The sequence below is a fragment of the Butyricimonas sp. BSD2780061689_150309_C8 genome, from assembly GCF_015560935.1.
Lineage (GTDB): Bacteria > Bacteroidota > Bacteroidia > Bacteroidales > Marinifilaceae > Butyricimonas > Butyricimonas paravirosa.
The window spans coordinates 115,343-167,056 of the sequence record NZ_JADMSV010000006.1 but is presented as its reverse complement, the minus strand read 5'-3'; the positions used below and the strand labels follow the sequence as shown (position 1 = coordinate 167,056).

Here is a 51,714-nt window from a genome sequence, read left to right as displayed (position 1 = left end):
ATAAAATCACTATATTTGTGAATAAAATTTAATAATAATAATGGCATACCTGTAGAATTTTATGCACGTGTATAAAGGGATGATCTGGCTATTTCTGGGGAAAATTTAAAGGGGGGCAATTTAAGTTGGATTCTAGGGGTCAATTACATTGGAATTTCCAATAATTCAATAATTTATTTAATACATTTACAAACGCCTCGTTGTATTTTGTTGACAAAAATATGGTATAAAATTTACATGTGCAAATAATATTCAACATTTTTGTAGTTATATATTACCTTTATTAAAACTTTTCTCATGATAATTCTCGTAATTTTGAACTATGAAATTGGATATAGGAGAGATTATAAGGCAAGAGTTCGAGAAAAGTGGTTTGAGTGCCAGCCAGTTCGCTCGTATGATTAACAAAGAAAGGACGTTGGTATATCATCTTTTCAAGCGTCAATCTATTGATACAGATTTGTTGTATCAGATTTGCATGGTGTTGAATGTGGACTTGTTTAGTCTGTTCTCGGAGAAGTTGAGACAAGAAAATAATATTATTGGGGCATGTCATTCCCAAAAAGCAGAGAGTGTATCGTCCAAACGAAAGATTATGCTGGAGATAGAATTGGATGATGAAGAGTATCAAAAAATGATCCAAAAAGCATTAAACATATAGCCCTTCAATTATTCTTAATTCCGGAATTCGATACAAACAATTGTTTCCACGCTCATAGGTAGTCGGGGAAATAGTGATTTGTCCCAGTAAAGTGGGCATTCAAATGAAATTTCTATCTGATGGGGTTATTATCCTGTTTTCAAATTGTTATGATAGACTTATTCGGATGTTAATAATTACTATTGTAATTTAATATATTGTTATTTTGATAGGAGCGGAATAGGAGCGGAATAGGGGAGGAATGGGAGCGGAATGGGAGCGGCTCGCAATATGATAACAAGATAATACTGTTTTGGTAACGTTATTTTACATTATTTTGCATTGAATTTTTGTAGAACACCCCTAAATCCGTGAGTGTTGAAACACGAATTTAGGGTATTCTTGAATAATTCTCGTTTTGTTGGTTGCCCTCGCTTTTGCGAATATCAAGGATGCGGATTTATCCGGAATATAACCGCGTGTGGTTTATATATCCAGTTTCACCACGGTAATTCCCGAGCCTCCCATTTGTACGTGTTCATCCCCGCAGGAACCCACGACCGGATTGGTCTTTAAAAAATCCCGTATGATTTGTCGGAGGGCTCCTGTACCTGTTCCATGCAAGATGCGTAGGTCTTTCATGTTTAGCATAACGGCATTGTCAATGAATTCCGATACTTTCATGAGCGCCTCGTCTCCCCGTAGTCCTCGTACGTCGATCTCCGGTTTGAAATCCATACGTTTCTGGCTGATGTTTTCCAGGTAATTGGAAGAGGGGCGTGGCGTCCTGTTTTGCGTGATTTTCTTGGCTGCACTGTTCGATATTTTCGAGAGGCGTTCCACTTTCACGGTGGTCATGAGACCGCCGAGAGCGATAACCGCGTTTTTCTCGTTAATTTCGATAATTTCACCCACGGCTTTATTATCCAGTTGCACGAGATCTCCTTTGCTGAAAATTGGCGCCTGTTGCTGTTGATCGGTCTCTTCAGACGTGGAGGTTTGGGAGCGTTTCCCTTTTTCCTTTTGTTTCTTTTCCCGGTTTTTCAATTTCTCGATTTTTCTCTTCAGTCGTTCTTCCTCTTCTTCTTCGCTGAACAGTAACCGTCGTTTTTCTTCCTCGAATGTTTGGCGAGCCAGTCGGGTTTGCTCCTTTTCGGCTTGACTTTCTTTGATTTGCCGGATGGTATTTTCTATCGTTTTGTTCGCCCCGGAGATGAGTTCTTTGGCTTTCTCTTGGGCTTCTTGGATAATTGTTTTCCTGAGTTTTGAGGCATCGTCCAGTTCTTTTTTATAACGTTCTAGCACTTCTTCCAAGCGTTTTTCATTTTCATGGATGCGTTTCCGTTTTTCTTCCCAGTAACGTTTATCCCGTAGGATTTCTTTCAAGTGCTTGTCGAAATTTACCCGGTCTTCACCGATCTTGCTGGCGGCATCGTCCAAAATTTCTTTGGGTAACCCGATTTTCTTGGCGATTTCGAATGCAAAAGACGAACCCGGTTTTCCGATTTCCAGTTGGAAAAGCGGCAACATCCGATGGCTGTCATAAAGCATGGCCCCGTTTGCAATTCCGGAAGCTGAAGAGGCAAAATGTTTTAAATTGGTGTAGTGTGTCGTGATGACACCTCTCGTTTGGTTGTTATTTAAAGCATTTAAAATGGCTTCAGCTATCGCTCCGCCCAGCATGGGTTCGGTTCCCGTACCGAACTCGTCGATCAGGATAAGCGTGTCCTGCGAGGCGTAACGGATGAAATTCTTCATGTTTACCAGATGCGAGCTGTATGTACTCAAATCATTTTCAAGAGACTGTTCATCTCCCATGTCAATGAGTATTTTGTGGAATATCCCGAATTTACTGGATTCTTCCACGGGTACGGGTACGCCGCATTGGAACATATATTGTAATAAACCGGCTGTTTGCAGGCAGACTGATTTACCACCCGCGTTAGGACCGGAAATCAGGATGATTCGCTGATCTTCATTTATTTCAATATCCAGGGGAACAATCTCTTTCCCGTTTGCTTTCAAGCTTAGGTAGAGTAGGGGATGCTTTGCCCTGTACCATAGCATGGAAGGGGTATCTTCAAAAAGGGGGACGATGGCATTCACCCGGATGGCAAAGAGTGCTTTTGCTCGCACGAAATCCACGAATGCCATGAAATCGTATGCCGGGATCAAGTCATATATATAAGGACGCAAGTCGTCGGCAAATTGCCGGAGAATACGAGTGATTTCCCGTTTCTCTTCCAGTTGCAGTTCCCGAATTTCATTGTTTGTCTCGATGATTTCCGCGGGTTCGATATAAGAGGTTTTCCCGGTGGTGGATTCATCATGCACGATACCATTTAATTTCCGCTTGAAGGCGGCAGGCACGGGAATCACCATTCTACCGTCCCGGATAGCAATGTTGCTGTCCTTGTCGGCCCATCCTTCCTCCTGTGCTTTCTGCAACAGGGATTGCATACGTCGGGAGATTCCGGATTGCTTTTTAGCAATGCTATGACGTATGTTGCCTAAAGCGGGTGAGGCGGTATCCTTGATTGTCCCGAATTTTGAAACGATCGAGTCCAAGCGTTGTAGGATATAGGGGAATACCCGTACGTCCCCGGCCCGGGCTACCAGATGAGGGTAAACTTCTTGTTTGGTGTTGAAGAAACGCATGATGGCGTTCAGCGACTCCAGTGAATTTTTTAAGACAACCAGCTCGTTTACTTCCAGAAACAAACCCTCTACTTTTATACGCAGCAAGAAGGGACGGGCATCATGGTAATAGGAGACCGGAAAGTTCTCTTCCTCTTGACAGATCCGCATGAATTCGGAGGTTTCGGCCAAAGAGGTTTCGATCCATCCGGCATTGGTGGAGAACTTGATGTCGCTGACCAGTTCCCGGCCCATGTCACTCAAGCAGTTATTGCTGATAAGTTGTCTTATTTTGTCGAATTTTATTTTAGATTCAAAATTTTCGGGATAAATCATATTGAATTGAAAATTGAAAGTACAAAATTGAAAATTACTTGTTCGAGATCATGAACTTGTGTGTCGTTCCCTGATCTGTTTTGATGAGGACGTAATCATCCGGCTTGATCTTGTCCGCGTGTTTCGGGAGATACCGAATGATGAGATTACCCATCATTTCCTTGCCCAACGTGAGGGGGGTACAGTCCACTTCCAGGTAGTCGGGTTTGAAAATCGATAGGATCGATATGTTCTTTTTGCCCGTGTTGATCAGGTTTATGATCTGGTGTTTCGTCTCTGCCTGTTTTAAGTGGATCGTGTCCGTGGTGAAACGTAAGTTACCCACCACGATGGGGTAGGTTGTCGGGATGTCAACCGATTTCGTGATGACTTCTCCTTCTAAACGCAATACGATGTTCGGGGGAGTGGCGTTCGTGTACACGATAATCTTTTTCGAGAACACGCCGGGGCGGTCTTTCGGGTTGAACGTGACGATGACCACGCTACTGTCTCCGGGAGGAATGGGTTTCCTGTTCCATTTGGGAGTAGTGCAACCACACGTGGTTTCGATAAATTTTATCAACAGGGGTGCTTTCCCTTTGTTTGTAAATTTAAATTCGTGAGTTACTTTTCCCCCGTTTTCCTGCACGAGTCCCATGTTGAACGTGGTCTTTTCGAATGCGATCTTGGCCCGCTGGGCGAATGATAGCGTGGGGATGAAAAGTAATATTACATATATAAATATCTTCATCTGTATTTCTTTTTGTTTGTGGAAAATTGGAATACAAAAATACAAAAAGGGTTGGAAAAGATTGGTTTATGTCGGAATAAAACGTATCTTTGCGGCGTTAAAATTATTATTAAATATAAAAGACTGTACATCATGTATTTGACATCAGAAAAGAAAGAAGAACTTTTTTCACAGTACGGGAAGTCTAATAAAGATACCGGCTCTGTTGAGTCACAAGTAGCTTTATTTTCCTACCGTATCGCTCATTTAACTGAGCATTTAAAGAAAAACCACAAAGATTTCGCTACTCAAAGATCTTTGATTAAATTGGTTGGAAAACGTAGAGCGTTGCTTGATTACATGAAGAAGAGAGATATCGATAGATATCGTGCTATCGTTAAAGCATTGAATTTACGTAAATAATTACATAAAAACGACCCGGGTCGTCCGGGTCGTTTTACTTTTAATCCTCCCCTCCTCCTCCTTTTATCTAAAAAGAATTCCGTTAAAATGTTTAGTATTTTAACAGTTTTATTATTTCTATGAACATTATTGAAAAAAGCATTACCCTGAAAGATGGTCGGGTAATAACATTGGAAACCGGAAAATTAGCCAAACAAGCGGACGGTGCTGTCATGCTGAAAATGGGCAACACGATGTTGTTGGCTACGGTTTGTTCCGCACAAGAGGCAGGTCCGGACGTGGACTTCATGCCTTTGTCGGTAGATTATAAAGAAAAATTTTCAGCGGTAGGACGTTTCCCCGGTGGTTTCACCCGTAGAGAGGGAAGGGCTTCCGATTACGAGATTTTGGTATCCCGTCTGATTGACCGGGCTCTGAGACCTTTGTTCCCGGATGATTACCATGCGGAAACTTTCGTGCAGGTAACGTTGTACTCGGCTGATGAAGAGTCTATGCCGGATTGTTTGGCCGGATTGGCTGCCTCTGCAGCTATTGCCGTGAGTGATATTCCTTTCCACGGTCCTATTTCCGAGGTACGTGTAGCTCGTGTGAATGGGGAATTTATGATTAACCCTACCAAGAGCGAGTTGGCAACTGCCGATTTGGATATTATGGTTGCTGCAACCTACGAGAATATCATGATGGTTGAGGGTGAGATGAACGAGGTTTCCGAGAAAGAAATGCTCGACGCTATTAAATTTGCTCATGAAGCTATTAAAGATCATTGTTTGGTTCAAATGGAATTGGCAAAAGCCGTGAATAAAGAAAAACGGGCTTATTGTCATGAAGTGAATGATGAAGAGTTGCGTAAAGACATCTGGGCTAAATGTTACGATAAAGCGTATGCTGTTGCCCGTCAATGTAATGCAGACAAGCATTTACGCGAAAAGTTATTTACCGAAGTGAAAGAAGGATACTTGGAATCACTTCCGGAAGAAGAGAGAGAGGCGAAGAAGAATATGGTTGCCCGTTATTATCATGACGTGGAGAAAGAGGCTGTCCGGAGAATGATTTTGGATGAGGGGTTACGTCTGGATGGACGTACGACCGAACAAATTCGCCCGATCTGGTGTGAGGCCGGACCTCTTCCGGGACCTCATGGTTCTTCTATCTTTACCCGCGGTGAAACGCAATCATTGTCCACGGTAACTTTAGGAACCAAGCTGGATGAAAAGATTATAGATGAGGCTACTGAACAAGGAAAAGAAAAATTCTTGTTGCACTATAACTTCCCGCCGTTCTCAACGGGAGAGGCAAAAGCCAGTCGCGGTGTAGGTCGTCGTGAAGTGGGACACGGTAATTTGGCTCATCGTGCGTTGAAACGTATGTTGCCGGATAACTATCCTTACACGGTACGTGTTGTTTCTGATATTTTGGAATCTAACGGTTCATCTTCCATGGCAACGGTATGCGCCGGAACTTTGGCATTGATGGATGCCGGTATTCCGATCAAGAAACCGGTAACGGGTATCGCTATGGGATTGATCACCGATAACGAGAAATATGCCGTGTTGTCTGACATCTTGGGTGACGAGGATCACTTGGGAGATATGGACTTCAAGGTAACCGGAACGGTAGACGGTATCACCGCCACCCAGATGGATATTAAAGTAGACGGTCTTCCTTACGAGATTCTGGAGAAAGCTCTGGATCAAGCCCGGAGAGGTCGTTTACACATCATGAATATTATTAAGGAAACCTTACCTGAACCTCGTCCTGACTTGAAACCGCACGCACCGCGTATGGTTACGCTTACGGTGGATAAGGATCAGATCGGAGCGATCATTGGCCCCGGAGGAAAGATTATTCAGGATATACAGGAGAAATCCGGAGCGGTTATCATTATTGAAGAAGTGGGTAATCAGGGTATCGTGGATATTGCTGCCACCAATGCAGAATCTATCGAGATTGCCGTTGCCCGCATCAAGGCTATTGCTTGCAAACCTGAAGTCGGAGAGATTTACGAGGGAGTTGTAAAGACAATCACCGCTTTCGGTGCTTTCGTGGAGTTCTTGCCGGGTAAAGACGGTTTGTTGCACGTGTCCGAGATCGATCACAAACGCGTAGAGAAAGTGGAGGATGTATTGAAAGAGGGAGATCGGGTACGTGTGAAATTGATCGATATTGATCCGAAAACCGGAAAATTCAAACTTTCCCGTAAGGTGTTGTTGCCTAAACCGGAAGGTATGGAGCAAAACGATCGTCAAAATCGCGGCGAACGCCAAGATAGAGGCGAACGTCAAGATCGCGGGCCTAGACAAGATCGGGGAGATCGTCCCCATCGCGACAGAGGTCCTAGACCGGAAAGAAAAGAAAATCAAGAATAATATGTAAGTCATTGATTTTGTCATTCTGAATGGAGTGAAGAATTTCCTCGAATATAAGGGGAGATTTTTCACTCCATTTCTTTTGTTGTCGAAAATTGATTTTATTCCCGTGTCTGTGGAATTTGGAAGAAAACGGGAAGATGCAGGATAAAATAAAAAAAAGATTATCTTTGTTTGAATTTTGTTTATTGGCTATTATATCCGGCTGCATATATGAAAGTGTCAGAAGATATTGATGTTCAGATGTTGAACGAGTTCAAGCAAGGGCGTTTGGAGATGTTGTACAGGCGTCTGTATCCAGCACTATTGTTGTATGCCGTGCGGTATGCGGGAGAACAAAATAGTTTTCTGGCCGAGGATTGCGTGCAGAATGCGGTGTTCAACGCTTGGAAAAGACGGCTGCAATTTGAGTCGGTGGAGTCATTGAAATCTTTCCTTTATATTTCTATCAAGAATGAAATTGTTAGTCTTCACCGGAAGGCGAAAGCGAGTGAGCGTTATTTGTCACAACTGGAAGAGGACGTGTTTTTTCAGAATAGCGTGATTGACCAGGAGACTCAATTATTATTATATTATGCTATCCGGAGTTTACCGGAAAGGGAGCGACAAATTTTTGAATTGAGTTTTATTGAAGGGTTGAAAATTACGGATATTGCTGAACAATTGAACGTGTCGGAGAGTACGGTGAAGAAGACGAAGGCCAAAGCGTTGGATATTTTACGGGAAAAGTTGCCGAGAGAGTTATTTTTATTCTTTTTTGTTTTAAAAAGCTGATTTCTATTTTGTCAGTTGAAATTTTCGTGTCGTTATCTTTCTGAATATGTATTACTTACGATGTATTTTTGTTCGATAGATAATTTTTTCTAAAAATAAATGTGAATTTTTTACCCTTTTTTTAAGTGATTGCGTTCTATGGATGATTCAATTAAGAAACAGGATATAAAGTGTGATATAATGGAAAAATTAGAAGAACAGGTCTTTAAAATTTCACGGTTGATCTTCAAGGAGGTGACGGGGACGATTTCGGATGAAGAGCAACGCTATCTGGAATGGTGGCGGGGAAGGAATCCGGATAACGAGCGGTTGTATCGTGAGTTGAAGGATGGACAGCGAGTGATGGGTGAGGTGAAACAGTTGGAGGGAGTGGAGGTGATACGTCCATTGGAAGGGATGCACCTGCGTATTCGTGAGGAAGAACGACGATTGAGACAGAGAAGATGGCAATGGGGTGTGGCTGCCGCAGCTGTTGTGGCCGTGTTCGTGGGGTGTTTTTATTTGTTCCCGGTCGATGATAGACAGGAGTCCATGCCTTTGGCAAAGGCGGAACAACCCATTAAAGCCGGGGGTGTACGTGCTGTTTTGAGATTGGAAGATGGACGGGTGGTCGATTTGGAGACTTTGGCAGAAGGAGTGAAAGTGGGAGGTATGGATGCCGTGAAGATTGATGAGCGGCGATTATCGTACGCGGGACAAGGAAAGGTTGAGGGAGAGAAAAGAAAGAAATTAGTGTATAATGAGGTGGAAGTACCGAGGGGAGGAGAGTTCGATTTGATCTTGGCGGACGGGACTACCGTGTGGTTGAATGCAGGGAGTAAGTTGCGTTATCCGGTGGAGTTCGTAGGCAAAGAACGACGGGTGTTCTTGGAGGGTGAGGCCTATTTTTCGGTGACTAAGGATGCGGGTATGCCGTTTCGGGTGGAGATATTGCAACAGACGGTAGAGGTGTTGGGAACCGAATTTAACGTGTCCGGGTATATGGATGAGGCGGCGATTTACACGACCTTGGTGACCGGAAAAGTAAAGGTGGCAACTGATAGCGGGGAAAATATGGTACTTGCACCTGGGGAACAGAGTATGTTGGATTGTCGGGACGGGCATCTTGACAAACGGGAGGTGGATGTAGAGAAAGTGATTGCTTGGAAAAAGGGAATGTTTATTCTTGAGGAGCAAACTTTGGAGCAGATCATGCAGAAATTTGCAAGGTGGTATGATATGGAGGTTGTGTACCGGGATGATGAGTTGAAAAACATTATCTTTAAAGGGGTCGTGCCGCGGTATACAGAGTTGAGAGAGGTGCTGAATATTTTGGAAAAAACAAATGAGGTGAAATTTGATATAGAAGAAAGGACGGTGATCGTTTTCAAATAAAAAAGAGGGGAATCCGGCAAGATTCTCCTCGTCATAAATAAACATCTGTTGGCTCAGATGAATGTTTAATTAAATGCTTTACAAAGTTATGAAAAAAAATCGACGAACGGGCAATCCCTATTGGATAAGATTGCCGCAAAAATTGATTGCTATGGGTTTAAGGGTATTTTTACTCGTTTGCGTGATAAATACGGTCAGCGCAGCGGGTTTCTCGCAAGGGAAGAAATTGGATGTGGATTTCACGAACAGCACGATTGGGGCCGTGTTGGATTACCTGAAAGAGAAGGCTGGGTATGATTTTGTTTACCGGAAAGGTGTTGTTCGGGTAGATGATGTGGTGACGTTAAAATTAAAGGATGCGACGGTTGAAAAAATTCTGGATGCCGTGTTGCGGGAGAATGGGTACAACTACGAGGTGGTGGATAAGGTAGTTGTGGTTACACGTGCAAAAGCGGTTCCTGTTGTACCTACCGTGGAAGTGGTGAAAGGGCAGGTAAAGGATGCAAGCGGTAAGCCTTTACCGGGTGTGACGGTGATGTTAAAAGGTACGTCAGTGGGTACAGCCACGAATATTGACGGGAAATATGAGATCAAAGTACCGGCAAAAGAAGGCGTGGTGATCGTGTTCTCCTTCGTGGGGATGAAATCGCAAGAGATGAAGTTTTCAGGCCAGAAAGTGCTTAATGTGGTTCTTTTGGAGGACGTGGAACAGATGGAAGAGGTGATCGTTACGGGGTATTCGACTCGAAAGGTGAGCGAGATGACCGGTGCGGTACAACAATTCCGGGGAAAGAATATCGCTCAATCGGCCACGGGCGGTAGTTTGATGAATGCGTTAAAAGGACACACGACTGGATTGCAGATTACGGGTAGTAGCGGTGTTCCGGGAAGTGACGGAGATTTGCTGTTACGCGGTACAGGAACGTTATATAGTTCCAATTCTTTATCCACGACGTCTTCTTTCCCATTGATCGTGATAGATGGTGTGATCACCGATTACACGAGTATTAACGGGGTGGTATCTCCATCGGATATTGCAGATATTACAGTGTTGAAGGATGCTGCTTCTACCGCTATTTACGGTTCCCGGGCCGCAACGGGAGTGATCGTGGTGACAACGAAAAAAGGTGCAAAAGATCGTATGACAGTAGCACTGGATATGAAATTAGGTATCAGTACTCCGAATTTTGGAAAATTGGAGTATATGAATTCACAGGAGTTGCTGGATTATGGAAAGATGGCATTACGTAATTGGTGGAATACGAATGAGAGTTTACGTGCAAAATATGCCAATCAGGAAACTTTCATACAGGATACATTGGGAACGTTATATAATAATTTTGACGTAACGAAAACGACTAATTGGAGAGATCTGGTTTATCGTAACGGTTTAAGTAAGGATGTGGCAATGAGTATCCGCGGTGGTGGAGATAAGATCCAGTATTATTTTTCATATAACTATTATGATGAAGAGGGTACACAGATTGGATATGATCTGACACGCCATTTGTTCAAGTTACGGTTGGATTTTGATGTGATGAAATATTTATCGTTTGGGGTGAATCTGAGCGGTACGTTTGAGAAAAATATTACAGCCAATTCCGATGATGATTCCATGGAAAGTTACCATCCTTGGGTGACTCCCTATAATGAGGATGGAACGTTGAAGTACAACATCAAATCTTGGAAGAATTACACGATGGACCCGACTCCGTTGAGTAATCCGTTGCAAGATAATAAATATAATAACGTGACGGATTTGAAGAATAATCTGTTCGGTTCGTTCTCTGCAACATTGAAGCCTTTCAAATGGTTGTCTTTTTCTTCGACAAATACATTGACTTTGACGAATGTCAATACAAATGATTATTTGGATAGTCGTACTTATAGTGGTAATCATAGCCGTAATGAGATGAGTAACGGTGTTTTGAAGGTGGATGATGAACGGAGCTGGACTTTTTTGACATCAAATATTTTACGTTTGCAACATAGTTTCGGTGAGCATAACCTGAGTGGTTTGGTAGGTCAGGAATGGTATGAACGTCACACTCGTTCGTCACATATTGAAATGTATGACCAGATGATTGCCGGAGAACGTAACGTAGGTGGTTTTTCGAAACAAGGGGATAAAACGAATCCGGCTGTGATTCCGACAGGTGCAGAGCGGGAGTCCGGTAGTTTCTCTGTATTCTCGGAGGTAAACTATAATTATGCAGGTAAATACATGGCTTCGGCTTCTTTCCGTACAGACGGTTCAACGAATTTCGGTAAGGACAATCGTTATGGAACGTTCTATTCATTTAGTGGATCATGGCTTGTTTCTCGGGAAGCTTTTATGGCACGTCAGGACGTGGTGTCTAACCTGAAATTGAGAATGAGTTATGGTACGTCAGGTAAAGAGGCGGGAATGGATTATCTGAACTACACGCTTTATAGTACAAGTAACACGACGTTTGACTATTACCGGGATCATCCGGTTTATCAATCGGCTTACGGGGCAACCATTAACCAGTTGGGGAATGATCAGTTGTCGTGGGAAACAGCATATAATCTGAATATTGGGGTGGATGTGGCGTTATTGAATAACCGTATTTCATTGTCTGCGGATTGGTATAAACGGCGGAATAGCGATTTGATTATGAGTACGACTCTGCCGGCTGCAAATGGCGTGGGAAGACAGTACCAGAATGTGGGAGAGATGGAGAACCGGGGAGTGGAATTGGTGTTGAACACGCACACGGTGAAAGGGGAAGAATTTAACTGGTTTACGACATTGACGTTCAGTTATAATAATAATGAGTTGACTAAATTGGATCAGGAAAAATTGACTCGTAGCGGTTACAAAACCTTCTATGAAGGGGATAATATTGACGAGTTGAAGAAAGTGAAAGTTACGGGAGTTGACCCGGAGACCGGTTTTGCTCAATATGCTCGGGTGGAAGAAGACGGTAGTACGAATATCGTGGGTTCTCTGTCGGAAGCCGTGCTTGGTAACGGGGAGCTGAGTTACGTGAATATCGGTTTGTCGCGTGCACCTTATTGGGGTGGTTTTACAAACACGTTTACCTATAAGAATTGGGAGTTGTACTTGCATACCACGTATAGTTTGGATTATAAAGTGTATAATAGTGTGCTGGCTGAATATACGTCAGGAACGTCATGGACTTCGTCAAATCTCCATAAAGTGCCTTCCGGATTGAAAATATGGGAAAAAACGGGAGATAAAGCTGATATTCCGATGGTAAATGCCGATCCGGCTTTCGTGCAAGAGCTGAATAGCGAGACTTCTTTCTGTTACACGGATGCCAGTCATCTGAGAATATCGAATATCCGGCTGACGTATAATTTCCCGCAACAATGGATGAAAAAAATCTGTGTACAGTCTGCGGCCTTGAGCTTTAGTTGTGACAATGTCTATACGTTTGCTTCTAAATACTTTGCTGGAATGGATCCGGAGAATGTGGGCGGTTGGGCAGCACCAAGACGTTTTATATTTGGTTTGAATGTTACATTTTAACGGTAGAAAGTTATGAAAAAGAGATATTTACTTATCGGAGCTCTATTCTTGTTTGCTTGTAACGGACGGCTTGATGAAATGCGTCCGCATAATATGGCAGAGGCGGATAGTTATCTGGGTAGTTTCAATAATATAGTGAATGCCACTTCGGGGTTGTACGGACAATTTTTGATGCAGGCCGGAGGGTATTCAGAGGCACACCATTATCACGGTAGTTATCATGTGTTGGGTGAATTTCGGGGAAATAATGTCATCTTCGCGGAGGCTTTCCCGGCCCAGAGTGGTTTTATGACTTCTCCTGATTATTTGCGGGCTCCGGATGCCCATTTCTTCTTGAATAGTGATCAGAAGTCCCAGTCATACGCTTGGGCGTTGTGGGCGAAAAGTCAGCAATTGATACTGGGGGCATCTCGTAATATAATTGCTATTGATAAGTTATACGGGGAAACGGTGAACCCGGATGAGAAGCGTGATTTGATTCGTTTGAAAGGGGAAAATGCTTTCTTACGCGGGTTGATGATTTTCAATGCCACGAATGTATTCGGACGTCCTTTCTGGGATAATCCTGATGTGAATCTGGGTATTCCGTTGGATGTAGAGGCTACCGCGGAAATGTTACCTCGTAATACCGTACGGGAGTGTTTCGAACAGGCCGTTGCAGATTTCAGATTAGCGGCATCTTGTCTGCCGGATGAACGTTCGGATCGTACGTTTGCTAATAAAGTGGCATCATTTGGTATGTTGTCGCGCGTGTATTTGTATATGGGCGGATTACCGGAGAGTCCCGATGAAGAATATAATCGTTTGGCGGTAGCTTATGCAGATTCAACGTTTAGTTTGGTAAATGACGTGGTAGAGGTTTTGCGAGGGGAGGAATTGAAAGACTTGTATGATAATCCGAAAACGAACAAGGAAATTTTATTCGCTTTCTTCACGGGTAATTTCCCTAGTGGAGTGGGTAATGCGGTTCATAATTATTATTCTTGGAGCGGTTATGAGTCTGAGGCTAGTACTAGTGTGTATTGTTGTGAGATTTCGCATGATTACGAGAAAATCATGGATAAGGAAAACGACTTGCGGTGGCAGTATTTTACGGAACCTTCCGTACGACATGCGGGACGTTTCAGTACAACGAAATACAATGGAGGTGCGGATAATATTTTTGCTGATTACTATTCTTTCATTTGTCCTTCCGTGTTTATCCGTGCCGGAGAGGTGGTCTTGAACAGGGCAGAGGCTTACGCTAAACTGGGAGAGGATACAAAGGCCTTACGGGATTTGAATGAGATTCGTGACCGGGCAGGTTTGGAAGAATTATCGGGATTAAGCGGAGATAACCTGTTTGAAGAAATATTCACGGAACGTCGTCGGGAACTGGCTTTTGAGGCTCTGACGTACTATGATTATGTACGTAATGGCGTGACGATGAAACGGGAGGAAGTGTCCGTGTCTTATAGTAACTACACGGGAGCGCAATATAATGAGATAGATCCTAAAACATCCCGTCGGACGGTATGTTTGATTCCTGCCGAGGAGTTGCTACTGAATGATAAGTTAGTACAGAATGATTATTAAAATAAAAAGTAAGGTATATGATGAAAAAATTAGTTCTGAGTGTTGTAATACTGTGTGGATTCACCATGTCGTTGCTGGCACAGGGTATTCAGTTTCGTGAAGGTAGCTGGAAAGAAATCCTGGAGATTGCCAAGAAGGAAAACAAATTGGTGTTCGTGGATAATTATACAAGCTGGTGCGGTCCCTGTAAAAAGATGGTGAGCGAGATATTCCCGTTGAAGGAAGTCGGGGATTTTTATAATGCTAATTTCATTTGTTATAAACTGGATTGCGAGAAAGGGGATGGTGTGGAAGTGGCAAAAACATATCAGATTATGTCATTCCCTACTTATTTGTACGTGGATGGAAACGGGAAATTGTTTTACCGTTCCGGAGCGTATATGCCTGCAGAAAAGTTTATTGAAGAGGGAAAGATCGCTTTGGCTGAGTTCTCTGACAAGCGGACAATTGAAGAGTGGGAAGCGCTCTACGCTAAGAAAAAGAATAACGCATCTTTCGTGAAAGGATACATTGCCAAGCGTAACCGGGCGAAATTGGATAACGCGGATATTTTTGATCAATACGTGAGTATCGAGAAAGAGAAAAATTTGATGGATACCACGTTCTTGAAAGAGTTATTCGATTATGAGAATAAGCTAAATGCCGGAGGGGCATGCGCTGATTTTATCATGAAGAATTGGGATCGTATTCGTGAGGTGACGGGTATGCAAGATCAAAAGATGGCCGAGATTCTGGGTTATAGCATGGGTTCGTATTCCTATCGTCGTGCCGTGAAAGAGAAGAATGAAGAGCGTTTTAACAGCTACCTGAAGGTGATGGCTTTCCTGAATGGGAAGTTGGGAGTGAATGTGGCGAACGAGGAAGTGAAAAGTCGTTCCGGATACTATGCCGCTATTGATGACAAGACGAGATTCGAGGAATTGGCAGAGAAACATGCGGATATTCTTTTTGAAGAGGAAAAAGATTGTTTGAAACGGGATCAGGAAAAATACATGCAATTCTTGCAGGGATTAATCAAGGATGCATCAGGACTTGCATCTCAGACCCCGGAGCAATTGGCCTTTACGATTCAGTTTGCCGGTATCAATGAGTCAGCTTCATTGGCATTTAATTTCCGTGATCTTGCGGCTAATGTTGCCCGTCTCTCGGATGATCAAAAATTGCTGAATAAGGCTATGACGTGGGCATTGGAGGCTATTACGCTGTTCGGTAATTTCACTTGCTATGAAACGTTGGCCGAGGTGTTGTACAAGATGGGATACCAGAAAGAGGCTCTTTGGCAAATAGAAAAGGCGCTGGATAAAATGCCGGCAGGGAATGATGCCATTGCTGCACGTATTCACGGGAAGTTGGATAAAATTAAAAATAATAAATGATGAAAGTGGTATTTTTACTTGGAATTGTAGCCCTGTTGGCAGGGTGCAATTCCATTCAGAAAGACGAGTTTGTGATCACGGGAACAATCAGTTCTTATCCGAAGGAGGTTTTGATTTGTGCCTATCAAACGAACGGTAATTTTATATTGGACACGATCCGGGTGGAAAATGGAAAATTGAGTTACCGGAAGAAATTGCAGGAACCGATTGTTGCCTCTCTCGTATCGCGAGACCCGCATAATATTATCCCGTCGGGTATGGGAGTTGTACCCGGACCGAGTGTCACGTTATTCATGGAGCCGGGTACGAAATTGGAAATTAACATGGATAATGCCCGTTGGCCCGAATTGCAATGGAAAGGTGGAGCGTGGAACAATGACTTGATGAAGTTGTATGCCAAAACATTGCCTTTGGAACACGAGATGTTTGAGTTGTTGCGTAAATCGTATGCTGAAGGGGTAACAGAGGAGGAGAAGGTTGCTTTAGGCGAACAACGGATGACTTTAGCTGAAAAAGAGAAAGAAGAAAAAATCCGTTTTATCAAAGGGAATCCGTCCAGTTACGCGGCCATGTATCTTTTAAATGGAATGCGTAATGATTTCACTTTAAAGGATTACGCGGCTACTTTTGCAGCTTTCGATCAAGCCTTGCGGGAAATGCCTTTGGGTAAGGAGATGCAAGGAGCCATTGACATTGCCTTGCGTACAGAAGTAGGTGCTATTGCCCCGGATTTCGAAAAAGTGGATAAGGATGGAAATACCATACGCTTGTCGGATTACAGGGGGAAATATGTGCTACTGGATTTCTGGGGTTCCTGGTGTAGTCCTTGTCGGGATTCACATCCTCACTTGAAAGAAATTGAGGCAAAATATCGGGATAAAGGTTTGGTAGTCATTAATATTGCCACGGAAAACGGTTCCAAAGCTCGTGAAATATGGTTGCAAGCTATCGAGGAAGATGGTATGACGTGGACTCAGATCCTGAATAACGAGGGAAAGGATAAATGTGACGTGGTGAAGGACTATGCCATCACGGCATTCCCGACTAAAGTGTTGATTGATGGTGATGGGAAAATTGTTGTACGTGCAGTGGGGGAATCTGAACCGATAGATGCGAAGTTGAAGGAAGTATTCGGAGAATAAACGATAAGTAGGAAGGTCGAGGGATGAGGTAGACTCAAAAATCCTGTTTGAAATGACTACCTCCCCTAGCCTCTCCTTACACGGGAGGGGAAATCGATTGGTAATCAGCTCTCCCCCTGTGTAAGGGGGAGTTGGAGGGGTAGTTAGTAAACAAATACAGAACTTTTAAGTCAACCTCCTTCCTCTTTTTCTGGCCGGAACGTTGATGTCGTCATTTGTAGATGTTATTGCACGTCATTCTATTATTTTTTACACAAAATCTTACTATCTTTGTCCATAGTATGAAATGAAATAAACTATGGAAAACAGATTAAATGTAGGAATCACGCACGGGGATGTAAACGGAATATCTTATGAGTTGATCATAAAATTGTTGGCAGAGAATCGGATTTGTGAGTTGTGTGTTCCTATCCTATACGGGTCGCCTAAAGTGGCCGCCTACTACCGGAAGGTATTAAATATTGAAAACTTCAGTTTAAACACGATTCGTGAGCCGGGTGAGGCTAACGGGAAACGATCCAATATCATCAATTGCGTGGATGATAACGTGAAGGTTGATCTTGGAAAAGAGACTCCCGAATCGGATCAGGCTACCATGATAGCCTTGAAATATGCCTTGGACCACTTGGATCGGGACGAGATTGATGTGTTGACGCTGGCTCCCCAGGGACCGAATGCATTCTTCACGGAAGAGGCCGGGTCGTTGGTGGAATATTTGGGTAAGCGTTATAATACCGCAGATATTATGTCCATCTTGGTGAGCGAAAAGATAAAGATGGGTTTCGTGACCGAACAGGTTAAATTACGGGATGTGCCGCATCAGGTTACACAAAAGAATATCTTCAAGAAATTAACCTTGCTGGATGATACTTTGCGTCAGGATTTTACTATTTTGAAACCAAAGATTGCTGTTCTGGGGCTAAACCCACAGGTAAATTGCGGTCAGAATGGAGATGAAGAAGTGAATGTTATTATTCCGGCGATTGAGCGAGCCCGGGAAGAGGGAATTATGGCCATTGGCCCATTCTCTGCCGAGCGTTTCTTCTCGGAGAGAATGTACGAGAAATTTGATGCTGTCCTCGCCATGTATTACGATCAGGGGGTTGTGGCATTTAAGTCCGTGGATGAGGAAAGTGCCGCTTGTTATATTGCCGGGTTGCCCGTGATCTGTTCAATGTCTTTAACCGATCCTCATTATGATATTGTAGGTCAGAATCTGGGTGATGAACAAGGACTTCGTAATGCTCTTTATTTGGCGATGGATGTTTGCGTGCATCGGGAACAAAATATCGAGTTACAGAAAAACCCGCTTCCACATTATGATATTGCCACAAATAGTAATGAGAGCGATTTGAACGTGGAACAGATTGAAGGAGTAAAAGCGGAACTTGAAGATTAAGTTTTTTCTTTAGTCGAGAAATAAAAAACGGGATTCACTATTCTTATGTGAATCCCGTTTTTATTTTAGGCTTCTGCAACCAGTTCTGCAATATCTTTTACCGGGATTTCCGGTGAGGTTTTACCCAATGTTTTTTTACATAGCGGACAGGCCGTGACAATAACGTCCGGCTGGTATGCCGCGTATGCTTTCACTGTATCACTACTAATTTTCGTTTTTTGCGTGGAATCAATGGCCGTATTTGCCAAACTACCCCCGCAACAGAGTGATTTTTTCCCGTCATAGGCTGTCGGGATTTTCCGGCTTACTTGTTTCAATACGCTTTCGGGGGCGTCAACGACACCACAACCTCTTCCCAGTTCACACGGGTTATGGAACACGGTTTTCAGATCCAGGGCGTTGACCTTTAATTGCCCCTCCTGAATCAGCATATCAATATATTCCGTGTGGTGCATGACTTTTATATTCAACAGGTAATCCTCCTTGAAAGTTTTGTAACAGATTGGGCAGGAGGTAACCAATATATCGGCCTGTGAGGCATCAATCATTTGCAGGTTTTTATCCATGACCACTTGTGCCGCTTTCCAGTTCCCGGAAAGAGCTAACGGTCGCCCACAACATACCCCGGCTTGCTCATCAATGAACGTGTAGTCTGCTTTTGCTTTCTCGAAAATCTGTTGCATGGATTTTATAATGCCCGGGGTAAGATGACTCATACATCCGGCAAAATAAGCGACTTTAGCGGGTTTCACTTCCGGTTGGGGAACATAAGCATACGTGTCTTTCGTAACTCTCAATATATCTGGTCTTTTACTTTGGCGGATCGCATTCAGGTTGATACCCACGGGACATGAATTCTCGCAACGTCCGCACATCAGGCAGTCTTCTGCTTGTTGGGCGTATTCCTCTCGATTGCGCAGGCGACGGAGAAAATAGACGGGTTGCGTGTCATTTATATTACAGGACGTGTTCAATTGACAGGTATTGATACATATTCCGCAACGGGAGCAGGAATTGACCTGTATTTCACTGAATCCGTTATATTCTTTGCCTTGTTTTACTCCCCAGTTTTTCAAGAAGATATAGACCATTTCAGTCGGGATATGCATGTACCGGGAAAATGGTAATAGTAGGAAGAATAGTCCAAGCAAGGAGGAGTAAAGCCACCAGGCAGGATAAGATAGGTTTTCCAGAGGTAGAAAATCGTTGAAAAAGTCCCCCGCGTTGTGCGTGAGGAAACTACCGCCTCCATTCAGACCGCTTGTGAAGCTTTCTGCCAGAAAACGTACCGGGAAAATGAGCCAGAGTACGGTTAGTATAAGCAAATCGTAAGCCCGTTGTTTCGTGGTCTTCTTCATGCCGAAAATACGGGAACAGAAACGTTTGGTGACAGCCAGTAAGATCCCGATTAACAGGAATGTCAGTATCAAGTCCATCAAGAACGCGAAAAACTCGCTGTACGGGAACGTCTCTTTTGCCGGATGGAAATAACGGAAGAAGATTGCAAAATAAGGTGGGTTGAAAGCACTGGTATGGTAAACCATGGATTCGATTTTCCCGACAACGATCAATAAGAACCATCCGAAAGCAAAGGTCATGTGCATGTATCCCAGCATCGGGTTCGTCTTGAATATATTATGATGCAACAAACTTTCCCGGAAAATTTCCCAACCGGAACGAATGGTTTTAAGACTGAACAAGCCTTTGCGGATTTTTTTACGTTCTTCTTTCGGAAAGCTTTTGATCCACTTGTAGTATTTCACGCACAAGTATCCCAGTAGCACGACCAGCCCGATCGTGAACGGCAGGACAAAGTGATCGTAATATATTTTGTTCGTGTATTCGTATTGCTGCATAATAATTGAAAATTGAAGATTGAAAATTGAAAATGAGGGGAACGGGTCCGGGCATTTCAGCTTTTCAATTTTGTTTTTATATAGTTGAGCATTTCTAAAATCATCTTTCGGGTTTCCACGCCTCTTGGGCAGACCAGCATGCATTTTCCGCACAACATACATTTCTGTAATTGCTCTTTCGCCTCTTTATTTTCGCCTCGCTTCATGAGCATCTGTATCTTCCGGATGTTAAAGTCCGTGAGATTTCCTGCCGTGCATCCTGCCGTACATCCGCCACAGCCAATACATAATTTGCTGCTGGGAACCACACGAGCGATATGTTCCGTCATGGATTTGTCGTTCGTATCATAATTGATACTCCGTGTTTCCGATATGCTATAACCCCAAAAATTGATCATCTCTTAATTTTAAATCCTATTAATTTCTTGATTTAGTGATTTCCGATTCATTGATTTTTCCCCTCTATCCAACGCTCTTTTTAATCACTGAATCCTGGAATCGACAATCACAAAATCTTTTTAAGTTTCACGTATTCTATAATGTTCATGGCTGCCGAACGGGCATCGGCCAGCGTGTCGGTCAGGTTCATCGGGGCACTTCCGCATCCGGCCACGAAAACGCCTTCGACATTCGTGTTGTTGTTACGATAGTGCGGGTCTTGGGATTTGATGAAACCATTTGGAGCCAAGTTCAAGCCTAGCGTGTCTGCCATTTGGCGACTGCCTTCCGAGGATTCCATACCGACCAACAGGATCATCATATCAAGCGTCATGCGCAAGGGTTTCCCGACAAGAGTGTCTTCCACCTTGATCTGTAATTGCTTGTTCATGTTTTCAGCGGCCTCGGACAATCTGCCCCGCACGAATTTGATATTATATTTTTCCTGTGCATCCCGGTACATTTCCTCGTAACCCGGTCCGAACATACGCATATCCATGTAGAAACAGAAGATTTCCGTGTCAGGTAATAGTTCCCGAAGTTCAATGGCTTGCTTTACCCCGGTGATACAACAGAGTTTGGAGCAATGGTAGTTGCATACCTTTTCGTCACGGGAACCCACGCAATGGATGATCCCGATACGTTTGGGGGTATTCCCGTTTGCCATTCTGATTGAGTGGTTGTAGAACATATTCTCCAGTTCCACGGAGGTGATCACGTTTTCATATATCCCGTAACCATATTCTTCCTTCCGGCGGGCATCGAAAATTTTGAATCCCGTGGAAACCAACATTGTGTCCCCTTCAAGTAAGCTACCGTCGCTGAGAGATACGAGGAATTTACCCTCTTTGTTCTTCTCGATTTTCCGGGGTTCCATGCCCAAGTGTAACTGAATTTTCGGGTGATTCAGGTTTTGTTTTAATATGTCGTTCAGATCCTTGGCGGATTTCCGGTCAGGAAACAATTGGTACCAATTGTTCAAGTTACCGCCGGTTTCGTTGTTTTTCTCGACTAATTCCACGTCGATTCCTTGACTTGCCAGTTGATGCGCGGCTTCGCAACCTGCCGGACCTCCTCCGATGATGATGACTTTTGCCATATATTAATTGAAAATTGAAAATTGAAAGTTGAAAATGAATGACTTCATGGTTCTTTTTCCAATTTTGTGGTTTAACATTATAATTTTGACACTCTCAGGTACGTGGGGCATTTCGGGGCCCCGATGTCTTCTCCCCGGATGTTTTTGAATTTTGCTTCCGGATCATACGGGATGCCCATTTTATCCAGCAGGGGTTCCACTGAAACCTGGTGCATCTGCAACCCGATTTCCCACGGGTCATACCCCAGAACGAGAGCTGTGAGTTCCTCGTAAGTCAGCACGGGAATACCGTAGCCGTCCTGTCCGTAAGTGGTTCCTTCCATCTCGCTGATCGTGTATTGCCATTTGTCCATGAACATGGCGCACCCCGGACAGTTTGCCACGATAAAGTCGGGTTCGTAAGGTTGCATGGATTCAAATTTCTTTTTCGAGTTGGCCACGGAATAGCCCCGGTTGGCCATCACGAGATACTGGCGAAAACCGAAACCGCAACAATGTCTTCTTTCCGGGTAATCGATTACATCGCCGCCCCAGGCATAAATCATACCGGATAACACGGCCGGAAATTCGGCTCCCCCAATTCCTTTCGTGGGGAACATTTTCGAGTAATGACACCCGATGTGATCCACCCCCCGGAGAGGTCTTCCCGTGTGAACGTCCACCAGCTTGTATTTTGCCTGGGCAGCGATCTCGTTTCTGAACTTATAGATTATGTCTGATGTGTGAGCAAGATTTCTAGGTTTTTTAAATTCCCGTTTGGTGGCTTTCCAAAGGAATTCTCTGATTTTTTCTTCCACTTCCGGGTGGTGGTGCCATGTCTCCAATATCTCGGTATAAATACCGAAAGATGTGATACAAGAGGGGGTCATGTTTTCGTACCCGGCCTCGGTCATGAGGGCAAAATGACGGGCGACTACCGTCATGATTGTTTCTGCCGGAACGATGTCCGAATGATAACCGATCCCGGTGCAAGTCGTGTGTCGCGGATCATCAATAACATCTTTCGCCAGTTTATTCTTCATAATATCCAGGTAAGCCCATTCCGAACCCGGGAAGAACGTCTGGCGAATACAACTTCTCGCGTAAAAATAGTGATCATCGGCAATCTCTTTCTGATAATCTTTCCATATCTGTTGTTTACCCTCTAAATTCATCTCGCTATTTTAGTTCCTGTTAATTGCTTGAATTCGTTTTAAACTTTTATCTTTCTACTGGTGTTTCCCGCTGTTTTCCATGTATGTTTTCAGGAAATAAGCCTCTTCCAGATCAACTTTCTCTTCGTCGGCCACGTGTTGGGAACAACTGTCAATTTTTTCCAAGAATTCAGTTCCCCCGGTGACATCGAAAATTTTCCGCAATTCATCCATACTTTCCGAATCCACTTCCCGTAATGCCCCGGCTCCCGATTGACGGTAGTTCGAGTGCATGCGTTCGTACACGTCATCCAGATGCTCGTATATCCATTCCCACACGGGTCCTTGCTCCGGGTGCATTTCCGGTTTCACCAGGTCGGGAGTAACGCAATATCCTCTTTTGAGGATGGATTCTCCGATCACGTGTTTTAGCGCGTATTGCTGACGTCCTTTTTCCGAATAGACAAAATATCCCAATTCCTGGGATGCTTTTCTTAATGCCATGATCACGAGGCCCGGCGTGTTGCAGCGCGGACAACGAGTTTTACAAGACATACATTCCCCGCAATACCAGATCGTGTTGCTTTTCAACAACTCTTCGATCTCTTCTTCATTCCCCCGTTGTACGGTTTCCACGATCACCCGCGGGTCATAGTTATAGAATTCGGCTGCCGGACAAATTGCCGTGCATACCCCGCAATTCATACAGCTATTCAGCCCTTCGATGAAATGAATATCTTTTTGTAACTTTTTTAAAATCTCTGACATAACTAACTCTATATGGAAAAATTACTCGTCATAATTCTTTTGCATACAAAAGTATATCTTAATATTTTGCAACTAAAGGAGAGAAATGCTTAAAATGTGGGGTATTTATACTACCATTGGGAGCCTGTTTAAATTTGTTGAACAAAATCTTGTCGTTGCTTGATTACCTCTAGGTTATGCTGATGTTCCATCAATGTTCCTTCGGTGTTCCAATAAGACTCAGTTTTGATTCGTGCGGCGTTTAAATGTATTTTTTCCAGCGATTACTCGCAAGTGACACGGAGAAAGCACGGAGAAGACCTAGCCAAACAATAGAGTAACAGCGTATGTCTCTTGAACAACTGGCATTCAATATTTTTTTATATTAGTCAATGCGAAATTTAAACAGGTTCTAAGTTTGCTTGATAAGTAGTAGTTACAAGTTGCAGGTTGACCGGTTACAGGTTTGGTTCTAAATAGCCTGTAACTTAAAACATCTTTTCCCCGTAAGAAAAAGGAAAAACCATGAACAAAAGTGTAAAGGGTACTTTAACAGAGGCCAATCTTTTAAAATCATTTGCCGGAGAATCACAGGCAAAAAATCGGTATACTTTTTTCTCTGAAGTAGCGAAAAAAGAGGGGTACGAACAGATAGCGGGCATATTTTACGAGACCGCTTTGCAAGAAGAGATGCACGCGAAACGTTTCTTCAGCCGTTTAGAAGGCGGAATGTTGGAGATCACTGCTGCGTATCCTGCTGGGGTTATTTTGGACACGGCCAGTAATCTGGTTGAGGCTGCGGAGGGTGAGTATGACGAGTGGCATCACTTGTATCCGGAATTTGCTAAAGTGGCCGAAGAGGAGGGATTTAAGGACATTTCCGTGATGTACCGTATGATTATCGAGGCGGAAAGAAATCATGAAACAAGGTATCGGAAACTCTTGTCGAACTTGCAGGATGGTATCCTTTTTGAACGCCCGAAAACGGTAAAATGGTATTGTCGCAAATGCGGGTATGTCCACGAGGGCCCCACGGCTCCTAAAGTTTGTCCGGCTTGTCTCCATCCGCAAGGATTCTTTGAATTACTGGTAGAGAATTATTGAGATGAGTAACATGAGTACAGGAACCTGAAAATGAATTTTGTCGTTTTCAGGTTTTTTATATAATTCAAATTACAATAATTACTGTCATAGATAATTAAGACAAGGGATAAGTATTATGCCGTTTATATATATGGCTTCTGCGCTGTTGCTTAAAAACAAAATACCAGCTCACTCTCATAATGGTGTTGTAGGACAAATTGGACTATATTTCGTGACTACAGGAAGATTATCATTATTTCTTTGGTTCTGTGGATAGTATAAATCGTAGATACTCTCATCTGTTTTTTATGTGTGTTAAAGTTTGTGTACCAATAGGAAACAAAAGATTTGTCCAAAGAAAAGTAGGATGATAAAAAGGGATTGATATTGAAATGTTTATTGTGTTAATAAACGATCGATTATTGCGTTGCAAATATACTAATTTTTCATGCTTACAAATGGAATGCAGATATTTTTTTCTTTTTAACCATCAGGAGGTTGACATATTTGCCCAAAATGAAAAATTATTAAATGTGTTAATATCATCAATCGATCGTTTTTTTAGATCAATAGTCTAGAATCAGTAAAATCAGATTATTTGCGTGGGAATGAATATGATTCTTCCAAAAGACAGTTTTTACGTGCTGTACCTGTTTAAGGATGGTGCGTGAGGCACATGGGCATAAAAAGTTAAGCCTGATTCTAAAGGTTAGTGCGCGAAGCGTATCTACATCAATCGTGTGATATAGAATTTATTAATCAATCACGAGAATTTCCAGATTTCACAAGCTATAAAATATGTCAGAGGGTACGAGAAAAATGCATTGGTATGCGGCGTACACTAAAATCAATCAGGAATTAACGATTAAAAAGCGGTTAGATCACTTGGAGATAGAAAATTATCTTCCCATGCGTGATGAAGTTCGTGAAACTTCTTCCGGGAGGAAAAACGTGCGGGTAATCTTGATCCCTCATTTGATTTTTATTCGAACGGATCAAACAACAGCTTTCTCGTTACTGAATGAACATGGTTTAAACGTCGTTTACCTGAAAGATTTAGAAACTCGTCATTTGTTGATTGTTCCCGATAAGCAAATGCGTGATTTCATGTTCTTGCTTGACTTTTCAGATTCCACCGTGGAGGTGATTAACGAAGAGTTGAAGCGAGGTGATCGGGTAAGAGTAATCAAAGGTCCGCTAATAGGGCTTGAAGGAGAATTGCTCCGCATAAAGGGGCATAAACGCGTAATAGTGCGCCTGGAAGGGGTCGTTTCTGTGGCAACCTCTTATATTCCGGGATCATTCCTAGAAAAAATTAAATAGAGATAGTGGCGATGAATCTTAATGATTTGTACAAAAAAGTATCGGTCATCCCAATTGGAGATTTCCCTCCATCTGCGTTGTCCGGTTTATTGCATGGGTATATCTCAATCTATTCTATTGTGCGAGTAAACCCGTGGTTGGAAGACGTGTATGGTAGCCAATGGGATATCCATGAACGGATTCGTGAAATAGCGGGAGAATTAGCCGATCTGATACAAGATCCATCTATTGCATTGGAAGATCGAGTTGGACATATTGCCGACTTGATGGAAACTTATTTGACCTATTCCGACATGGATTTCCTGGATATAGCTTTAGATGCAGCTTATGGGATAATATCACCGGAGGGTAGCGATGAGATTGTATTACCTTGTCGAACACCGGAGATGTGTCGGTTGTTGTGTAGTTGTTATTATTTCACGGGGGAGGAGGAGTGTGCAAGGTTGGCAAAGGAAATCGTGAAAGATAAAATGAACGAATATAATAGTAACCAAATTTTAATAAACATAGATAATTGGAATTGGTTTCGTGCGATAGAGGTTTACTGTTCTATAGTCGGTGATAAAATAAATCTTTTCTTGAAAGACAATATCGAAAATGAAGAGATTGGATGTTTGAGTGATTATTTTGATCAATTAGCATACAAGGAATTATTTCTAGATAATAAATGATGTTACTTGTGTTGGATATGTTATATGTAAATTATGTGTTCTATTAATATGCTTTTTAGCGTAAAAATGGATTTTAGCGTATTCTATTTTAATGATATAAAAAATGAATAAAACGGGTGTAGTCATTCAAGCTCGCGTGGGATCTACTCGACTTGCTAATAAGGTTTTATTACCATTTTATGGTGAGCAAACAATACTATCTATTGTTGCAGATAAATTTACTCATTGTGGTTTACGTGTTGTTATTGCAACAACAACTAATACTAAAGATGATGTAATAGAACAATTTTGTAATTCTAAGAATCTTGTGTGTTTTAGGGGTGAAGAGTTTGATGTGTTAAGTAGGTTTATTGCTTGTGCTAAGAATTTTAATTTTACTTCTTTAATAAGAGTATGTTCTGATAATCCATTATTAGATTTGAATGAAATAGATAGATTAATCGAGAATATAGAAAATAATCAAGATGTTGATTATATGAGTTTTATTGTTAATGATAGACCTTCAATTAAAACTCACTTCGGTTTTTGGACAGAATACGTGACTTTAGAAGCTTTAGAAAGGGTCGCAAGTTTGACAAGTGATAAATTGTATCATGAACATGTTACGAATTACATATATACCTATCCCCAATTGTTTAACATTAAATGGTTAGACACAGATCCTTGTTTAAATGGTCGTGATGATATAAGATTAACAATTGATACTAGAGAAGATTTTGATTGTATTAAAGAAATTTATTCTAATCTATTATTATTGGGAAACCAATATGATTTATCTACAGTTGTTGATTTCATTGATAGAAGTGCACATTTAAAAGAAAAAATGGTTTTAGAAATTGCTAAAAATATCAAATAATGAAACACACATATATAATAGGAGAAATAGGGCAAAATCATAATGGTTCTGTTGATATTGCAAAGTTAATTATAGAATTAGTGGCGCGTCCAGTAAAGGAATCTGTTTTTAATTTGGAATTAGAGCCAATGAATGCTATAAAAATGACTAAAAGAGATCTGTCTGAAGAGTTAACAGATTCTCAAATGAAACGTCTTTATGATTCTCCAAATTCTTTTGGGAAAACATATGGAGAACATAGAGCCTTTTTAGAGTTGACAAATGAAGACCATTATGAAGTATATAAATATGCAAAGTCTTTAAATTTAGATTTTGTTGAAACTTTATGTTCTAAAGGATGTTTGTCGTTGTTGAAATTATTTGAGCCAGATATTCTGAAAGTTGCTAGTCGTGATTTAACTAATTTGCCATTATTAAATTCTATTGCAGAAACGAAAATTCCAGTAATTTTGTCAACTGGAATGGCTGGTAAACGAGAACTAGACGATGCTCTAGATATAATAACGAAATACCATTCAAATATTTCAATACTTCATTGTGTTTCACAATATCCGACATTTCCAGATAATTTGAATTTAAATACGATTCTTTATTTGAAGAAAAATTATAGTCAATATAAAATAGGCTTTTCGGATCATACAATAGGGATATCAGCTCCTATTGTCGCTATTGGGATGGGAGCTGAAATAATAGAAAAACATGTAACCATTGACCGTTTTATGAAAGGAACAGATCAATTAGGATCTCTAGGACCTGATGGAGTTAATCGAATGATTCGTGATATTCGTATTGCAGAACGTTGGATGGGGAAAGAAGAATTATATATAGATGAATGTGTAAAATCTGCAAAGATAAAATTAGAACGTTCCATTGCTTCAAAATATGAAATGAAAGCTGGTCATGTTATTAAAGAAGAGGATTTGCATTTACTTAGTCCTGGGGATGGATACAAGTGGAATCAATTATTGGATATTGTTGGAAAAACGATAATTAAAGATATTCCAGCTAATGAAATAATTTACCCTGAATATATTGCTTAAGTGTTTGTGTGATATAAAAAATGGTTTTAAACATATTTGGTTATGTTGAGGTGCATACATGTTTTTAATGAGTATTTAATTGTAAATAAAAAATGATATCAATGTTTCCTAAACTTGTACTAACAGATATAGACGGCGTTTGGACGGATGGGGGGATGTATTACGATCAATATGAGAATGAATGGAAAAAATTTCATACTTATGATAGTGCAGGTGTTTTACTTTGTCATCGCTTGGGAATACCAGTTGGAATAATTACAGGAGAAAAGACACATATAGTTGAAAGGAGAGCTAGGAAATTGGGGATAGATTATCTTTATCAAGGAGTGGATAATAAACTAATTGTTGCTCAAAAAATATGTGAACAATTAAATCTTGGATTGGAAGAGGTTGCTTATATAGGTGATGATATTAATGATATTGAACTTTTGAGATCGGTTGGAAAGAGTTTTTGTCCATCATCGGCCCCAGAGTATGTAAAAAAGAATGTAGATGTTGTTACTGTTAAAAAAGGAGGAGAAGGTGCTTTTAGGGAAATGGTAGAACTTTTAATAAGTTTTTCAAAAGAATTGGATATTCTAAAAGTGTATAATGCGAATTTATAGAGTATTCTAAAAACTGCCCTATATAAAGAGTAGTTTTATATAGATTATCAATAAATCAAAAGAATTGACTAATGAGAATGTTGGTTACTGGTGCTGCGGGTTTTATTGGGGCAGCTTTGATTCGTGTATTATTGCAGAATGGACATACTGTTTATGGTATAGATAATTTGAATAGTTATTATGATATACAATTAAAATATGCAAGATTGAAATTATTGGGGATTTCTACGAACGATTTTTCTAGTGAAAAATTTTATAAAAGTGATCTATATTTAGATTTTTATTTTGGAAAGATAGACTTACTCTCTACAAACTCTTTGGAAGATTTATTTGAGAAGAAAAAATTTGATGTTGTGATAAATTTGGCTGCCCAGGCTGGAGTTCGTTACTCATTAGAAAATCCGAAAGCATATATCGATGCAAATGTTGTAGGTTTCTTTAATATTTTAGAATGTTGTCGGCATTATCCAGTGAAACATTTGCTGTATGCGAGCTCTAGTAGTGTATATGGTCTAAATGAAAATACCCCTTTTAAGGAAAAGTGTAGTATAGCTCATCCTGTTAGTTTATATGCTGCTACGAAAAAATTTGATGAATTGGCAGCACATGTTTATAGTTATTTATATAACATTCCAACTACAGGTTTACGTTTTTTTACAGTTTATGGTCCTTGGGGGCGTCCTGATATGAGTCCTTATTTATTTACAGATGCTATTTTGAATAATCGAGCAATAAAAGTATTTAATAATGGGAATATGTTAAGGGATTTTACTTATATAGATGATGTTGTAGAAGGAATTGTTCGTTTGATTGATAAGATTCCAATTTGTGATTCTACATGGAATGCTGAAGATCCTGATCCTTCTTCTTCAATTTGTTCTTATCGAATTTATAACATAGGAAATTCTCAGCCAATAAAATTGATGGATTTTATTATGGCGATAGAAGAGGCTTGTGGTAAGAAAGCTGTAAAAGAATATTTACCTATGCAACCAGGAGATGTTTATCAAACGAATGCAGAAACAACATTGTTACAAGAAGCTGTTAATTATAAACCGAGTACATTGTTGCATGATGGGGTAAAAGCTTATGTTGAGTGGTATAAAGATTATTATAAAGTGAACTGAGATGAAAATAGCAATAATAGGAACAGGATATGTTGGTCTTGTGACAGGTACTTGTTTTGCAGAAATGGGAATTGATGTGACTTGTGTCGATTTATTGGAGTCTAAAATCGAAGGATTGAAACAAGGAATTATCCCTATATATGAACCGGGATTGGATGATTTAGTAAAACGAAATTGTAAAGCAGGACGTTTACATTTTGCAACGGATATAACATCGTATTTAAATGAGTTGGATGTCGTTTTTATTGCAGTGGGAACTCCTCCTGATGAAGATGGTAGTGCTGATTTGAAATATGTATTAGGGGTAGCTAAGACAATAGGAGAAAATATAAATCAATATATATTAGTTGTAACCAAGAGTACTGTGCCTGTAGGAACGGCAAAAGAAGTAAGATCTGTAATTCAGAACGAATTAAATGTTCGGAAAATTCAAGTAGACTTTGATGTAGCTTCAAATCCAGAATTTTTGAAAGAGGGAAATGCCGTTGAGGATTTTATGAAGCCAGATCGAGTTGTGGTTGGAGTGGAGTCTGAGAAAGCAAAAGAAATTATGGAACGGTTATATAAACCTTTTATGATGAATAATTATCGTTTGATTTTTACAGATGTTCCATCTGCAGAAATGATTAAATATGCAGCGAATTCTATGCTTGCAACTCGAATTAGTTTTATGAATGATATTGCTAATTTGTGCGAGTTGGTTGGAGCTGACGTAAATATGGTGAGAAAAGGGATTGGCAGCGATAGTCGTATTGGAAGTAAATTTTTGTATCCTGGATGTGGTTACGGGGGAAGTTGTTTTCCTAAGGATGTGAAAGCATTGATAAAAACAGCAGAACGGAAAGGATATAATATGCGAGTGTTAAAAGCTGTGGAAGAGGTAAATTATATTCAAAAAAGTATATTGTTTGAGAAACTAATCCGTTTATTAGGAACAGATTTATCTGGAAAAACAATTGCTATATGGGGCTTGGCTTTTAAACCAGAAACGGATGATATGCGAGAGGCTCCTTCTCTAATATTAATTGATAAAATATTAAATGAGGGAGGACGAATAAAAGTTTATGATCCGGTAGCGATGGAGGAGTGTAAACGTAAAATTGGTACTGCCGTTGTGTATGCTAATGACATGTATGATGCAGTTTTAAATGCAGATGCTCTGTTAGTGGTAACTGAATGGAAAGAATTTCGAGTTCCCAATTGGAGGATTCTGAAAAAATCTATGAAGCGTGCATTGGTATTGGATGGAAGAAATATATATAATCGGGATGAATTGATAAAAGAAGGGTTTACTTATGAGTGTATAGGTGGACATTCTTGAAAAATGTAAATGAAATTAGGTGTGTCTTATAGAACAAGATATCGTCAAATAATAAAAAAGAATAAAGTCCTAGTTGAAAACTTTTCTTATATATCTGCGCTTCAAATATTTTTACTTCTGTCCCCATTAATCACGTATCCTTATCTAGTAAGGGTATTGGGGCGAGAGTTATATGGTTGGGTGATTACAGCACAGGTTATTGCAGGCTATTGTTCTTTGATTGTAGATTTTGGCTTTAAAAGTGTTAGTGCTAAACACGTATCAATTTATAGAGAGAATAAAGATAAGTTATCAGAGATATTATCTTCTGTATTATTGGTGCGTTTTCTTTTGTGGTTTTTCTGTTTCATCGTGTATACGATAATTGTTTATCAAATAGATAGTTATCGAGAACATATATGGTTATTCCTTTTTTCTTTTGGGATTACATTTAATGAGTTATTATTCCCTCAGTTTTTTTTTCAAGGAATAGAAAAAATGAAATATATTGCCATATTGAATATTGGAATACGATTATTTTTTCTGTTGTTAATTTTTATTGTGGTAAAAGAAACAGAGGATTACGTAATTGTTCCATTACTATGGAGCATCGGATACTTTTTAGGTGGAGTGGTATCATTATATGTTATTTTTTTTCGAGAAGGAGTTCGCTTACGATATCCAGGAATGAGTAATATGTTATTTCATGTAAAAGATGCTTCCCCAATTTTTGTAACCGATGTTATATGTTCTATAAAAGATAGGTTAAATTATATATTACTAGGTTCTTTTGTCGGGATGAGTGAGGTCGTTATTTACGATTTAGGTTCTAAATTTACTAATATGTTGGTTAAACCTATTAATATTGTAAGTACTGTTTTTTTCCCTAGGATGGCTAAAGAACGTAATGTGAATTTATTTAAGAGAATGGCATTTTTGTCTTTTGTAGGAACGGTTGGGGGTGTTGTGTTGTTGAATTTAGTTTTACCGAATGTAACCCGTTTTTTTGTTGATGGTGATGTTGATTTATTACCAATTAGATTGTATTTGTTTGCTCCTATCTTTTTAGGATTGAGTGGTTTTATCGCTTCAAATTTTTTAATTGCGTTGGGATATAATAAATATATATTATATAGTATTATCGTAACAACAGGTGCGTATGTACTAATGCTATTACTTATGTATTTCGGGGGTACATTACATTGTGTTTCAGCTTTTGTTGGTATTACTGTTATATCCTATTTTGTTGAGTTAGTTTATCGATTATTTGTTGTTCGTAAAATATTGAAAAATGAAAATGATAGATAGTATTAGGAAGTTTTATAGGTATAATGTGTTTACTTATTATTTGTGTTATCCTTTGCGAAGTTTATATAATATATTTTTCTTTTATCTGATACCAGATAAAATAGCATTACAGGTGAAATTTCGTAAACGTCATGGATATAAATTGGATTTCAATAATTTAAATACATTTTCAGAAAAATTGCAGTGGTTGAAATTATATAATCGAAAACCATGGTATTCTGACTGTGTTGACAAATTTAAAGTTCGTGAATATGTTACACAAAAATTAGGTACAGATAAATATTTAATACCGTTATTTTTTGAGACAACACATTGGAAAGATATTAAACCAGAAAATATGCCTAATGAACCATTTGTAATAAAATGTAATCACGATAATAATTCGTATAAGATTATTTATGATAAAACAAAAGAGGATTGGAAAGCATTAAGGCTGTTTTATCGACGTAGATTGAGTGCGCGTAGTTTTTTTGGGGCAAATAGAGAATGGCCATATAAAAATGTAAAACCTCGAGTTATTGTAGAAGGTCTTTTGAGTAGTACTGGTAATGAATATAAGCTTCAAGAGTATAAATTTCATTGTTTTAATGGACAAATAAAAGTTATAAATTTTAATGAAAAAGATGTGGATGGAAAGATGTGGTATCGATATCTTAATAAAAATTATGAAGTTATAGATGAAAAGTATTCAATGGGAAGTACTTATGAGCTTAAAAAGAATTTTACACCTCCATTGGTTGCAAAAGAAATGTCTGAATTAGCTTTAAAAATTGCAGCTGATTTTGAATATAACATACGAGTAGACATTTATCATGTTGATGGGAAATTGTATGTTGGAGAGTTAACATTTTTTGATGGAGCTGGTTGGGATAAAATTACGCCATATGAATGGAATCTTGAATTAGGAAGTTATTTGCATTTACCTGTAGATAAAAATTGAGAAAGTATAAATTTGTACTATTTCTTTTTTTAATAGGTTCTGTTAATAAGAATATGTTAGTACTGTTTATGTATAATTCTCTATGGTAATTTGGAAAATTCTTTTCCTTCATATTTAAATTTATTGGCGATTGTTAAAATTGATTCCTGAATTGAGAGAGAAATTCTATATATAGTTCTGGTATTAGGAACTCTAAAAGTTCTGTAACATCTTTTGTTGTATCTAGGAATGTAAAATTAGTAAGAGTTTGTATGAAAAAAGTTGATGTAATTTGTCCTGTTTATATTAATGCGACTATTGGCCCTACTGGGACATTGAGACGTTTATTGGCAAATAAAGATTATTTAATAGAACGTGGATATGAAATAGAGATCTTTACATATGATTACTTGGTTTCTAAGGGAAATGCTAGAGAGGTTGATTTTTCTAAAGGTTTATCACGCCGTTCTCAGATGAAAGAATGGATAAAAAAAAGTCGTTTGATGTCAATGTTATTTGTGATGCGAAATCAAATGAATGCTAGACGCCTTGTTAAGTTATATGCAAGTCTAAATAGGAAACCAGATATTGTTGTTTTTCATGAAACGAATGCTTGTTATGCTTATTTAAAGAAGGTAGACACAACAGCTAAAAAGGTTTGTTTTTTTCATACTGATGGGAAACGTTGGGAGATGTTTCTTAAATCTTATCCTAAATTGAAAAATAGTTGTTTTTTGCGTTTTTTGGATAAACAGATTGAATATATTATTAACAATTTAGATAGATTTGTATTTATAGCAAATATTGGACGAGAAAATTTTTTGAAAGAAAATCCATCTATAAAAAAGGAGAAAACAATTTGTTTTCATAATGGAATAGAGGATAAACCAATAATAATAAGTCAGGATCAATCTAGCATAAAGGAATTTAAGTATCGTTTATGTTGTACTGGGACCATTTGTAAAAGAAAAGGACAATATTTAATTATTGAGGCTTTAAGACTTTTAGATAAAAAAGTACTTTCAAATATTCATCTTTCTCTGTTTGGAGGTGGGCCAGATCTTATTTCATTACAAAAAAAAGTTATAGAATATGGTCTAAATGATAATGTAACTTTTGCAGGTAATGTAGATAATAAACAAATTCATGAAAAGTTGTGTCATGAAAATATTTATATATTGATGAGTGATAATGAGGGTTTGCCTATTTCTATTATAGAGGCTATGCGAGTTGGTTTACCTATTATTAGTACTAATGTTTCAGGAATTCCAGAACAAGTAGAAAATTTGTTTAATGGTATACTGGTAGAACCTAATGTAGAATCTTTACTGGAAGTATTAAACAGTCTCTCTAATTATGATTGGAAATTGATGGGAAAAAACTCACGGGAGCGTTTTGAGAAAGAATTTTCATTTGACCAGATGAAAAAAGCATATTGTGATATGTTAGATACTTTATAATTTTATGACTGGGGATATTTCTTCGCTTTTGTGGTATTTAGGTGCGATGTTGTTTGCTTCAATGTTTGCTTATATAGGAAATCATGAACGAAGTGTCTTTAAAAGGAAGTGTTATATTGTATTATCATTTTTAGTTATTATTCTTTTTTGTGGATGTCGTTTTTTTGTTGGGAATGATTATGCAAATTATACTTATGCTTTTCAATCTTACAAGAATAATGGCTATTCTGCAGTTTATGAACCAGGGTTTGATTTTTTATATTATGTGTTTGCTGATAACCCATGTGGATATATATATGTTTTCTTTATCGCAACAATTGTCACATATTATTTTATATTTAAAACTCTTGTTCGAGAAGATTGTTTGTCTTGGGGTATTTATTTTACATTTGCTTTAGGTTTTTTGATTTGTGCAAATGACCAAATTCGTCAATGTATAGCAATATCAATTTTTATTTATTCTATAAAGTTCATAGAGAGAGGTGAGTTTATAAAATATTTGTGTTGTGTTCTTGGAGCTTGTTTATTTCATTATTCGGCAATTGTATTAATTGGTGCATACTTTATACGTTTTATTAAATTCTCTAGATTTGTATGGGGGGTGTTGATTATAAGTGCCTACTTTTTATATTTGATAGGTTTTTGGCAAGAATATGTAGTTCGTCTAATGTTAGTAATACCTCATTATGGAGAACTTGCAGTTTCTTCTATGAGGTTTTTGCAAGCAGCAGAAACATCTTCTGGATTAGGAATTTTATTTAAAGTCTGTCTTGCTTTAAGTATCGTTATTACTTATAATAAATTACAGAAGCCATTACTAGCAAAAATCTATTTATGTGGTTCTTTTTTAGGAATTGTATCGGTCGGTTTTTTATTGCTTGAGCGAGTGTCATTTTATATGTTATACACTAATATATTAGTTTTTCCTCTTTTAATAAAAAATCGTAAAGTAAAAATTATTTCGACTGCGGTAATTACTGTCTCTTTTTTGTATTATGTCTTACAATTCTATTTTGGATTAGAGAAACACGGAGCTGTGCCGTATAGAACTATTTTTTTCGAAAATGTAGTAATGCCTAATTATTCTTTAGGAAATGATTAATATGTTATTGTAATCGGTGCAGTAATGTATTTATTGTGCTAATATCCTTTTACCTATTTGTTGGGTTAAGTTTTATTCTAGTGAATATTTGTTATATGTTAAATAATCGAAATATATAAGAATGGAAAAAGATTTGATATCAATAATTACTCCGATGTATAATGCTTCTAAATATGTTGCACAAACTCTAGAAAGTGTTTTGAAGCAAACTTATCAAAATTGGGAAATGATAATTGTCAATGATGGGAGTAAAGATAATTCAGCTGATATTGTGAGTAAATATACCGAAAAGGATTCTAGAATTCATTTAATTAATCAATTAAATGGAGGATCTGCTGCCGCAAGAAATAATGCCTTACGACATGCTCGGGGGAGATATATCTCGTTTTTGGATTCGGATGATTTATGGGAATCTGATTTTTTGGAGAAACAAATACGATTCATAAAAGAAAAGAACGCAACAATTGTGTTTGCTTCTTATAAAAGAATAGATGAAAATAATAATGAATTTCTTAGACCTTTTATTGTCCCAGATAAAGTTAATTATAAGAGTTTATTGAAAACTTGTTCTATCTCTTGTTTGACTGCGATGTATGATAAAGAAAAGACGGGTGAAGTTTTTTTCAATGAGGCGTTGAGAAGTTTACGTGATGATTTGGCTTTTTGGCTCTCAATTTTGAAGAGAATAGATTATGCTTATGGTAATAAAGATGTTCTTGCAAGTTACCGTGTTTTTATTACTAGTACTAGTGGTAATAAAAAAAAGATGATAAAACCTCAATTTAATATATATCGCAATATTGAAAAATTGAATTTTGTTACAAGTGTGTATTATTTGGTGTGTTGGGCTATAAATGGAATAAAAAAATATAGATAATGGATATAGTAATTGGTGCAGGTGTTTCTGGGTTAAGTTATTCTTGTTTTACAAAAAATTCTTATTTAGTTATAGAAAAAGAGCAAGAAATTGGGGGATATTGTCGGACAATTAAACAAGATGGATTTGTATGGGATTATTCAGGACATTTTTTTCATTTCCAAAATCCCGATATTAAAGCATTTGTTTTGGAAAATATCAATATCGATGAGTTGTGTGAAGTCAAAAAAAATACTCAGATTTTATACAAAGATCGTTACATAGATTTTCCATTTCAAAAAAATATACATCAATTAGAAAAAGAAGAATTCATAGATTGCTTATATGACTTATTTGTTGCTAGGGATGATGAAATGAAGAATTCTTTTAAAAATATGGTTTATTCAAATTTTGGAAAGGGCATTGCTGAAAAATTTTTAATCCCGTATAATCAAAAATTATATGCATGTGATCTAGATCGATTAGATAGTAGGGCTATGGGGCGATTTTTCCCCAAAGCAAGTAGAGAAGAGATCATTTTAAATTTCCGTGATAGCAAAAATATTTCATATAATTCTTCTTTCATTTATCCTAAAGGTGGTGCAATTGAGTATGTAAATTCATTAGTTAAGAGGCTTGATTCTTCAAAAATTTCTTTAAAAGAGGAGGTTACTAATATAGATATTTTACATAAAGAAGTAAAGACGACTAGACGTACAATTAAATATGATAATTTGATTTCTACAATGCCTTTCCCAATGTTACTTGATAAATGCGGAATAGATTATGATCCAGATATATATACTTGGAATAAGGTGTTAGTATTTAATTTGGGATTTGATAAAAAAGGAGATGATGTTAAGAATAGTTGGGTGTATATCCCAGATCCAGACATTTTATTTTATAGAGTTGGATATTATGATAATATTTTGAATACCAATAAAATGTCTCTTTATGTTGAGATTGGATTTTCTAAAGATATGCTTTTATCGGATATTACTGAATATTTAGATAGAACTCTTGCTGATTTAAGAAAGATAAAAATAGTTTCTGATCAGCATTTGGTCAGTTGGAACTATGTGATAATGGATCCTGCTTATGTACATATAAATAAAAAAAGTATCGAAGAGGTTCAAAGTTTAAAAGATAAATTTGCTAAGCATAATGTATATTCAATAGGACGTTATGGTAGTTGGACGTATTGTTCTATTGAGGATAATATTCTAGAAGCTAAAAAATTAGCTGAAATAGTGAAATAATGAGATTATATGAACCATCAATTAAAACATTTTGTAATAAAGCGTAAATGGTTAGTTAAGCTAATCAATGGTTTATTTAATTTGAAAAATAGAACCGTTTTTGACCGAATTATTGAGGAGAGGAAGCTTCTTTCTGTATTCAATTATGTAGAATTGGCCGAATCGATACCCTATGCACCAAGAGAAATTGTGATAGATAATAATTTGTATGGTATTGCCCATGCATTAAAAAAATATGCAAATCTTGATGTGAAAAAGAGTTTAAATGGTTATATTGAACATGGGATCTTTTTTGGAAATTTGGTGAGAGAAGATGAAAAAATTTATCCGCTTAAGAACGTTATAACATATGGAGCTATGCGAGTAAAACATCTTAAAGCTAGTGGTATAAATAAAGATATATTGCCAATAGGTCCTTTTATTCATTATGCAGTTCCTTTATTAGAAGGAGAAGAATTTTATAAATTAAAAAAAGAATTAGGACGTGTATTACTCGTTTTTCCTTCTCATAGTATTATTGGGGTAGATTCTGATTATGATCAAGGAGCTTTTATTAATAAAATAGAAAAAATTCGAAGTGATTATGATTCTGTTTTGGTTTCATTGTATTGGACTGATGCATTAAAACCAGAAATAGTAAGACTTTACGAATCTTTTGGGTATAAAATTGTTTCGTCGGGCCATCGTTTTGATTTGAATTTTTTATCACGTCAACGTTCTATTATAGAACTAGCAGATTTTACTATTTCTAATAGTGTTGGAACACATGTTGGTTATTGTATTTATTTAAATAAACCTCATTATATTTATAGACAGGAGATTAAATATAATGCGCATAATGAGAAATTGAAGAAACATTTTGACGCAGTGAGAACAAAAGAGAATTGGGATACGCTAAATGAAGAATTAGAAGAACTTTACGAAATATTTTGTAATGAGAAGGTGGAAATAACTGAAATTCAGAGAAAGGTTGTTGATAAATATTGGGGTATATCGTATTTACGTTCTCCAGAAGAACTTCGGAGTTTATTAAATTGATATTTGAAAATAAAATGTTTCTTTAAAGAATGTCGTAAAATTATAATGCTCTATAGTTAATAGATTTTGTTTATGAATATTCTTATTACAGGAATCCACGGTTTCGTGGGTTCTAATCTTGTGTTGTCTTTAAAAGAGCGGCATGTTCTTTATGGTTTGGACATTGTTACCCCGGAAAAAGAGGGGGTAATGAGGACGTATTCGTGGGAAGAATTGGAGAGAATAGAGGGGGTTGATGCGATTGTGCATTTGGCGGGGAAGGCGCATGATACGAAAAATGAGGCGTTGGCGGAGACGTATTTTACGATAAATACGGGATTGACACAGAAGGTATTTGATTTTTTCATGAAGTCTTCGGCGAAGAAGTTTATTTTCTTTAGTTCGGTGAAGGCGGCAGCGGATTTTGTGGTGGGGGATAAGTTGACGGAGGAGGTAATCCCGACACCGAAGGGCCCCTACGGGGAAAGTAAGATTGCGGCGGAGAATTACATACTAGAACAATTGAAAATTGAGAATGGAGAATTGAAAATGCAGGGGAAACAGGTGTATATTTTGCGGCCTTGCATGATTCATGGGCCGGGGAATAAGGGGAATTTGAATTTGCTGTATAGTGTGGTGAAGAAAGGGTTACCGTGGCCGTTGGGGGATTTCGAGAACAGGAGGTCGTTTACTTCGGTGGATAATCTTTGTTACGTGGTGAATGGATTGATTGAAAAGGAGGTCCCGTCAGGGATTTATCACATGGCGGATGATGAGGCGTTGTCGACGAACGAGTTGATCCGGGAGATGTGTGAGGTGATGGGGAAGAAGGCGCATATTTGGCGGATGAATAAGGGGTTGATGAAGGAGTGTGCGGGGTTGGGGACTTTGTTACGTTTGCCGTTGAATCTGGAGCGGTTGAAGAAATTGACGGAGAATTATGTCGTCTCGAATGAGAAGATCAAGCGGGCATTGGGCATTGAGCGGATGCCGGTGACGGCGGTGGAGGGGTTGAGGAAGACGATAAGATCGTTTACGAATTGTAGATTTTAGATTTTAAATTGAGCGATTGTAAATGCTGGATAGTTGGAGATTATTTGTTCCAAACCTTCGAGTAAATATACGTGATATAGAAAAAAATCTTATATTTGTAGTAATAAATACTCAACAGGATGGAAACGATGAATTTGGATTCAATGCGGGTGAATATATTCAAGGAGCTGATGACTTTGGATAAAAATAATTTGCAAAAGTTATATGCTTATATATTAACTTTAACAAAGAGGAAGGAAACTGTAGAGGTGACTTTGTTGGAAGAAATGTTGGATGCTAATGCTGAGTATGCTTTAAAGGCCCACGAGAGAGGAGACGTTTACACAACCGAAGACGTGAAAAATTATATAGAAGACCAGCTTGGATGGAGGTAATTTGGACGAAAAAGGCAATAGAAAGTTTTAAAGAATTGGCTTTTTATTTAAATAATTCTTTCGGAAAAGATATTACAGCTTCTATTATTGGAAAAGTGACAAGGCGTGTAAATGATCTTTTGCGAAATCCTTTGTTAGGGAAGGAGTATGAGTCTAGTAATTTTTTGAAATATGAATTTCGGTTCTTTGTAATTAATAAACAAACCAAAGTTTTTTATTTTATTCAAGGTGAGTTTGTTTATATCGTGTTGGTGTTTGATGTTCGTCAGGATATCCGAAGAATTCATGAGATGTTATCTTCTATAAAATAAGTTTTCCTGTTTCTTTAATAAATTAAAATTGGAGTCTGTTTTATTATTTTAGTTTCCATGTTGTATTATTTGGTGGTATTTGTGGTGCTACTGGGGGTAGAGTTGCTCTATTTTCGGGTGGCGGACTATTTTAATATTATTGACAAGCCGAACGAGAGGAGTTCTCACACGAGGATTACGTTGCGGGGAGGGGGAATTGTGTTTTACGTGGGGGCATTGGTTTATTTTGTGGCTAGTGGGTTTAGTTTTCCGTGGTTTATGTTGGGGTTGACGTTGATTGCCGGGGTGAGTTTCGTGGATGATGTGCGATCCGTGACGCAGCGGGTGAGGCTGGTAGTGCATTTTGTGGCGATGCTATTGATGTTTTATCAGTGGGGAATGGTGTCATTGCCTTGGTGGTACGTGTTGGTGGCTTTGGTTGTCTGCACGGGGATCATTAATGCTTATAATTTCATGGATGGAATTAACGGGATCACGGGAGGGTATAGTCTGGTGGTGTTGGGAGGATTGGTGTACGTGAATGGATGGGTTGTGCCTTTTGTTGACGAGAAGATGATTTACACGATGATGGTGGCGGTGTTGGTGTTTGATGGGTTTAATTTCAGGCGAAAAGCGAAGTGCTTTGCCGGGGATGTGGGGGCGGTGAGCATTGCTTTCGTGATTTTGTTTTTACTGGGGCGGTTGATTTTGGAAACGGGAGATTGGAGTTATATTATATTTTTGGCGGTTTACGGGGTGGATAGTGTGTTGACGATCGTGCATCGGTTGATGTTACACGAGAATATTGGGTTACCGCATCGGAAGCATATGTACCAGTTGATGGCGAACGAGTTGAAGATTCCTCACGTGGTGGTTTCTTTGGTGTATATGGGGGTGCAAGCCGTGATAGTAGCGGCTTATCTGGCAATGCCGGGGATACATTATGCCTGTTTGGGAGGAAGTGTTGCCGTATTGGGAATAGGGTATGTGTTGTTTATGAGAAAGTATTTCAAGTTACACTTGGTCGTGAAGTGATTTGAAATTTTGTATAAAGAATTGAGCCTCGGAAATTCCGGGGCTTTTTTGTTTATAAATACGATGAAATTCGAGGTGATTCCGAAAAAGTTGAAAAATTTTTGGAATTGATTCCGAAAAAGTTGAAGAATTTTTGGAATTGATTCCGAAAAAGTTGTATTTTTGGAGAAAATATAGAGCAACTATGATCAAACGGAAGTTACGGGATATTATAGGAAAGAGGCTTTTTGATGGTAAGGCGATATTGTTAATGGGCCCTAGACAGGTTGGGAAAACAACTTTATTGAAAGAGCTTTTTGAAGGTCGGGAGGATGTTATGTGGCTAAATGGCGATGAGTTGGATGTACAGGCGTTGTTTGAAGGGGTTTCGGCAACTCGTTTGAAGGCAATGTTTGGTCGTAAAAAAATAATCATTATTGATGAAGCTCAACGAATTCCTGATATAGGTTTACGTTTGAAGTTGGTGACAGACCAAATAAAAGATGTACAATTGATCGCTACAGGAAGTTCTGCATTTGAATTGGTGACCAAAACGGGAGAACCTTTGACCGGGAGAAAATGGGAGTACAAGATGTACCCGCTCTCTTTTGGCGAGATGGTAGATGAGCATGGATTACTAGATGAGAAAAGAATGATCCCGCATCGTCTGATCTTTGGTTATTATCCGGAAGTCGTGATGCGTCCGGGAGAAGAACGGGAGATTTTAAGATTATTGTCTGATAGTTATTTGTATAAAGATGTATTGATGTCGGATCAAATCAATAAGCCTGATAGTCTGGTCAAATTGTTACAGGCTCTTGCCTTTCAGGTAGGTAGCCAAGTTTCTTATAATGAATTGGCTCAATTGTGTAGCTTGGATTCAAAAACGGTGGAGAAATATGTTATTTTGTTAGAACAGTCTTATGTTATTTTCAGATTGAATTCTTTTAGTCGAAACTTAAGAAATGAACTGAAAACCAGTAAGAAAATATACTTCTATGATAACGGTATCAGGAATGCTTTAATTGCCAATTTTAATCAAATTGAGGGACGAGCTGATCGGGGTGCTTTGTGGGAGAATTTTTTAATATCAGAAAGGAAAAAGTTTTTGGAGTATAATCGTTTGTGGGGCAATTCATGGTTTTGGCGAACAAAAGAACAAAAAGAAATTGATTTGGTGGAGGAACGAGATGGAAAAATAACAGGATATGAATTTAAATGGAATCCTGATCAGAAAGTGAAAATTCCTCGTTTGTTTTTAGATTCATACGAAAATAGCGACTTCCAAGTGATACATCGGGATAATTGTGATTCGTTTTTGCTCGAATATTGAGGGGGAATGATACAGATGTGTGTTACACAAAGTTGTGCAATTGGGTGGAAAAAGTTACTTTTGGCTTGAAAAAACAAATGTGGTAAGTATGATACAAGAATATCAAGTTAGCGGTTTTCGGGTGAGGGAATACGAGGAGTTGGAGTCCACGAACACGGAAGCAGAACGTGTGGGGTGGAGCGAGTTGGAAGATAAGATGGTGATTTTGACGTATAGGCAGACACAAGGTCGGGGACAAGTCGGGAATCATTGGGAGAGCGAGCCGGGGAAGAATATATCCATGACGGTGGTGTTTAAGCCGCGAGAGTTACCAGCGGGACAACAATTTGCCGTGTCGATGGTGATTGCCTTGGGCGCTTGTGATTTTATTTCCCGTTACGTGAGCGGGTGTTCCGTGAAGTGGCCGAATGATATTTACGTGGGGGATCGGAAGATTTCCGGAATATTGATCGAACATTCCATCATGGGGCGTTACGTGGGAGGTTCTTTGTGCGGTATCGGGGTGAATATTAATCAGGAACGTTTCTTGTCGGATGCACCGAATCCGGTTTCCTTGTTTCAGTTGATCGGGAAGGAAATTCCCGTGAAGCGTGCGTTGGAGGAGTTGCTGGATTGTATTGGAAAGCGATATGAAACAATACGGGATTACGAGGGGTTGGAACGTGATTTTTTGAAGGTGTTGTACCGTCGGGAGGGAGTGTATGATTGGGAAGATGAACGGGGAATGTTCCGGGCATCGATTCGGGGGGTAAACGAGTTCGGACAGCTGGTGTTGGAGGACGTGGAGGGGAATGAGCGGGTATATGGCTTTAAGGAAATCTCCTATAAATTTTAGATTTATGATTTACGATTTATGATTTTAAATTTTAGATTTTAGATTTTAAATTGCGGAGTTTTGATTATTTTTGTGCAAAACATGGATAACTTATGGTAGAGAACTATTCGGAAGATTCTATTCGGACGCTGGACTGGAGGGAACATATACGCTTGCGCCCCGGTATGTATATCGGAAAATTGGGGGACGGAGCGGCAATGGACGATGGAATATACATACTGGTTAAAGAGGTGGTGGATAATAGTATTGACGAGTTTGCGATGGGAGCGGGGAGCGAGATTATTATCAAGGTGGAGGAACGGACAGTTTCGGTACGGGATTTCGGACGAGGAATTCCGTTGGGTAAATTGATTGACGTGGCCTCGAAGATGAATACGGGTGCCAAGTATGATTCCGAGGCTTTCAAGAAATCCGTGGGATTGAACGGTGTTGGTATAAAAGCCGTGAACGCCCTTTCCGAGAGTTTTATCATCCAGTCCTTCCGGGACGGGGAGACGAAACGGGTGCGATTCAACAAGGCGCTGATCGTGGAAGATCAGGAGGTGGCCCCGACCACGGAACCGAATGGTACGTTGGTGACTTTCATTGCGGACAAGGAGTTGTTCGGTAATTACCATTACATCATGGATTACCTGGAGGCCATGTTCAAGAATTACGTATTCTTGAATTCCGGGTTGACTATAAATTTCAACGGTCAGAAATTACATTCCAAGAGAGGGTTGTATGACTTGTTGTCAGAGAATATGAGTGGGGAGGGGTTGTACCCGATCATTCATTTGAGGGGAAATGATATTGAGATGGCAATGACACACGGACGGCAGTACGGGGAGGAGTACTACTCTTTCGTGAACGGTCAGCACACGACGCAGGGAGGTACGCACTTGATTGCTTTCCGGGAGGCCGTGGTGAAGACAATCCGTGATTTTTACAAGAAAGATTTTGATTTGGCCGATATTCGTACTTCGATTATTGCGGCGATCAGCATAAAAGTACAGGAACCGATGTTCGAGTCGCAGACGAAGACAAAGTTAGGTTCTAAAGATATAGCCCCGGAGGGGCCTTCGGTGCGTAATTTTATTTTTGATTTCGTGACGAAGGAGCTGGATAATTACCTGCACCGGAATCCGGACACGGCAGAGTTGTTATTACGCAAGATTGTCGAGACGGAAAAGGAGCGGAAGGCGATGTTCGGTATCCAGAAGATCGCGAGAGAACGGGCCAAGCAGGTAAGCTTGCACAACCGGAAGTTGCGGGATTGTCGGGTGCATTTCAATTCCAACCATGAGCGGAAGACTGAATCGTCGATATTCATTACCGAGGGGGATTCTGCCAGTGGGTCTATCACGAAGTCGCGGGACGTGAACACGCAGGCCGTGTTTAGTTTGCGGGGTAAACCGTTAAATTCCTACGGGTTGACCAAGAAGATCGTGTACGAAAACGAGGAGTTCAATCTTTTGCAGGCAGCGTTGAATATCGAGAATGGAATAGAAGAATTACGTTATAATAATATTATTATCGCCACGGATGCGGATGTGGACGGGATGCACATACGATTATTGTTGTTGACATTCTTTTTACAGTTTTTCCCGGATGTGGTACGGTCTGGGCATTTGTACATTTTGCAGACCCCGTTGTTCCGGGTGCGGAATAAGAAGGAGACACGCTATTGTTACTCTGATGCGGAACGGGAGAAGGCGATCAAGCAGTTGGGACCGAAACCGGAGATCACGCGATTTAAAGGTTTGGGAGAGATTTCTCCGGACGAGTTTGGTGGGTTTATCGGGAAAGACATCCGTTTGGAACCGGTACGCATGACAAAGCAGGACCCGATTGGTACGATCCTATCCTATTACATGGGAAAGAACACGAACGAGCGGCAGGATTTTATTATAGATAATTTGTACGTGGAGAAGGATGAAATCTAACCATTTTATGATTTTAGATTTTGAATTTTAGATTTTAGATTGCAATTTTCAATTTTCAATTAATATGAGCGAGGAAATAGAGAACGGGGAAGTAGAGAATGTGGAGCCGGAGCAACAGGAAGAAAACGGCCGGGTGCGGTCGATTCAGCATTTGTCGGGAATGTTCGAGAAGTGGTTCTTGGATTATGCTTCCTACGTGATTCTGGAACGTGCGGTGCCTTATGTGAATGATGGGTTAAAACCCGTGCAGCGTCGTATATTACACGCGATGAAGGAGATGGATGACGGGCGGTTTAACAAGGTGGCCAATATCGTGGGGAGTACGATGGCTTATCACCCGCATGGAGATGCCTCAATCAAGGATGCGTTGGTGCAGTTGGGACAGAAGAACCTGTTGGTGGATTGCCAGGGAAACTGGGGAAATATCCTGACGGGCGATGATGCGGCAGCCGGACGTTATATTGAGGCACGTCTTTCGAAGTTCGCCTTGGAGGTGGCTTTTAACCCGAAAACGACGAACTGGAAACTTTCGTACGACGGTCGGAAAAGAGAGCCGGTGACGTTGCCCGTGAAGTTCCCGTTGTTGTTGGCGCAAGGGGTGGAAGGTATTGCCGTGGGATTGGCCTCGAAGATCTTGCCGCACAATTTCAACGAGTTGCTGGATGCTTGTGTCGCTTATTTGAAAAATGAAGATTTTGTTTTATATCCGGATTTCCCGACGGGGGGAATGATCGACGTGTCGAAATATAATGATGGGTTGCGCGGGGGAGTGGTGAAAATTCGGGCAAAGATAGAGAAAGACGCCGGGAATAAGATTCTGCGGATCACGGAAATTCCTTTCGGACGGACGACTTCGGCCTTGATTGATTCGATTCTGAAAGCGAACGAGAAGGGAAAGATCAAGATCAAGAAGATTGATGATAACACGGCAGCAACGGCCGAGATTTTGGTATATCTGGCTGCGGGAGTTTCTTCCGACAAGACGATAGATGCTTTGTACGCGTGTACGGATTGCGAGTTGTCGGTTTCTCCGAACTCGTGCGTGATCGAGAATGATAAGCCGATTTTCATGCCGATTACCGATATTTTACGGAAATCGGTGGACGAGACGGTGGCCTTGTTGTTGTTGGAGTTGAAGATCAAGCTGGGCGAGTTGGAGACGGATTGGCAATATTCATCTCTGGAAAAGATATTTATTGAAGAACGTATTTACAAGGATAAAGAATTCGAGGAGAGCGAGTCGATTGATCAGGTGGTGGTTCACGTGCGGAAACGCTTGGAACCGTTCTTGCCAGAATTGATTCGTCCGGTGACGGATGACGATATAAAGCTCTTGTTGGAGATCAAGATGAAACGAATCTTGAAGTTCAACTCGGAACAGGCTGAGAATTATATTAAGGGATTGGAAGAGGAGATTGCCCGGGTGAAATTTGACATCGAGCATATTATTCCTTACTCGATCAATTATTACGAAAATATCAAGAAAAAGTACGGTAAAGGTCGGGAACGTCTCACGGAAATTCGGAATTTTGAGAATATCGAGGCCACGAAAGTCGTGGTGGCAAACGAAAAGTTATACATCAACCGGGAGGAAGGTTTTATCGGTACGGCTTTGAAGAAGGACGAGTTTATCTGCGAGTGTTCGGATATTGACGACGTGATCGTGTTCCGGAAGGATGGTACGTATTACGTGACCAAGGTGGCGGATAAGTTGTTCGTGGGAAAAGACGTGCTGTACGTGAATGTGTTCAAGAAGAATGATAAGCGTACGATATATAATGTCGCCTACCGGGATGGTAAAGTGGGACCGTCTTACGTGAAACGTTTCTTCGTGACGGGAACGACCCGCGATAAGCAATATAACTTGACGAAAGGTACGCAGGGATCACGGGTGCTGTATTTCAGTGCTAACCCGAACGGGGAGGCCGAGGTGATCAAGGTATGCTTGAAACCGAAACCGGGCATGAAGAAACTGGTGTTCGAGTATGATTTTGCAGGTTTGGCGATCAAGGGACGTGACTCGCAGGGAAACGTGTTGAGTAAGAATGATATTCACAAAATTTCGCTGGTACAGAAAGGAGCGTCCACGTTGGGTGGTCGGAAGATATGGATTGACGAGGATGTATTGCGGTTGAATACTGACGGGCGTGGCCGTTACTTGGGAGAATTCCAGGGAGAGGACCGGATTCTGGTGGTGAATAAAAACGGTACTTACTACACGACGGATTATGATTTGAGTAATCACTACGAGGAGGGATTCTCGGTGCTTGAGAAGTATGAACCGGAGAAAGTCTGGTCGGCTGTTTTCTTTGATGCGGAACAACAATTCTATTACTTGAAGCGTTTCCGCTTCGAGAATGTGGTGCGTCATACGTTGTTTATCGGGGAAACGGAAGGTTCGTATCTTGTAGCCTTGAGCGGTGAAAAGCGACCTCGGTTCGAGGTTGTGTTTGGTGGACGTTACGAAAGTCGTCCGGCTGAGGTGATTGTTGCAGATGAGTTTATTGCCGAGAAATCGTACAAGGCTCGCGGAAAGCGAGTGACGACTTACGAGGTAAAACAGATCAACGAGATCGAGCCTTTGGATAGCGGGGAAGAGGAAAGCGAGGAAACGGCTTCGACCGACATTGATTTCGAGATCACGAACCCGGATATGCTGAGTGACGAGACGCAGATGAAGTTGGATTTTGAATAAATGCCGGAAGTGAAAAGTATGAAGTACTTTATCGTGGGATATATGGCGAGTGGCAAGTCCACGTTCGGGAAGGAATTGGCCAAAGATAAAGGACTTCCTTTTCTGGATCTGGACGAGAGTGTCGAGAGCAGAGAGGGACAGTCGATTTCGGAGATTTTTGCCAAGGAGGGGGAGGAGTATTTCCGGAAGAGGGAACGGGAGATCTTGCATGAGATATGTAACGAGACGGATGAATTTGTGCTGGCCACGGGAGGGGGAACACCTTGTTTCTTTGACAATATGGATTATATGAACCAAGAGGGAACGACTGTTTTCTTGAACACGTCATCTCTTGTTATTGTCGATCGCTTGAAACGGCAACGTGCTAATCGGCCTTTGTTGGCCATGTATTCTGATGATGAGTTGGAGTTTTTTGTCCGGGAGCATCTGGAATCCCGGCTTCCTTTTTATTTGAAAGCAAAAGAACAGATATAGAACCTGTGTCACGTGAGAGTTCGGGGCGTGTTTATTGGGAAATAAGCCCGTACGTGGCAACTAAAGACGTGTACCCTACCCATCATATTCGATCAGCTCAAGTGGCTTTGAAACGGAGGAGAATGGAGAGAGAAACGTCCATCCCGACTTATTTCCCGCCGAACTCTTTTCGGAATGATCCCAACTTTCTTTTATTTCCGTTTACAGATTTCGTTGTACGAGCAAGTACGGCACTTTTCCGGTAATTCCGTTTGCGTGAACGGTACTTCGGGTGAAAAGAGTTTTTCCAATAATTGCACGAGTAGATCTTGAAATTCCGGTTCGTATGGTTTAAAGCGATGAATCGGTTCTTTGTTACACTTCAACAGATAGCTGTAATTCGGTGTGAAAAGCAACTTCGTGCTGTATATTCCCGGAAGAATCGGGTCTGTACCCGGATTTTCGTACTCGTACATCATGCAATAGAGCAAGGTTTGGAAAGCCGCTTTATTTCGCTGTTTGTTGTTTGAATCAAAAATGGACGGCAGATCTTTAAGATCGGTTTTGTCGGCTCCGGTTTTGTAGTCTATGACACGGGTTCCTTGGGCGACCCGGTCAACCCGGTCAATGTCTCCTTCCACGTAGATCACGGTGGGCTGGTCAAAAGCGGAAATCGTGACGGGCATACGATATTTTCTTTCCATGGAAATGATGTGGAAAGGACATAACGTTTTATCAAATTCGAAAACCTTCTTCACGTATTTTTTCACGACAGATAGAACAAGGTCATTGGCCCCGCTTTCCAACATTTTGGACACGGTCGTGTCGTATAATTTCTCGTAGGCAGCCTGAATGTGTTGTTCAATCAGTGAATCGTTTTTCATCAAGGTATCGAGACCTTCAGCCGTGATCTCCCCGTCGGGGAAAGTTTGGTAGAGAGATTGTGTACTTTGATGGAAAATAGTCCCTAACAGGCGGTGATCCAGCTCTTCGGCCATCTCTTCTTTCTCCTTGATCCGGGCGATGTATTTGAAATAAAATTTCAGGTGACACTCCATGTACGTGTTGAGCGCGGATGGCGAAATCCCTCGTTCGTTTTCATCCGTGTAACTTTTCAGTTTCTCCAGGATCGACGGATTTTTAGGGATGGAAATGGTCGGGTTGTCCTGAACCGATATTTTGTTTTGGAAATGGACTTCCCGGATGGGTAGTCCCGATTCGTATTTTATCTGGTAAAGGAAACGACTCATCTCGCCGCTACTCATGCCTTTCGTGACATCAGTGTACAATAGTTTGATGTTTTTAGCCCGTTGCAAGAGGCGGTAAAAGTAATAGGCGAAAAGGGCATCCATGTGTTCCGGAGTTGGTAATCCGAATCCCAGTCGCAGGTTGTAGGGGATAAATGACGAGGCGTGTCCGCCTTTCGGTAGGATTCCCTCGTTGGCGGACAGGATAATCAGGTTTTTGAAATCCAGCATACGGGTTTCCATCAATCCCATGATCTGCATTCCTTCTAGCGGCTCTCCGGAGAATGGGATGGACACACCTTGTAATATCTTGTGAATAATTTGCAGGTAAAACTTATTGTCCGGGATAATATTTTCTTCGATAAAGGTATTTTTAATGCCTTGAATCGTCGTGAAAATCGTGAATAGAAATTCCTTTTCGATGGCTAGTCCTTCATGGCTTTCGGGCTGTATGGAAGCAATCAGTTGTTTCAAAATGCGCAACAGGTAATCGAGTAAGTTCTCTTCCGACGAGGAGAATATGGCTCGTGTGATTTCGCTGAATTGAAGACTTTTTTCTGCCACGTACACGATATTGTTCGTGTTAATGTAATTCGTGATCTTGGGAATATCTTCCGAACAGGAACTTTTTATCAGTTTATGGTTCAACAGGGCGATGACCGGTTTGTAGTAATAATGGGTCATTTCTCCCTCTTTCTTGGCATAATGCTTTAAATCTCCCAGCATGGCAATCAAGGCGGCAACAGACGTGTTCTGTGCCGGGTACCCCATCGTGATGTTGATTTTGTCGATCGTGTCGGGAATGGAGTGAATGACTGGGGTGAGTAGGCTTTCGTCGCAAAGGACGATGGCCGTGTCCGTGTATGAATCTTGCCGTTCTGGGTGGATTTGTTCAATCAGTGTCGGGATCAGTTTGGCCTGTCCGATGGTTGAGGGAACAGAGATGTACTCGATGGCTTTGTCGTTGTACCTGAAGTTGTTGAAATGTTCCAGTCCCAGGGCATTGGGGAACAGTTTCATATTCTCCC

General features: G+C 40.1%; 42 protein-coding genes (1 of these 42 running past the window's edge). 34 read left to right on the top strand and 8 right to left on the bottom strand.

All coding sequences use genetic code 11. From position 1 onward, the window contains the following. Positions 1-322 precede the first annotated feature (322 nt). Positions 323-661 (top strand): helix-turn-helix domain-containing protein, encoded by a 339-nt coding sequence (locus I2I33_RS07925; protein ID WP_087422464.1) that lies wholly within the window; start codon positions 323-325, stop codon positions 659-661. A gap of 465 nt (positions 662-1,126) precedes the next feature. Here the strand turns inward: I2I33_RS07925 and I2I33_RS07920 are convergent, their stop codons facing one another. Together I2I33_RS07920 and I2I33_RS07915 are read right to left on the bottom strand one after the other, a co-directional pair. Then, positions 1,127-3,613, bottom strand: a complete 2,487-nt coding sequence (locus I2I33_RS07920) for an endonuclease MutS2 (RefSeq protein WP_087422463.1) — start codon at positions 3,611-3,613, stop codon at positions 1,127-1,129. Between the two features lie 34 nt (positions 3,614-3,647). Continuing rightward, positions 3,648-4,343 carry a DUF1573 domain-containing protein gene (locus I2I33_RS07915; RefSeq protein ID WP_087422462.1) on the bottom strand — a complete coding sequence of 232 codons (696 nt, stop codon included), beginning with the start codon at positions 4,341-4,343 and terminating at the stop codon, positions 3,648-3,650. A 132-nt stretch (positions 4,344-4,475) separates the two neighbouring features. Here I2I33_RS07915 and rpsO point away from each other — a divergent pair, with 132 nt between their 5' ends. The 9 genes from rpsO (at position 4,476) to I2I33_RS07870 (ending at position 18,268) form a co-directional block, all read left to right on the top strand. Then, positions 4,476-4,745, top strand: coding sequence for a 30S ribosomal protein S15 (gene rpsO, locus I2I33_RS07910; RefSeq protein ID WP_087422516.1), 270 nt, complete (start codon positions 4,476-4,478; stop codon positions 4,743-4,745). Positions 4,746-4,864: 119 nt separating this feature from the next. Continuing rightward, the gene (gene pnp, locus I2I33_RS07905; protein ID WP_087422461.1) at positions 4,865-7,111 is read left to right on the top strand and encodes a polyribonucleotide nucleotidyltransferase; all 2,247 of its coding nucleotides are present in this window, start codon (positions 4,865-4,867) and stop codon (positions 7,109-7,111) included. Between the two features lie 213 nt (positions 7,112-7,324). Further along, on the top strand, positions 7,325-7,885 hold the full coding sequence (locus I2I33_RS07900) for an RNA polymerase sigma factor (RefSeq protein WP_087422459.1): 561 nt from the start codon (positions 7,325-7,327) through the stop codon (positions 7,883-7,885). A 180-nt stretch (positions 7,886-8,065) separates the two neighbouring features. Then, positions 8,066-9,259: a FecR family protein gene (locus I2I33_RS07895; protein ID WP_162613867.1), complete on the top strand. Its 1,194-nt coding sequence runs from the start codon at positions 8,066-8,068 to the stop codon at positions 9,257-9,259. A gap of 88 nt (positions 9,260-9,347) precedes the next feature. Then, the gene (locus I2I33_RS07890) at positions 9,348-12,776 is read left to right on the top strand and encodes a SusC/RagA family TonB-linked outer membrane protein (protein ID WP_195666783.1); all 3,429 of its coding nucleotides are present in this window, start codon (positions 9,348-9,350) and stop codon (positions 12,774-12,776) included. Between the two features lie 12 nt (positions 12,777-12,788). Further along, a complete protein-coding gene (locus I2I33_RS07885; RefSeq protein ID WP_087422456.1) occupies positions 12,789-14,351 on the top strand; it encodes a RagB/SusD family nutrient uptake outer membrane protein in 1,563 nt (520 codons plus the stop codon). Between the two features lie 17 nt (positions 14,352-14,368). Continuing rightward, entirely contained in the window at positions 14,369-15,727 is a 1,359-nt protein-coding gene (locus tag I2I33_RS07880) for a thioredoxin family protein (protein WP_087422455.1), read from the top strand. Beyond that, the gene (locus tag I2I33_RS07875; RefSeq protein WP_158572084.1) at positions 15,727-16,869 is read left to right on the top strand and encodes a TlpA disulfide reductase family protein; all 1,143 of its coding nucleotides are present in this window, start codon (positions 15,727-15,729) and stop codon (positions 16,867-16,869) included. Before I2I33_RS07880 ends, I2I33_RS07875 begins: the two co-directional genes overlap by 1 nt. A 298-nt stretch (positions 16,870-17,167) precedes the next feature. Beyond that, the gene (locus I2I33_RS07870; RefSeq protein WP_087422453.1) at positions 17,168-18,268 is read left to right on the top strand and encodes a PdxA family protein; all 1,101 of its coding nucleotides are present in this window, start codon (positions 17,168-17,170) and stop codon (positions 18,266-18,268) included. Between the two features lie 65 nt (positions 18,269-18,333). On the opposite strand, the gene I2I33_RS07865 is transcribed toward I2I33_RS07870, so the two are convergent. From I2I33_RS07865 to I2I33_RS07845, 5 genes are all read right to left on the bottom strand, one after another. Beyond that, a complete protein-coding gene (locus tag I2I33_RS07865; RefSeq protein ID WP_229128234.1) occupies positions 18,334-20,124 on the bottom strand; it encodes a (Fe-S)-binding protein in 1,791 nt (596 codons plus the stop codon). Between the two features lie 56 nt (positions 20,125-20,180). Then, complete coding sequence (locus tag I2I33_RS07860; protein ID WP_027200982.1) at positions 20,181-20,522, bottom strand: 4Fe-4S dicluster domain-containing protein; 342 nt, start codon at positions 20,520-20,522, stop codon at positions 20,181-20,183. A 107-nt stretch (positions 20,523-20,629) separates the two neighbouring features. Continuing rightward, the gene (locus I2I33_RS07855) at positions 20,630-21,661 is read right to left on the bottom strand and encodes an FAD-dependent oxidoreductase (RefSeq protein WP_087422452.1); all 1,032 of its coding nucleotides are present in this window, start codon (positions 21,659-21,661) and stop codon (positions 20,630-20,632) included. Between the two features lie 77 nt (positions 21,662-21,738). Next, entirely contained in the window at positions 21,739-22,815 is a 1,077-nt protein-coding gene (locus I2I33_RS07850) for a CoB--CoM heterodisulfide reductase iron-sulfur subunit B family protein (protein WP_027200984.1), read from the bottom strand. A 54-nt stretch (positions 22,816-22,869) separates the two neighbouring features. Continuing rightward, positions 22,870-23,562, bottom strand: coding sequence for a 4Fe-4S dicluster domain-containing protein (locus I2I33_RS07845; protein WP_087422451.1), 693 nt, complete (start codon positions 23,560-23,562; stop codon positions 22,870-22,872). A 504-nt stretch (positions 23,563-24,066) separates the two neighbouring features. Here I2I33_RS07845 and rbr point away from each other — a divergent pair. The 24 genes from rbr (at position 24,067) to I2I33_RS07725 (ending at position 49,460) form a co-directional block, all read left to right on the top strand. After that, positions 24,067-24,645: a rubrerythrin gene (gene rbr, locus I2I33_RS07840; protein ID WP_087422450.1), complete on the top strand. Its 579-nt coding sequence runs from the start codon at positions 24,067-24,069 to the stop codon at positions 24,643-24,645. Between the two features lie 777 nt (positions 24,646-25,422). After that, positions 25,423-25,947, top strand: a complete 525-nt coding sequence (locus I2I33_RS07835; protein ID WP_087422449.1) for a UpxY family transcription antiterminator — start codon at positions 25,423-25,425, stop codon at positions 25,945-25,947. 11 nt (positions 25,948-25,958) lie between these two features. After that, entirely contained in the window at positions 25,959-26,618 is a 660-nt protein-coding gene (locus I2I33_RS07830; RefSeq protein WP_087422448.1) for a hypothetical protein, read from the top strand. A 103-nt stretch (positions 26,619-26,721) separates the two neighbouring features. Then, positions 26,722-27,474: a cytidylyltransferase domain-containing protein gene (locus I2I33_RS07825; RefSeq protein ID WP_087422447.1), complete on the top strand. Its 753-nt coding sequence runs from the start codon at positions 26,722-26,724 to the stop codon at positions 27,472-27,474. Beyond that, complete coding sequence (locus I2I33_RS07820; protein WP_087422446.1) at positions 27,474-28,514, top strand: N-acetylneuraminate synthase family protein; 1,041 nt, start codon at positions 27,474-27,476, stop codon at positions 28,512-28,514. The genes I2I33_RS07825 and I2I33_RS07820 overlap by 1 nt, the downstream gene beginning before the upstream one ends. Before the next feature lie 101 nt (positions 28,515-28,615). Continuing rightward, complete coding sequence (locus I2I33_RS07815; RefSeq protein WP_162613865.1) at positions 28,616-29,119, top strand: KdsC family phosphatase; 504 nt, start codon at positions 28,616-28,618, stop codon at positions 29,117-29,119. 71 nt (positions 29,120-29,190) lie between these two features. After that, complete coding sequence (locus I2I33_RS07810) at positions 29,191-30,246, top strand: NAD-dependent epimerase (RefSeq protein WP_087422444.1); 1,056 nt, start codon at positions 29,191-29,193, stop codon at positions 30,244-30,246. A 1-nt stretch (position 30,247) separates the two neighbouring features. Next, a complete protein-coding gene (locus I2I33_RS07805; protein WP_087422443.1) occupies positions 30,248-31,567 on the top strand; it encodes a UDP-glucose dehydrogenase family protein in 1,320 nt (439 codons plus the stop codon). 9 nt (positions 31,568-31,576) lie between these two features. Next, positions 31,577-32,854, top strand: a complete 1,278-nt coding sequence (locus I2I33_RS07800; protein WP_195666782.1) for an oligosaccharide flippase family protein — start codon at positions 31,577-31,579, stop codon at positions 32,852-32,854. Further along, positions 32,838-33,794, top strand: a complete 957-nt coding sequence (locus I2I33_RS07795) for an ATP-grasp fold amidoligase family protein (protein ID WP_195666781.1) — start codon at positions 32,838-32,840, stop codon at positions 33,792-33,794. Before I2I33_RS07800 ends, I2I33_RS07795 begins: the two co-directional genes overlap by 17 nt. 251 nt (positions 33,795-34,045) lie before the next feature. Continuing rightward, positions 34,046-35,233: a glycosyltransferase family 4 protein gene (locus tag I2I33_RS07790; protein WP_087422440.1), complete on the top strand. Its 1,188-nt coding sequence runs from the start codon at positions 34,046-34,048 to the stop codon at positions 35,231-35,233. A gap of 4 nt (positions 35,234-35,237) precedes the next feature. Further along, positions 35,238-36,335, top strand: coding sequence for an EpsG family protein (locus I2I33_RS07785; protein ID WP_087422439.1), 1,098 nt, complete (start codon positions 35,238-35,240; stop codon positions 36,333-36,335). A 121-nt stretch (positions 36,336-36,456) separates the two neighbouring features. Next, positions 36,457-37,212, top strand: coding sequence for a glycosyltransferase family 2 protein (locus I2I33_RS07780; protein ID WP_087422438.1), 756 nt, complete (start codon positions 36,457-36,459; stop codon positions 37,210-37,212). After that, a complete protein-coding gene (locus I2I33_RS07775; RefSeq protein WP_087422437.1) occupies positions 37,212-38,450 on the top strand; it encodes a protoporphyrinogen/coproporphyrinogen oxidase in 1,239 nt (412 codons plus the stop codon). Before I2I33_RS07780 ends, I2I33_RS07775 begins: the two co-directional genes overlap by 1 nt. Before the next feature lie 9 nt (positions 38,451-38,459). Then, positions 38,460-39,488 carry a hypothetical protein gene (locus I2I33_RS07770; protein ID WP_087422436.1) on the top strand — a complete coding sequence of 343 codons (1,029 nt, stop codon included), beginning with the start codon at positions 38,460-38,462 and terminating at the stop codon, positions 39,486-39,488. A gap of 72 nt (positions 39,489-39,560) precedes the next feature. Next, complete coding sequence (locus I2I33_RS07765) at positions 39,561-40,520, top strand: NAD-dependent epimerase/dehydratase family protein (RefSeq protein WP_087422435.1); 960 nt, start codon at positions 39,561-39,563, stop codon at positions 40,518-40,520. Between the two features lie 119 nt (positions 40,521-40,639). After that, complete coding sequence (locus I2I33_RS07760) at positions 40,640-40,894, top strand: hypothetical protein (protein WP_087422434.1); 255 nt, start codon at positions 40,640-40,642, stop codon at positions 40,892-40,894. Further along, entirely contained in the window at positions 40,885-41,205 is a 321-nt protein-coding gene (locus tag I2I33_RS07755; RefSeq protein ID WP_087422433.1) for a type II toxin-antitoxin system RelE/ParE family toxin, read from the top strand. Before I2I33_RS07760 ends, I2I33_RS07755 begins: the two co-directional genes overlap by 10 nt. 60 nt (positions 41,206-41,265) lie before the next feature. Further along, positions 41,266-42,219 (top strand): MraY family glycosyltransferase, encoded by a 954-nt coding sequence (locus I2I33_RS07750; RefSeq protein ID WP_087422514.1) that lies wholly within the window; start codon positions 41,266-41,268, stop codon positions 42,217-42,219. 184 nt (positions 42,220-42,403) lie between these two features. Beyond that, positions 42,404-43,531: an ATP-binding protein gene (locus I2I33_RS07745; RefSeq protein ID WP_087422432.1), complete on the top strand. Its 1,128-nt coding sequence runs from the start codon at positions 42,404-42,406 to the stop codon at positions 43,529-43,531. Between the two features lie 88 nt (positions 43,532-43,619). Continuing rightward, positions 43,620-44,366 carry a biotin--[acetyl-CoA-carboxylase] ligase gene (locus tag I2I33_RS07740; protein WP_229128233.1) on the top strand — a complete coding sequence of 249 codons (747 nt, stop codon included), beginning with the start codon at positions 43,620-43,622 and terminating at the stop codon, positions 44,364-44,366. 92 nt (positions 44,367-44,458) lie between these two features. Continuing rightward, the gene (locus tag I2I33_RS07735; RefSeq protein WP_087422431.1) at positions 44,459-46,291 is read left to right on the top strand and encodes a DNA topoisomerase IV subunit B; all 1,833 of its coding nucleotides are present in this window, start codon (positions 44,459-44,461) and stop codon (positions 46,289-46,291) included. Positions 46,292-46,355: 64 nt separating this feature from the next. After that, on the top strand, positions 46,356-48,986 hold the full coding sequence (locus tag I2I33_RS07730; protein WP_087422430.1) for a DNA gyrase/topoisomerase IV subunit A: 2,631 nt from the start codon (positions 46,356-46,358) through the stop codon (positions 48,984-48,986). Next, positions 48,987-49,460 (top strand): shikimate kinase, encoded by a 474-nt coding sequence (locus tag I2I33_RS07725; RefSeq protein ID WP_229128232.1) that lies wholly within the window; start codon positions 48,987-48,989, stop codon positions 49,458-49,460. It abuts the gene before it with no gap. 191 nt (positions 49,461-49,651) lie between these two features. Here the strand turns inward: I2I33_RS07725 and I2I33_RS07720 are convergent, their stop codons facing one another. After that, on the bottom strand, positions 49,652-51,714 hold the 3' portion of the coding sequence (locus I2I33_RS07720; protein ID WP_087422429.1) for a PD-(D/E)XK nuclease family protein. Its footprint extends 769 nt past the window's final position; the window shows 2,063 of its 2,832 coding nt (coding positions 770-2,832); the start codon falls outside the window, past its right edge — the gene reads right to left on this strand; its stop codon occupies positions 49,652-49,654.

Bases quoted from the DNA above. Each gene is read 5' to 3' on its own strand.
- I2I33_RS07925 (WP_087422464.1), top strand. From the start codon at position 323: ATGAAATTGGATATAGGAGAGATTATAAGGCAAGAGTTCGAGAAAAGT.
- I2I33_RS07920 (WP_087422463.1), bottom strand. From the start codon at position 3,613: ATGATTTATCCCGAAAATTTTGAATCTAAAATAAAATTCGACAAAATA.
- I2I33_RS07915 (WP_087422462.1), bottom strand. From the start codon at position 4,343: ATGAAGATATTTATATATGTAATATTACTTTTCATCCCCACGCTATCA.
- rpsO (WP_087422516.1), top strand. From the start codon at position 4,476: ATGTATTTGACATCAGAAAAGAAAGAAGAACTTTTTTCACAGTACGGG.
- pnp (WP_087422461.1), top strand. From the start codon at position 4,865: ATGAACATTATTGAAAAAAGCATTACCCTGAAAGATGGTCGGGTAATA.
- I2I33_RS07900 (WP_087422459.1), top strand. From the start codon at position 7,325: ATGAAAGTGTCAGAAGATATTGATGTTCAGATGTTGAACGAGTTCAAG.
- I2I33_RS07895 (WP_162613867.1), top strand. From the start codon at position 8,066: ATGGAAAAATTAGAAGAACAGGTCTTTAAAATTTCACGGTTGATCTTC.
- I2I33_RS07890 (WP_195666783.1), top strand. From the start codon at position 9,348: ATGAAAAAAAATCGACGAACGGGCAATCCCTATTGGATAAGATTGCCG.
- I2I33_RS07885 (WP_087422456.1), top strand. From the start codon at position 12,789: ATGAAAAAGAGATATTTACTTATCGGAGCTCTATTCTTGTTTGCTTGT.
- I2I33_RS07880 (WP_087422455.1), top strand. From the start codon at position 14,369: ATGATGAAAAAATTAGTTCTGAGTGTTGTAATACTGTGTGGATTCACC.
- I2I33_RS07875 (WP_158572084.1), top strand. From the start codon at position 15,727: ATGAAAGTGGTATTTTTACTTGGAATTGTAGCCCTGTTGGCAGGGTGC.
- I2I33_RS07870 (WP_087422453.1), top strand. From the start codon at position 17,168: ATGGAAAACAGATTAAATGTAGGAATCACGCACGGGGATGTAAACGGA.
- I2I33_RS07865 (WP_229128234.1), bottom strand. From the start codon at position 20,124: ATGCAGCAATACGAATACACGAACAAAATATATTACGATCACTTTGTC.
- I2I33_RS07860 (WP_027200982.1), bottom strand. From the start codon at position 20,522: ATGATCAATTTTTGGGGTTATAGCATATCGGAAACACGGAGTATCAAT.
- I2I33_RS07855 (WP_087422452.1), bottom strand. From the start codon at position 21,661: ATGGCAAAAGTCATCATCATCGGAGGAGGTCCGGCAGGTTGCGAAGCC.
- I2I33_RS07850 (WP_027200984.1), bottom strand. From the start codon at position 22,815: ATGAATTTAGAGGGTAAACAACAGATATGGAAAGATTATCAGAAAGAG.
- I2I33_RS07845 (WP_087422451.1), bottom strand. From the start codon at position 23,562: ATGTCAGAGATTTTAAAAAAGTTACAAAAAGATATTCATTTCATCGAA.
- rbr (WP_087422450.1), top strand. From the start codon at position 24,067: ATGAACAAAAGTGTAAAGGGTACTTTAACAGAGGCCAATCTTTTAAAA.
- I2I33_RS07835 (WP_087422449.1), top strand. From the start codon at position 25,423: ATGTCAGAGGGTACGAGAAAAATGCATTGGTATGCGGCGTACACTAAA.
- I2I33_RS07830 (WP_087422448.1), top strand. From the start codon at position 25,959: ATGAATCTTAATGATTTGTACAAAAAAGTATCGGTCATCCCAATTGGA.
- I2I33_RS07825 (WP_087422447.1), top strand. From the start codon at position 26,722: ATGAATAAAACGGGTGTAGTCATTCAAGCTCGCGTGGGATCTACTCGA.
- I2I33_RS07820 (WP_087422446.1), top strand. From the start codon at position 27,474: ATGAAACACACATATATAATAGGAGAAATAGGGCAAAATCATAATGGT.
- I2I33_RS07815 (WP_162613865.1), top strand. From the start codon at position 28,616: ATGTTTCCTAAACTTGTACTAACAGATATAGACGGCGTTTGGACGGAT.
- I2I33_RS07810 (WP_087422444.1), top strand. From the start codon at position 29,191: ATGAGAATGTTGGTTACTGGTGCTGCGGGTTTTATTGGGGCAGCTTTG.
- I2I33_RS07805 (WP_087422443.1), top strand. From the start codon at position 30,248: ATGAAAATAGCAATAATAGGAACAGGATATGTTGGTCTTGTGACAGGT.
- I2I33_RS07800 (WP_195666782.1), top strand. From the start codon at position 31,577: ATGAAATTAGGTGTGTCTTATAGAACAAGATATCGTCAAATAATAAAA.
- I2I33_RS07795 (WP_195666781.1), top strand. From the start codon at position 32,838: ATGAAAATGATAGATAGTATTAGGAAGTTTTATAGGTATAATGTGTTT.
- I2I33_RS07790 (WP_087422440.1), top strand. From the start codon at position 34,046: ATGAAAAAAGTTGATGTAATTTGTCCTGTTTATATTAATGCGACTATT.
- I2I33_RS07785 (WP_087422439.1), top strand. From the start codon at position 35,238: ATGACTGGGGATATTTCTTCGCTTTTGTGGTATTTAGGTGCGATGTTG.
- I2I33_RS07780 (WP_087422438.1), top strand. From the start codon at position 36,457: ATGGAAAAAGATTTGATATCAATAATTACTCCGATGTATAATGCTTCT.
- I2I33_RS07775 (WP_087422437.1), top strand. From the start codon at position 37,212: ATGGATATAGTAATTGGTGCAGGTGTTTCTGGGTTAAGTTATTCTTGT.
- I2I33_RS07770 (WP_087422436.1), top strand. From the start codon at position 38,460: ATGAACCATCAATTAAAACATTTTGTAATAAAGCGTAAATGGTTAGTT.
- I2I33_RS07765 (WP_087422435.1), top strand. From the start codon at position 39,561: ATGAATATTCTTATTACAGGAATCCACGGTTTCGTGGGTTCTAATCTT.
- I2I33_RS07760 (WP_087422434.1), top strand. From the start codon at position 40,640: ATGGAAACGATGAATTTGGATTCAATGCGGGTGAATATATTCAAGGAG.
- I2I33_RS07755 (WP_087422433.1), top strand. From the start codon at position 40,885: ATGGAGGTAATTTGGACGAAAAAGGCAATAGAAAGTTTTAAAGAATTG.
- I2I33_RS07745 (WP_087422432.1), top strand. From the start codon at position 42,404: ATGATCAAACGGAAGTTACGGGATATTATAGGAAAGAGGCTTTTTGAT.
- I2I33_RS07740 (WP_229128233.1), top strand. From the start codon at position 43,620: ATGATACAAGAATATCAAGTTAGCGGTTTTCGGGTGAGGGAATACGAG.
- I2I33_RS07735 (WP_087422431.1), top strand. From the start codon at position 44,459: ATGGTAGAGAACTATTCGGAAGATTCTATTCGGACGCTGGACTGGAGG.
- I2I33_RS07730 (WP_087422430.1), top strand. From the start codon at position 46,356: ATGAGCGAGGAAATAGAGAACGGGGAAGTAGAGAATGTGGAGCCGGAG.
- I2I33_RS07725 (WP_229128232.1), top strand. From the start codon at position 48,987: ATGCCGGAAGTGAAAAGTATGAAGTACTTTATCGTGGGATATATGGCG.